Origin of the sequence: Microvirga sp. 3-52 (assembly GCF_018383585.1) — a bacterium.
Taxonomy (GTDB): domain Bacteria; phylum Pseudomonadota; class Alphaproteobacteria; order Rhizobiales; family Beijerinckiaceae; genus Microvirga.
Map to the genome: position 1 here is coordinate 1 of NZ_JAHAMK010000021.1, position 57671 is coordinate 57671.

Below are 57671 nucleotides of genomic sequence, written 5' to 3' on the forward strand. Positions count from 1 at the left end.
CATGGAAACCAGGGCCGCTGTGGCGTGGGAGGCTGGCAAGCCGCTCACTGTCGAAACCATCCGCCTCGAAGGGCCGAAGGCCGGCGAAGTGCTGGTGGAAGTGATGGCGACGGGCGTCTGTCACACGGATGCCTATACCCTGTCGGGCCTTGATTCCGAGGGCAAGTTCCCGGCGATCCTCGGCCATGAGGGCGCCGGCATCGTGCGCGAGGTCGGGCCCGGCGTGACCACGCTGAAAGTCGGCGATCACGTGATCCCGCTCTACACGCCCGAGTGCCGCAACTGCAAATCCTGCCTGTCGCGCCGCACCAATCTCTGCACCGCGATCCGTTCCACGCAAGGCCAGGGTGTCATGCCCGACGGCACGAGCCGCTTTCGCTGCGACGGCGAGACGGTGTTCCACTACATGGGCTGCTCGACCTTCGCGAACTTCACCGTGCTGCCGGAGATCGCGCTCGCCAAGGTGCGCGAGGACGCGCCCTTTGACAAGATCTGCTACATCGGCTGCGGCGTCACCACGGGCATCGGCGCGGTGATCTACACGGCCAAGGTGTGGCCCGGCGCGAACGTGGTGGTGTTCGGCCTCGGCGGCATCGGGCTCAACGTGATCCAGGGCGCGCGCATGGTGGGCGCCGACAAGATCATCGGCGTCGACATCAACCCGGCCAAGGTGGAGATGGCGAAGAAGTTCGGCATGACCGACTTCATCAACCCCACCGAGATCGGCACCGACAAGGTGGTGCAGGCGATCGTCGACCTCACCGGCGGCGGGGCAGATTTCTCGTTCGACGCGACGGGCAACGTGAACGTGATGCGCCAGGCGCTCGAATGCTGCCACCGCGGCTGGGGCGAGAGCATCATCATCGGCGTGGCGGAAGCCGGCCGAGAGATCGCCACCCGTCCGTTCCAGCTCGTCACNCATGGTGGGCGCCGACAAGATCATCGGCGTCGACATCAACCCGGCCAAGGTGGAGATGGCGAAGAAGTTCGGCATGACCGACTTCATCAACCCCACCGAGATCGGCACCGACAAGGTGGTGCAGGCGATCGTCGATCTCACCGGCGGCGGGGCGGATTTCTCGTTCGACGCGACGGGCAACGTGAACGTGATGCGCCAGGCGCTCGAATGCTGCCACCGCGGCTGGGGCGAGAGCATCATCATCGGCGTGGCGGAAGCCGGCCGAGAGATCGCCACCCGTCCGTTCCAGCTCGTCACCGGCCGCGTCTGGAAGGGCACGGCGTTTGGCGGGGCACGCGGCCGCACGGACGTGCCGAAGATCGTCGACTGGTACATGGAGGGCAAGATCAACATCGACGACCTGATCACCCACACCATGCCGCTGGACGAGATCAACACCGCCTTCGATCTCATGCACGAGGGCAAGTCGATCCGCTCCGTCATCGTCTACTGATCGGGAGCGGATCGTTGAGTTTCGAGGTCGTCTCCCAGTCCCGCAGCTTTGGCGGCACGCAATTCGTCTACCGTCATGCTTCACGTGAAACGGGCACGCCCATGCGCCTTGCCGCCTTCGTTCCGCCGCAGGCGAACGGGAGCAAGGTGCCGGTGGTGTGGTTCCTCTCCGGGCTGACCTGCACGGAGGAGAATTTTACCGTGAAGGCGGGTGCGCAGCGCGTGGCTGCGGAGCTCGGCCTGATCCTGATCGCCCCGGATACCAGCCCCCGCGGCGAGGGCGTGCCCGACGACGCGCAAGGCGCTTACGATTTCGGCCTGGGCGCCGGCTTCTATGTGGATGCCACGCAGGAGCCCTGGACGAGGCATTACCGCATGCGCTCCTATCTCGAGCGCGAGCTGCCGGCTCTGGTGGCCGAGAACCTGCCGGCCGACATGAGCCGCCAGGGCATCACGGGCCATTCCATGGGCGGCCATGGGGCGCTCACCATCGCGCTTCGCAATCCAGGACGCTTCAAGGCGGTCTCGGCCTTCGCGCCCATCGCCTCGCCCATGAGCTGCCCCTGGGGCGAGAAGGCCCTGTCGAACTATATCGGCCCCGACCAGTCGGCCTGGCGTGAATACGATGCCTGCGCGCTCATCGGGAGCGGCGCCCGGCTCCCCGATCTCCTGGTGGACCAGGGCACGGCCGACAGCTTCCTGGACAGCCAGTTGAAACCTCAGCTCCTGAAGGCAGCCTGCGCCAGGGCGGGGCAGCCCTTAACGCTGCGGATGCAGGAAGGCTACGACCATTCCTACTTCTTCATCGCGACCTTCATCGAGGATCACCTGCGCTGGCATGCAAAGCGGCTGGGCCCGTAGCTCTCAGGCCTTGCCGAACAGCTCCGGATGCCGGAGCTGGAGCGCTTGGATCAGGGCCAGGGTCTTCATGTCCGCGATGGCGCCCTGGTTCAGCATCCGCATAACCTCGTCGAGACCGAGTTCCAGCACCTCGATCTCCTCGTGCTCCTCGGCCAGTCCTCCGCCCTCGCCGACCCGGTCGTCGACCGTATAAGGCGCCAGGAAAAGGTGCAGACGCTCCGTCGTCATGCCGGGGGCCGACCAGGCCGTTCCCACCGGCTCCAGCCTAGCGATGCGAAGGCCCGCCTCCTCCATGGCCTCGCGCCTGGCGCAGGTCTCGGGCTCATCCTCGTCGAGCAGGCCTGCTATGGCCTCCAGGAAATCCGGGTGGCCCTCCACGTGCATGACGGGTGCGCGGAACTGCCGGATCAGGATGGCCGTGCGTCGTTCCGGATCATAGGGAAGCACGGCGGCGGCATCGGTGCTGTTCAAGACCTCCCGCGCCATGGTCCGGCCATCCGGCATCTCGACCGTGAGTTTCAGAAGCTTGCACCAGCCCTCATAGAGGGTCTCGACCTGTTGGATCCGGTAGCCTGCCACGTCCTGTTTTCTCCCTTCGATGATGCCAAAGCTTAGGACAACTCGCGAAACGCCCAAGTTATCCCTCGACCCCAATTGAAGCAGAGTACCGGGCTCGTGCGTTTAGGACAGGCAATGGTGAAGGAGAGTTGCGTGCTGGAAGGTTTGGTTGCAGCCATCAAGAGAAGGCAGGCGATCCTGTTTGCGGGTGCCGGGGTCTCCATGACGGTCGGCCTGCCCTCCTGGAGCACCTTGATCGAGCACATTGCCGACGAGCTGGAGATCGATCCGTCCGACTTCAAAGGGGGGGACCTCAACTACCTGACGCTCGCGGAATATTACCGCCTCAAGCAGGGCAGCATCGGCCCCCTGCGCAGCTGGATGGACCGGAACTGGACCATTCCCGAAGAGACCCTGAAGTCGTCCCGCGTGCACGAGCTCATCTGCAAGCTCGACTTCCCGATCATCTACACCACGAATTTCGATCGCAACCTGGAAACCTCGTTCGACCTACAGGGCAAGGATTACGTCAAGATCGTCAACGCCAAGGATATCGCGCGAGTCCGGCCGGGGGTGTCGCAGATCGTGAAATACCATGGCGATTTCGATGACGACGGCTCCATCGTGATCGCGGAGACGGACTATCTCGAGCGTCTGTCCTTCGAGTCGCCCCTCGACATCAAGTTCCGGTCCGACGCGCTCGGCAAGACCATCCTGTTCATCGGCTACAGCATGACGGACCTCAACATCCGCTTCCTCCTGTACCGGCTCTGGAAGACCTGGACCGGATCGGGCTACGAGCGGGACCGGCCGCAATCCTACGTTTTCATGCTGCGCCCGAACCCTGTCGAGCAGGCGGTTCTGGAGCAGTGGGGCCTGCAGGTCCTGATGGAAAAGGACTGCCCGCCGAAGCAGGCATTGGAGAAGTTTCTCGCCAAGCTCAGCGAAGCCGTTGAAAACGAAGAGGAAGGTGTCTGATTTTGCATCGACACGACCTTTCTGCCAATGTGGCCGCCGTTTCCATTTCAAGATGCTTTCATGGCCGCCGCACCCAAACGCCGTCTCTCACTCCGTGACGTCCTGACCGACGGGCGCATCGCGCTCATGCTGCCCTTGGGATTCTCCTCGGGCCTTCCCTTCCTGCTCGTCTTCAGCACGCTTTCGGCCTGGCTTCGCGAGGCCGGAATCTCGCGTACCGAGATCGGGATGCTGAGCTGGGTGGCCCTGGCCTATTCGTTCAAGTTCCTGTGGGCTCCCATTGTCGACCGTTACGACGTGCCGGTGCTTGCAAGTCTTCTCGGCCGGCGGCGTGGATGGATGGCCTCGTCGCAGATCGTCACCGCTCTCGGCCTCGTGGGCATCGCCATCAGCAGCCCGCAGACGAGCCTGCCTCTCACGATCGCCTCGGCACTTCTCGTCGCCTTTGCTTCGGCAACGCAGGATGTCGTGGTCGATGGCTGGCGCATCGACGTCGCCCCGACCGAGCGCCAGGGCATGATGGCGGCCTCCTACCAGCTCGGTTATCGGCTGGCGCTCATCTGTGCGGGTGCGGGCGCCCTCTACATCGCGGAGTTCGTGAACTGGCGCACCGCCTATCTCGCCATGGCCACGCTCATGGCTGTAGGCCTCATCGGAACGCTGCTGGCCCCACATGCCGATGAGGGCATTACGCGACAGCGTCTTCCCTTCAGAGCAGCCATCACCGAACCGCTCGCGGATCTCTTTCGTCGCAAGGGACTGATCCTCATCCCGATTCTTGCGCTCATCGCCTGCTTCCGCCTTCCGGATTTCGTCGCCGGCGTCATGGCGAATCCGCTCTATATCGATCTTGGTTTCTCCAAAACAGATATAGCCAATGTGTCGAAGCTCTACGGGGTCTGGATCGGCATCATCGGCGCCTTTGCGGGCGGACTGGCCCTGACACGACTCGGCCTCTGGTGGACGTTGCTGATCGGTGCCGTCATCGCCGCTTCGTCGAACCTGATGTTCGCCTGGCTTGCCGCGGAAGGGGCGCGGCTGGACCTCTTGACCCTGACCATCAGCTTCGACAACTTCGCCGCGGGTTTCGCGGGCTCCGCCCTCATCGCCTACATGTCGGGCCTGACCTCGCCCGGATTCGCTGCCTCGCAATACGCGCTTCTGAGCTCGCTCTACGCCCTGCCCGGCAAGCTCATCGGCGGGGCCTCGGGGGCTGTGGTGGACGCCTATGGCTATCCGCTTCTCTTCACCGCTACCGCCAGCATCGGCATCCCGCTGGTGATCCTGTGCTTCATCGTGCGGCGGGATACGATGAAAACGGTCGAGGAGAAGGAGGAAGCGGTCGGGATGACGGCCGCTCCGGCAGGCGCCGGTTCAAGGGCATAGAGCAAACGGCATCCCGGCGAGCGCGAATCGTGATGACACCCTCCACGTCATCACCGGCCTTGTGCCGGTGATCCCAATGCCGAAAAGCACAGCGCCTCACCGCATCGGGATGGCCGGGACAAGCCCGGCCATGACGGAAGACAGTACTTTATCAACGATCGCGGATCGGCTCTCGCCGCCTGGGATGACGTTTACTGAAATTGCGATCAAACCCAGCCGCCGTCCACGAGATAGGTCTGCGCCGACATGGCGCTGGAATCGTCCGAGCCGAGGAAGAGCGTGAAGTTGGCGATGTCCTGGGGCACGAGCTTGCGCTTCACGCATTGGCGCTTGAGCAGTTCCTTCTCGCCTTCGGGTGTCAGCCAGAGATCGATCTGGCGCTGAGTCATGATCCAGCCCGGCACGACGCAGTTGACGCGGATGTTCTTCGAACCGAGTTCACGGGCAAGCGCCCGGGTCAGGCCCACGACGGCGGATTTCGCGGTCTTGTAGGCCGCAAAGGAATCGTCGCTCACCATGTAGCTCGTGGACCCCATGTTGATGATCGAGCCCCCGCCGGCCTTCTCCATGTCGGGCAGCACGGCCTGGGCCGCGAAGAACTGGTGGTCGAGATTGGTGGCGAAGCGCTCGCGCCAGTACTCCGGCGTCACCTGATCGATGGTGTGGCGGTCGTCGCGGGCGGCGTTGTTGACGAGAATCGTGATGGGCCCGATTGCATCGCCCGCACGCCGGATGGCTGCCTGAAAGGCGGGAATGTCGCGCACGTCGCTGTGCTCGAAATGCACGCGCTCGCCGAGTTCCTTCGCCAGGGCCTGGCCGGCCTCGGCGTTGTAGTCGAGAATGGCGACCTTGCTGCCCTGGGCATGGAACGAACGCGCGATGCTCTCGCCGATGCCGCTGGCGCCGCCGGTGATGAGAACGGTCTTGCCCTTCAGGGAGCCGTAGAGGGTCTGGGTCATGAATTTCTCTCACTCTGCCTTGTTTTCTTTCCTCCCCCTTCGCGGGGAGGGAATTGAGGGTGGGGTCGCATCGTCGGAGTGCCGAGCCTGATGAGGACCGCCACTGCTCTTTCTACCTTGTCGTCACCGGCCTTGTGCCGGTGATCCCGATCCGGAAGGCACGGCGCCTTACATGGTCGAGATGGCCGGCACAAGGCCGGCCATGACGGAATGGTCTTACCTGGTCACACTAGCCCCTCCTCTGCTCGCGGAGGGGAGATATGCCGTTTCCTTTTAGGTCGCGCCTGGTCCCGGCGTCGCGCCCGGCGGGCACTTGCCGAGGATGATCATACCGAGCACCTCATCCTGCGTGACGTCCTGCACATCGGCCGAGCCCACGAGCTTGCCGTTCTTCATCACGCTGACCCGGTCGGCGAGGCCGAACACGTCGTGGATGTCGTGGCTGATGAGGAAGATGCCGATGCCCTCCTTCTTCAACTGCAGCACGAGATCGGCGACCTGCTGCGTCTCGGCCGGACCGAGCGCCGCCGTCGGCTCGTCCATGATGAGCACGCGGGCATTGAAGTAAATCGCCCGCGCGATCGCCACCGACTGCCGCTGGCCGCCGGAGAGCGCCTTTACCGGCTCCTTGAAGCGGCGGAAATGCGGATTGAGGCGCGCCATGACCTTACGGGTCTCGGCCTCCATCGTCGCGTCGTCGAGAGTGCCGTAGGGTGTGAGAGCCTCACGGCCTAAGAAGATGTTGCCGGCGGCGTCGATGTTATCGGCGAGCGCGAGCGTCTGATAGATGGTCTCGATGCCGTAGCGCTTGGCATCGCGGGGCGTCGAGATGTCGGCATGCTCGCCGTTCACGAAGATCTCTCCCGCATCCGGCTTATAGGCGCCGGAGAGGATCTTGATCAGCGTCGACTTGCCGGCGCCGTTATGGCCGAGCAGGCCCACCACCTCGCCGGGGCGAAGATCGACGGACACGCCGTCCACGGCCTTGATGCCGCCGAAGGCGATGGAGATGTTGCGCATCTCGACGAGAGGCGTCGTTCCATTGGTGTGCATGATGCGCTTATCCTACTTGATGCGGCGCCGGTAGAGGCTGTCGACCCAGACCGCCAGTACGAGAACCGCGCCGACGACGATGTTCTGCAGCGGCGTGTCGACGCCGAGCAGCACCATGCCTGATTGCAGCGACTGCATGACGAGCGCACCCAGCATGGCACCGGCAATGGTGCCGATGCCGCCGGCGAGCGACGTGCCGCCGATCACGGCGGAAGCGATCACGTAAAGCTCGTCGAGGGTGCCCGCCGCATTCGTCGCCGCATTCAGACGCGCGGTCGAGATGCAGGCGGAGATGCCGCACAGCAGGCCCATGAGGCCGAACACCTTCATCAGCGTCCAGCGGGTGTTGATGCCCGAGAGTTCCGCCGCCTCCGGATTGCCCCCGATGGCGAAAACGTAACGGCCGAAACGCCGGCGCGTGGCGATGAACGTCATGACGAGCCCGACCACCACGGCGATCAGCACCGGCAATGCGACACCGTGCGGGATGAACAGTCCGCCCTCGGGCCAGGTGATGCCGTTCGCCTCCGCCCAGCGCCGCGCCGTGCCGGCAGGCAGCGGATAGGCATTGGCGATGGCGGCGGCCCCGAGAACCGCAGCACAGGCGACCGCGGCGATCACCGCGTCGGCCCAGCCGGGACGCACCGGGAAGCCGAAGCGCAGGCGACGGCGACGGGCGAAGCCCAGGGCCATCACGATGAAGCCGCAGGCGACGGCTGCGATCACCCATGTGGCGGTCGCGCCGAGCGCGCCTTCCACGCCGCCGCCGAAGGCCTTGAAGCGGGTATCCATGGGCGCGATGGTCTGGCCCGTCGTGACCCACCAGGCCGCGCCGCGCCACACGAGCAGGCCGCCGAGCGTCACGATGAAGGAAGGAATGCCGAGATAGGCGATGAGCCAGCCCTGGAACAGGCCGATCGATCCGCCGACGACAAGCGCGATCAGCACGGCGAGCGGTGCGGTCAGCCAGTGCTCGAGGCCGAGATAAGCCGGCAGCCACTGCACCTGCGCGACGCCGATGATCATGCCGACGACGCCGAGGATCGCGCCAACCGACAGGTCGATGTTGCGCGTGACGATGACAAGCACCATGCCGGTCGCCATGACGGCCACGGAGGCGGTCTGGACCGACAGGTTCCAGAGGTTGCGCGGGGTCAGGAAGACGCCGCCGGAGAGAATGTCGAAGCCGATCCAGATGACGGCGAGCGCCGCGAGCATGCCGAGCATGCGGACATCGATCTCGAGCTTCGAGAGGAGCGAGCCGGAGGTGGTGCTCGGCGGCGGGGCGGTCGTTGCAACGGGTGCAGTCATGGCGTCACGCAAAAAAATCAATGAAGTGTCATCCCCGGCGAGCGAAGCGAGAAGGAGATCCATAGGCCACCGCGCATGGATCCCCTTCCCTCCAGCGGCTTCGCCGCCTCCGGCCGGGGATGACACGGAGGCGATCCATTCATGTTGCCGTTCTTACTTAGTTGCAGACCTTCACGGTGCCAGCCTTCACGCCCTGGCAGACCACTTCCTTGGACGCCCAGCCGGCATTGATGACCACGTCGAGATTGTCCTTCGTGATCGCCACGGGAGTGAGGAAGAGAGCGGTCATGTTCTGCTTCTTCGGGCCGAGATTCCAGGATTTCGCGCCCTGGATTTCGTTAAGCTTCTTGCCGCCTGCCAGCTGAATGGCGATCTCCGCCGCGTTGCGGCCGAGTTCGCGGGCATCCTTGAAGACCGTCACGGTCTGAGTGCCGAGCGCCACGCGGTTCAGCGCCGCCTTGTCGGCGTCCTGACCGGAGACGGGGACCGAGCCGGCGAGGCCCTGAGCGCCCAGGGCCGCGATGGCACCGCCTGCGGTACCGTCATTGGCGGCGATCACCGCATCGATCTTGTTGTTGTTCTTGGTGAGGAACTGCTCCATGTTCCGCTGCGCATTGGCGGGGAGCCAGCCGTCCGTATAGGCCTCGCCCACATTCTTGATCTTGCCGGCATCGATGGCGGGCTTCAGCACCTCCATCGAGCCCTGGAACAGGAAGTTGGCGTTCGGATCGGAGCCCGAGCCCTTGATGAAGGCATAATTGCCCTCGGGCTTGAGCTTGAACACCTCGCGGGCCTGAAGACGGCCGACCTCGACATTGTCGAAGGTGAGATAGAAGGTCTGCGGAATTTCGATGAGGCGGTCATAACCGACGACCGCGATGCCTTCCGCAATGGCCTTCTCGACCGCCGGACGCACCGCATCCGCGTCCTGCGCGAGCACGATCAGCGCCTTGGCGCCGCGGGAGATGAGGCTCTCGATGTCGGTGAGCTGCTTGGCGGGCGAGGATTGCGCATCGGCCGAGACATAGGTGCCGCCGGCCTTCTCGACCGCGGCCTTGATGGCGGCCTCGTCGGTCTTCCAGCGCTCCTCCTGGAAGTTCGACCAGCTGACGCCGACGACCGGGCCCTTTTGGGCGAAAGCGGCCGTGGCGGACAGCGCCAGAGCGGCAAGACTGATCAATGCGTGTTTCTTCGATAGCATCGGCTTCCTCCTGGACCTTGCGTTCCCTTGCAAGTCCCGTGCTCATGACAGGCTGTCGGTCCGAGGCGAATCGACGGTATGGCTCGCGCTGTCATGCTTTATATTTCGAGCGCGGAAATAATTATCTCAGCCATTCCAGCCTTCAAGCGTCTGACGACTTATATTTTCGTCTCATACCCATCCATACTGGAATTGTTTTATTCATAGATCGAACAAATGACCGCGATGACGATGCTCCCTCTGTCCCCTCGTGAAACGGCCCGGCGCCGTCTGCTCGACGCTCTGCGCCGGGAGGGCCCTCTGGCGCGGGTGGAGATCGGCCAGCATCTCGGCATGAGCCCGGCGAGCGTCTCCGACCTCACGGCCGGCCTCCTCGACGAGGGAGTTCTGGTCGCCGAGGAGGCAGCTGACCCGGCCTCCGGCCTGATCCGCGGGCGGCCCAAGACGCGCCTCTATTTTGCAGAAACGCTCGGCTCGGTGATCGGCGTCTGGACCGGCTTCAACCGCATCGAGCTACGCCTCGTGGACAGCGCTGGGCGCAATCGTGCCAGCCGCCATATCGAGCGCCCCTTGCGCAATCTCGGCGCCGAGGAGCTGATGGATGTACTGGCAGGCACGATCACCGCCTTCGCCCAGGAGACCGGAGCGCACAACGTGAAGGCGGTAGGTTTGGCCTGCCAGGGCTATGTGGACACGAGGGACGGCATCGTCGCCTGGAGTCCGGTGCTCGGCACCCGTGATCTGCCGCTGGCCTCGGGCCTCGGGCAACGGCTCGGCAGGCCTGTCCTCATCGAGAACGACGCCAGTGCCATGGCCTTTGCCATCACGCAGCGAAACGCGGATCTGCGATCCGGGCGCACCGCCTGCCTGATGGTCGGTGACGGCGTCGGTCTTGGCTTTCTCATCCAGGGCGAGCTCTATCGCGGCGCCCGTTTCGGCGGCAGCGAGTTCGGCCATGTGCGGCTGCGCCGGAGCGGCCCGCAATGCCGCTGCGGCGGCCGCGGCTGCATCGAGGCCTACCTCGCCGATTACGCCCTGCACCGGGATGCGCAGCTCATCGACCACCGCCCGGCCCCGACCCTGCTGCTGCCGAGCGAGGACGCCATGGGATCCATCGTCGAGCAGGCTCGGGCAGGCGATCCTGCCCTCCTCAATCTCTTCCAGGCGGCCGGCGAGGTTCTGGGCGATGCTGTCGGCATCCTGATCCAGACGCTGGAGCCCGACCACATCGTCATCTGCGGCCCCGGCACCCGGGCCATGGACCTGCTTCGCCCCTCCTTCGAAGCGGCGCTCGCATCGCAGACCATCCCCGAGCTGCGGGCACTCGCCGCCATCCACGTGGTGGAATCCTCCATGGACTTGCTGACGGAAGGTGTGGTCATACAGGCCCTGCGCGAACTCGACCTGGACCTCGCGCGGCTGAAGGCGGCTTGAGCTGGAGCGGCTATTCCGGCTCGTTGACCTGGCGCACGAGCATGGCTCGCAGGTCCCGAAGAACGGCGTCGCGAATGGGCAGATCCGTTTCTCCACTGACGGCGGCCGCAACCCTCATGAGGTGCAGGACGATGACGGCCATGACATCAGCCCGCGTGCGAGACAGAGGCGGATTCGTCTGCGATAGGAGCGTTGCGATCTGATTGCGCATGCGGTTACGCCGTTCCGTCTTCTGCGCCTTGTCTGCAGCCGGTCGATCCGCCAGGAGCACGAAGGACGGATGCGCGACCAGGAAGGCCGACAGATCCTGAAACAGACTTTCCAGGAGTTCGGTTGGCGTCAGCTGGTTCGACTTGCGGCCTAGAGCCTCGAGCATCTCGGCAAGCGCCTCGCCATTCGCCGTGTGAAGCGCGTCCGCGAGCAGCTCCTTCGTTGGGAAGAACTGGTAGAGAGACCCGATCGAGGCTTTCGCGCGCGCGGCGATCTCCGTCATGGTCGCTGCATCGAATCCCTTCTCGGCAAAGATCTCCTCCCCCGCCTTCAGAAGAGCGGCCACACGCTCACGCCCGCGCTGCCGTTGAGGCATCCGGATCACGGCATCGGCTTTCGAGCTTGCTTTTTGTGAGGGCATCCTCATATAACTCCAAACATGAGGATGTCCTCATGAATCAGCTGACCCATTCGCCCCTCCCGTTACGCCGGAACTCCATTATGCTGAAGCTCGCTCCCCGCACCACAGCGCTTGTCCTGATCGATGTGCAGAAGGGCACCCTGAACCTGCCCCTGGCTCCGCATCAACCCGCGACCGTCGTTGAGAACAGCGCCCGACTGGCCAGCCGGTTCTCGCAGGAGGGGGCTCTCGTCGTGCTCGTCCGCGTCGACTTCTCAAAGGACCTCGATGACAAGCCCGGCGGCGTGACCGACATTCCCATGGTCCTTCCGGCCAACGGCCTGCCGGTCGATTGGGCGGAGCCCCCGGCCGAGCTTACCTCCATCAGGCCCAACGTACTGATCACCAAGAGGCAGTGGAGCGCCTTTCATGGGACGGAACTCGACCTTCAATTGCGACGGCGCGGCATCACCCATGTGGTGATTGGAGGCCTGATGACGAATTTCGGCGTGGAATCAACTGCGCGCGACGCTTGGCAGCACAACTACCAGGCCGTCATCGCCGAGGATGCATCGAGCAGCCTGGGCGCGGAGCTTCACCACTTCGCCATCAGGAACACGCTGCCTCGGGTCGCGCGGGTGCGATCCACAGCCGAGATCATTGCGGGGTTGGAGGCATAGCCAGAAGCCTCGGAAAACACTATCTCTTGCGGGTCGATTTCTCACCCGAAGAGACCCATGGCCTCCTCCCGTCCCGTCCAAGCCGGCGACCACGTCTTCCTCGTCGACGGCTCCTCCTTCATCTTCCGGGCCTATTTCCAGTCGATGAACCAGGACCAGAAGTACAACGCCCGCAGCTCGGACGGAATGCCGACGGGAGCCGTGCGGCTCTTCGTGTCCAAGCTCCTGCAGTTCATGCGCGACGGTGCGGCGGGCCTGAAGCCGACGCATCTCGCCATCGTGCTCGACAAGTCCGAGGGCTCCTTCCGCAAGGAGCTCTATGAGGACTACAAGGGTCATCGGCCCGATGCGCCGGATGACCTCAAGGTTCAGATGCCGATCATGCGCGAGGCCATTCGCGCGTTCGGGCTCGAGCCCGTGGAGCTGCAGCGCTACGAGGCGGACGACCTGATTGCCACCTATACCCAGCAGGCGAAGGCCCGCGGGGCGGATGTGCTCATCATCTCGTCCGACAAGGACCTGATGCAGCTCGTGGGGCCGACGGTGTGCTTCTACGATTTCGAATCGGGCTCCAAGGGCAAGCCGGGCTACCGGCCCGAGCGCAACCTGGACGAGGCCGCCGTCACGGAGAAGTGGGAGGGCATCCCGCCGGAAAAGATCGGCGACGTGCTGGCGCTGATGGGCGACACCTCGGACAACGTGCCGGGGGTGCCGGGCATCGGGCTCAAGACCGCCGCGCAGCTGATCAAGGAATACGGCGACCTGGAAACCCTGCTGGAGCGCGCCTCCGAGATCAAGCAGCCCAAGCGCCGCGAGACCTTGATCAACAATGCGGAATCGGCGCGCCTCTCCAAGAAGCTCGTGACGCTCGACTGCGACGCGCCGGTTCCGGTGCCGCTGGACGACCTGCGCCTGCCCCAGCCCGATCCGAAGACACTGATCGGCTTCCTGAAAGCCATGGAGTTCAGCACGCTGACCCGTCGGGTGGCGGAACTCTACGAGGCCGATCCCGCGGCGATCGAGCCGGATCAGCGCCTGATGCCAGGCGGCGAGGCGATTCGCTGGGAGCGCAACGGAACCGGCACCGGCGTGACGGCTCCCACCGACGATGCCGTGCCGTTCTTCGGGAAGGTCGATACCGTGGCGGGCGAGGTCGACCCCTTCGCTGGCCTCGACCTGCCGGAAACCGCGACGCTGCGCAAGCCTGTCGAGGGCCTGGGCACGCCCTCGCAGATGGCCGGAAAGCGCGCGACGGAAGCCTCGTCCGTGCCCTTCGACGTCACGGCCTACGAGACCGTCACGAGCCTGGAGCGGCTGAAGGAATGGGTCGCTCAGGCCCGCGAACAGGGCTTTGTCGCGGTCGACACGGAGACGAGCGATCTCGATGCCAACCGCGCCGACCTTGTCGGCTTCTCGCTCGCCCTGGAGGCGGGAAAGGCGGCTTACGTGCCGCTGCAGCACCGTGACGAATCGGATCTCTTCGGCGGCGGTCTCGTGAAGGGGCAGATCCCGGTCACCGATGCGCTCGACGCGATCCGCCCGCTCCTGGAGGACGCGTCCGTCCTCAAGATCGGTCAGAATATGAAATACGACTGGGTCGTCCTGAAGCGCCATGGAATCGACGTGCGCCCCTTTGACGACACCATGCTGATCTCCTACGTGCTCGATGCCGGCAAAGGCTCGCACGGCATGGACGAGCTCTCGCGCCGCCATCTCGGCCACTCGCCCATCAGCTTCTCCGAGGTGGCCGGTACGGGCCGGAACAAGGTGACCTTCGACAAGGTGGAGATTTCCAAGGCCACGGCCTATGCGGCGGAGGATGCGGACGTCACCTTGCGCCTGTGGCAGATCCTGAAGCCGCGGCTCGTCGCCGAGCGGCGCGCCACCGTGTACGAGACGCTGGAACGCCCCATGGTGGACACCCTCGCCCGCATGGAGATGCGCGGCATCATGGTCGACCGGCAGATCCTGAGCCGCCTCTCGGGCGACTTCGCCCAGACGCTGGCGCGGCTCGAGGACGAGATCCACGAAATGGCGGGCGAGAAATTCGCCCTCGGAAGCCCTAAGCAGATCGGCGACATTCTCTTCGGCAAGATGGGCCTGCCGGGCGCGAAGAAGACGCCGTCCGGGCAATGGGCCACGCCCGCGACGCTCCTCGACGAGCTGGCGCAGGCCGGCCACGAGCTGCCCGCGAAGATCCTCGAATGGCGCCAGCTCTCCAAGCTGAAATCCACCTACACGGACACGCTCCAGGAGCACATGCATCCCGAGACCAAGCGGGTGCACACCTCGTTCTCGCTCGCGGCCACGACGACGGGACGCCTCTCGTCCTCCGATCCGAACCTGCAGAACATCCCGATCCGCACGGAAGCTGGCCGCAAGATCCGCAAGGCCTTCGTGGCGCCGGAAGGCCACAAGATCATCTCGGCCGATTACAGCCAGATCGAGCTGCGGCTGCTCGCGCATATCGCCGACATTCCGCAACTGCAGGACGCGTTCGCGGAGGGGATCGACATTCACGCGGCGACCGCGTCCGCCATGTTCGGCGTGCCACTCGACCAGATGACCGGCGATCTGCGCCGCCAGGCCAAGACCATCAATTTCGGCATCATCTACGGCATCTCCGCCTTCGGCCTCGCCACGCGGCTCGGCATTCCGAACCAGGAGGCCTCCACCTTCATCAAGCAGTATTTCGAGCGCTTCCCCGGCATCCGCACCTACATCGACGAGACGAAGCGGTTCTGTAAGGACAAGGGCTACGTGACGACCCTGTTCGGACGCGTCTGCCATTACCCGCAGATCAAATCGAACAACCCGTCCGAGCGCGCCGGCGTGGAGCGCCAGGCGATCAACGCGCCGATTCAGGGCACCGCCGCCGACATCATCCGCCGCGCCATGGTCCGCATGGAGGATGCGTTGAAGGCCGAGCGTCTCTCCGCCCGCATGCTGCTGCAGGTGCACGACGAACTGGTGTTCGAAGCACCCGACGACGAGGTGGAGGCCACCCTGCCGGTGATCTCCCGCGTGATGACGGAGGCCCCCTTCCCGGCCGTGACCTTGAAGGTTCCGCTCGCCGTGGATGCCCGCGCGGCGCAGAACTGGGACGAGGCGCATTAGAGCATCGGGCATGAAGAATGGCTTCCACCTCCGGCATCGATCCGACGCTCTCTTCCCATGATGGGCGCACCATCGGGCGCGAAACCGAGGGCCCGCATGATGCGCAAGCCATGCACGTGATCGTCTGGGAGTTCAGCGTCCCGAGCGAACACAGGCAGGCTTTCGAGCAAGCCTATGGTCCGGAAGGAGCCTGGGCCGCTCTGTTCCGAACGGCCCGCGGCTATCTCGGCACGGAGCTTCTCAGTGACGAGCAGATGATCGGCCGTTATCTCACCATCGACCGGTGGAGCACACCGGAGGACTTCGCCGCTTTCAAGCGCGCATCCGGTGCAGCCTATGGGAGCTTGGATCGTCAGTTCGAAAGCCTCACGGCCGCGAGGTGACGGTCGGCACATTCCAGGCTGTGGCCTCGAAGGGTGCAACGCGCTGAACCGGGACGAGGCGCATGACAACAGCCCTTCGGGCCGCACTCAAGGGTGCGGGTGTCAGCGACACCCCATTTGCGTATGGCACTGCCTCACCCTCTTGAAGGAAAGGTCGCGCTGCAGGCGGGTGAGGGGTTACTCCCTCTCGGGACGAAGCGGTTCCCGCGTCCACTGGATCCTCCTTCGAGACGCCACTTCGCGGCTCCTCAGGATGAGGGCCGTTCCTCCGAGCATGTGGATCATCTCCGAGGAGGACCTGACACCTTCCCGGTCATCCCCCGCAGGCGGGGATCCAGAACCGCGACGGCTCAGGAATGGGCGAGCAGCGTTGCGCTTCTGTCTAGACTGTCAGCGGTGATGGTTCCGGCCTTCGCCGGGATGACGGTGCATTAATCGTCATGCGATCCCCCATCGGCTCGCGTGGTCCGGCCCTCGGACCCGCCGACGTCATCACCGGCCTTGTGCCGGTGATCCCGATGGCCTGAAGCGCGGCGCCTCTCAGCATCGGGATGGCCGGGTCAGGCCCGGCCATGACGTGGTGGGTGTGACCAAGGCAGTTGACCAAGGAGCATGGGGCCAAGGACAGTGCCATTGCCCGCTGGAGCAGCAGCGAAGAGGAGCGGAGAATCCCCTCGCACGAGCTGCCATAGATCCCTTCCCGGCCTGGAGGGCGCCTGGAATGACGGGCGGCAGCATCGCTACACCTTGTCCCGCCATGCACGTTCGGGCGTGGAGAAACATTGAAGTCACCTGGCGTTGGCCTAGATGGCTGAGATCCTTTTGCCTTCCGAACCCCGGCATGTCGGCCAGAACAACCTTGAACGCCCTCGCATGCCCAGATTTGCAGCCTCCGCTGCGGCCCAGGTTGAACCTCGCCACCCCGCGTCGGATCCGCCACTCACTGCCTTCTCGGGGAGCCCCGTCGGATTCATGAACGGAAGACCCAAAAATCTCCGGCAGGCGCATCATGCACGGTAAACTCGGTCCTAGTCTGGATTTCCTGAGCGGGGGCGGTGAAATGGGGGCGCTCATGCGCGCCCACGACTGGTCCATGTCGCCCCTCGGCCCGCCGGAAAACTGGCCCCAGAGTCTCCGGACCGTGGTGAGCCTGATGCTCACCTCCAAGTTTCCCATGTTCGTCGCCTGGGGGCCTCACCTCGCGTTCCTGTACAACGATGGCTATCGGCCCATCTTCGGCGCCAAGCACCCGCATGCCCTCGGATTGTCGTTCCGGGATGTATGGTCGGAAATCTGGTCCGACATCGAACGCCTGGTGACGAAGGCGCTTGCAGGAGAGGCGACGTTTCACGAGGACCTGCACCTCGTGATGGAGCGCAACGGCTATCCGGAAGATACCTGGTACACCTTCTCCTACTCGCCGGTACGCGACGAGACGGGCGGCATCGCGGGCATGTTCTGCGCCTGTACGGAGACCACGAAAGAGGTCAAGTCCCGCGCTGCTCTGAAAGCGGAGCAGGACCGTCTCCGCGAACTCTTCCAGCAGGCTCCGGGCTTCATGGCGATGCTGAGCGGGCGCGATCATGTCTTCGAGCTGGCGAACGATGCCTACCTCCAGCTTGTGGGCCATCGACGTGACATCCTGGGAAAACCCGTGCGAGATGTTCTGCCCGAGGTCGAAGGCCAGGGTTTCTTCGAGCTGCTCGACAAGGTCTACACCACCGGTGAACCGTTCGTCGGGCGCAACTTGCGGGTCGGACTTCAGCGCAGACCGGGAAGTCCTGTCGAGGACCGCTTCGTCGACCTCGTCTATCAGCCGATCACCGACAGCGACGGAAGGGTCACCGGCATCTTCGCCGAAGGATACGACGTCACCGAACGGATGCAGGCAGAGGAGAGTTTGCGCGAGAGCGAGGCACGGTTCCGCAATCTCGCCGACAACGCCCCCGTCATGGTCTGGGTGACGGAGCCCGACGGGACCTGCTCCTATCTGTCCCGCTCCTGGTACGAGTTCACCGGCCAATCCCGGGAGACCGGGCTGGGCTTCGGCTGGCTCGACGCCGTCCATCCGGATGACAGCGGCTGGTCGGGCGAGATGTTTCGAGCCGCCAACGCCAGACGGGAACCCTTCCAGCTCGAATACCGACTCCGTCGGGCCGACGGCAATTATCGCTGGGCCATCGATACCGCCGCGCCGCGGATCGGCGAAGACGGCACCTTCCTCGGTTATGTGGGCTCCGTGCTCGATATCACCGAGCGCAAGCAGATCGAGGAACGCCTGCGCGCAAGCGCGGCCGAGTTCCAGACCGTCACCAATGCAGCGCCCGCCCTTGTCTGGGTAGGCGCCGAAGACGGCCGCATCCTCTACATGAATGAGCGTTGGCACGAGTTCACCGGGCAAACCGTCGAAGAATCTCTCGGCTACGGCTGGGCCAGCACGATGCATCCCGAAGATGCGGAACGCGTCCTGCCCCACTGGCAACGGTGCCGCGAGACCGGCGAAACCTATGAGGGTGAGGTGCGCTACCGCCGCCGGGACGGGGAGTATCGCTGGCATGCGTTCCGCGCCCTGCCGTATCTCGACCCGGACGGGGCGATCGAGAAGTGGTTCGGCGTCAGCGTGGACATTCACGAGCGCAAGCAATGGGAGGAGCACCGGGAGCTTCTCATCAACGAGTTGAACCACCGCGTGAAGAACACGCTGACCATCGTCCAGGCGATGGCCGCTCAAAGCCTGCGGCACATGAGTGAAGAGGACCGCCCCAAGGTTCGGGCATTCGAGGATCGTCTGTTCGCCCTGGCACGCGCCCATGACGTGCTCACGCGCGAGAACTGGGAAGGGGCGGAGCTTCGGGAGATCATCGACGAGGTGGTCGAGCCCTATCTCCGGCAGAAGACGAAGCACTTCGAGATCGAGGGACCCCGCCTTCGCCTCATCCCGAGGACAGCCTTGGCCATCGCGATGGCGATCCATGAACTCGCGACGAACGCTGCAAAGTATGGTGCGCTGTCCGTCCCGTCGGGATGCGTCGTGATTACCTGGACGGTCACAGCAGGCGACGTGCCGCACCTGGAGTTGAAGTGGCAGGAGAAGGGTGGTCCGCCCGTCACCGCTCCGACCCGCAGGGGATTCGGCACGCGGATGATCGAGCGGAGCCTGGCACAGGACGTCGGGGGCAATGTTCGGCTGACCTATGCGCCCACCGGCGTGGTGTGCGTGATGGACATCCCGTTGAGCGAAGCGGGCGGAACGGCGGAACACCCCTCACGGCATTAGGCGGCAAGCCCAAATTCAAGCCCGTGGCGTCGGCCGAAGAGAATCTCCTTGTAGGAACCCTTGCACAGCCTTGCGCGTAACCCTGCGATTGCCGTGCCGCGTCTTCCGCAGGAGACAGATCCATGATCCATGCCGTTCTGACCGTTCTTGCCATCGCCGCCGCGATGACGCCTGCCTCTGCAGCCGGATGGGCCGACGACGAGGCCCAGGCCGACACCTGCGGGAAGACGCTGGAGCTGTTGACGACCGGCAGGATCGACGAAGCCGTCGACATGATCTTTCTGGAGGCGCAGCCTTGGGACGCTCAAGCGGTCAAGACGCGCGCGGAGTACGGGAAGATGGCGGATTCCATGCGCGGTTTCGTGCGCGCCGGCCTTGAATCGGTGCACAAGCAGAACGAGTCGACGACCGTGCGCTCCCACCAGATGGTGTCGCGCTCCACGCTCGGAGAGCGGATCGTTCATCTCGAGCAATGGGAATTCGACAACGGACGCAAGGCCTATGCGGGCTGCGTCCGCTGGCCCAATGCGGGTCCCGGGAGAGGCTGGGTCACCGAGATGGAGTTCGGGCCCGATCACGCCAAGGTGATCGAGAGGCTGGGGGACAAGGTCAAACGGGCGGGCGCGAAATAGGGCGCGTCGAAGCTCATCCCCTACCTCGGGCGCGCCAGGCGACAGGTCTGCCAAGCCGGGCTATAGTCTTGGCATAGGACAGCGTTCGGTTGCGTCGGCAAAACTCTCTTTGTTGCGGGGGACCTCCATGATGCAAGCGTTACCTTTCTCGCTCTCACGTCTTCTGTGCGCCCTGTCATTGGCCATCCTGATCATGGGCGGTCTGATCGCCCCCGGCCTGGCGCAGCAGACGATCATCCTGGTTCGTCACGCCGAGCAGACTCTCACCGGCGGCATGATGGATGGCGATCCGCCCCTCAACGAGGACGGCGCCCGACGCGCGCAGGCCTTGGCGTCCGTTCTCAAGGATGCGGGCGTGCGGGCGATCTACGTGAGCCAGTACGCCCGCGCGCAGCAGACGGTGGAGCCCTTGGCCCGCGGTCTCGGCGTTAAGCCCGAGGTGGTGGCCAAGGACGATCTGAGCGCCCTGACGGAGCGCCTCAAGGCCCATGACGGCCAGGGAGCCGTCCTCGTCGTCGGCCACTCCGATACGATCCCGGCGCTTCTGAAGGTATGGGGTCATCTTCAGCCCGTCACCATCGACAAGACGGAGTTCAACAGCCTGTGGTTCGTCGTCTCGCGGCCCGACGGATCGCCGTTCGTCTCGAGGCTTCGGCTATAGAGCATCGGACCCAAAGTGAGTCCGATGCTCCCTTCCCTGAAGAAAGAGCGTGTCGGCTCACTGGAATCTCACTTCGGCAGTGTATCCTTGTAGACCTTGCCGTCCTTCACGATGACGAGAAAGCTCTTGGCCGCATCGGCCACGAGGTCGAGGTTCTCCAGGGGATTGCCGTCGACGAGCAGAAGGTCCGCCAGCGCCCCCTCTTCGACGATGCCGAGCTTACCCGGATAGGGATTGCGCAGGCCTGACAATTGCAGCAATTCGGCATTCGTCGACGTCGCCATGATCAGCGCTTCCGCCGGCGTGTACCAGCGGGCGAGAGCGGCAAGCATGGCGCCCTGCCGCTTCGCCTGGGCCTCGGAGAACAGGATGTCGGTGCCGAAGGCCGTCTTGATCCCGTATTTCTTTGCCAGGGCATAGATCCGGTCGGTGCCGGTGACCACCTGTGCCAACTTGGCCTGTTCCGCCGGGCCCAGTCCGCTGGCGGCCGACAGGTCCAGGAACGGCTGCGTGCTCAGCCAGATGCCCTTCTCGGCCATCAGCCGGGCCGTGGCCTCGTCCATCAGATGTGCGTGCTCAATGCACCTGACGCCCGCTGCGATGGAGCGCTGGATCGCGGCAGGCGTGTAAGCATGGGTGCAGACATAGGTCCCCCAGTTCTCGGCCGCTTCGACCGCGGCGCGCAGCTCGGCCTCGGTGAAGGTGGAAACGTCGAGCGGGCTGAACGGGGACGCCACGCCGCCGCCGGCCGTGAGCTTGATCTGCGATGCGCCCTGCATGAGCTGCTCGCGCGTCCGCAATCGCACCTCGTCAGGGCTGTCGGCGATCATGCTGCCGCCGAGCTGCTCGACGCGGGCGAGCATGCCCCCGATGGTTCTCGGCAGGTCGGAGAGCTGGCGAAAGTCGCCATGGCCGCTGGTGATCGTGATGACGGCGCCGGATGGATAGATGCGCGGCCCCGGCAGCAGTCCTTCGTCGATCGCGCGCTTGAGGTCGAAGGACGGCCCACCCAGGTCACGGATGGTGGTGAAGCCGCGCATCAGCGTGGCGGTGGCCTCGGCTCCCGCCAGCAGGGTGGAATAGCCGATGCCGCTGGACAGGAGTGCCACGGGAGTCGGCCGCACCATCATCGCATGCCAATGCATGTCGATCAGGCCCGGCATCAGCACGCGTCCGCTCCCGGGGACAACCCGAACATCGGTCTCCGCCGCGACGTCGATCGGGGCCATCGAGATGCGCTCGATGACGTTTCCCCTCACCAGAACATGAGAGGGACCCGACAGCGCTGCGCTTTTTCCATCGAAGATCCGGACGTTCTCGAAGAGAACAGGCGGATTGTCGGCCGGGGCGGGCGATCGGGGCTGCGCCACGGCCGCCGAGGAATGCCCGATGGACAGGGCTCCCGCCAAGACGAGCAACCGGGACATGCCACGTTTCAGATGATCAATCGTTCCCGTGCCGGACATTGTGACCAACCCATGCCTGTGAGCCCCTCGTCGTGAGCCTCGCCTCTGCTCGCTCATCTGGCCATCAGGGAAAACCCTGAGATCGGCAGGGGCGACACAGGAGGTGACAGGGACCTGTTCCTGTCCGAGGCAAAGTGTCTGGATAGAGTGGCATCGATCCCGCCGCCGCCGCAAACGAAAATGGCCGGGACGAGCCCGGCCATGACGTGGTCTTTCTCTCTTCCAGTCTTACAGCCCCAGCTTCTTCTTGCGCTGAGCCAATGTCCGCAACCGCAGGGCGTTGAGCTTGATGAAGCCGGCGGCGTCGCGGTGATCGTAGGCGACAGCGCCTTCCTCGAAGGTGACGAGATCCTGGTCGTAGAGGGAGTAGGGGCTCGTCCGGCCGATGAGGTGGACGCCGCCCTTGTAGAGCTTGAGCGTCACTTCGCCGGTGACGAATTCCTGTGACTTGTCGATCAGAACCTGGAGCATCTCGCGCTCCGGCGAGAACCAGAAGCCGTTGTAGATGAGCTCGGCATATTTCGGCATCAGCTCGTCCTTCAGGTGCGCCGCGCCGCGATCGAGGGTGATCGACTCGATGCCGCGATGGGCGAGGTGAAGAATCGTGCCGCCGGGGGTCTCGTACATGCCGCGGCTCTTCATGCCGACGAAGCGGTTCTCGACGAGGTCGAGGCGGCCGATGCCATTGATCTTGCCGAGCTCGTTGAGCTTGGCCAGCAGGTCGGCCGGACCCATCTTCTGGCCGTCGATGGCGACCGGGTCGCCCTTCTCGAACGTGATGGTGATCACCGTCGGCTTGTCGGGGGCGGCTTCGGGACCGTCGGTGCGCGAATAGACGTAATCCGGCACTTCCATGGCCGGATCCTCCAGCACCTTGCCCTCGGAGGAGGCGTGCAGGAGGTTGGCGTCGACGGAGAACGGGGCCTCGCCGCGCTTGTCCTTGGCGATGGGGATCTGGTTCTGCTCGGCGAAGGCGATGAGCTGCTCGCGGGAGCGCAGGTCCCATTCGCGCCAGGGGGCGATCACGGTCACGTCGGGCTTCAGCGCGTAATAGCCGAGCTCGAAGCGCACCTGATCGTTGCCCTTGCCGGTCGCCCCGTGGGCGACCGCGTCGGCCCCGACCTTCTCGGCGATCTCGATCTGCTTCTTGGCGATCAGCGGCCGGGCGATCGAGGTGCCCAGCAGGTAAAGGCCCTCGTATTGCGCGTTGGCGCGGAACATCGGGAACACGTAGTCGCGCACGAACTCGTCGCGCAGGTCCTCGATGAAGATGTTCTCCGGCTTGATGCCCAGAAGCTCGGCCTTCTTGCGCGCCGGCTCCAGTTCCTCGCCCTGGCCGAGGTCGGCGGTGAAGGTCACCACCTCGCAGCCATAGGTGGTCTGCAGCCACTTGAGGATGATGGAGGTGTCGAGGCCGCCGGAATAGGCGAGCACGACCTTGTTCACGCGCGTCGAAGCCATAGCAGGGGATTCCAGAGTGATAAGGGTGCTCGCGACTTAAAACATCGGACCTAAAAGGGGAAGCCACTTTCGGTCGGATCGAAAGGTATGCTTCCTTCGCATTCCTGACCGGAAAGCTGAGGCCTGCCATAACTTGGTGGAATGCGATAGGCCATGAGCGGGAGTATGAAGCCGGCTTGCACGAGGCAGTAGCCTTGCTGCCAGAAGGGCCGGCACGAGAGACGCTCATGATCCGTCAGCCGCATCTCGAATTCTGGTACGAATTCGCCTCCACCTATTCCTATCTCGCCGCCATGCGCATCGAGAAGGCCGCGGTGGAGGCCGGGGTGATGGTTCTCTGGCGGCCTTTCCTGCTGGGGCCGGTCTTCAAGGCGCAAGGCCTGGAGACTTCGCCTTTTGCCCTCTATCCGGACAAGGGGCGCTACATGTGGCGGGACATGGAGCGTGAGGCCGCCCGGTTCGGGCTGCCCTTCTACCGCCCCAAGACCTTTCCCCAGAACGGACTCATGGCCGCGCGGGTCGCGCTGCTCGGCATCGAGCCCGGCTGGACCCCCGCCTTCACCCGCGCCGTCTACACGGCCGAGTTCGGCGAATGCCGCGACATCGCCGATCCGGCGGTGCTGACCGACATTCTGACGAAGCTCGGGCTCGAGGCCGAGGCCATCCTGGCCGAGGCGCAGACGGACGCCAACAAGATGCGCCTGCGCCGGATGGGCGAGGAGGTCCAGCCGCGGGGCATCTTCGGCGCGCCGACCTTCTTCACCGAGGACGAGGAGATGTTCTGGGGCAACGACCGGCTCGAACAGGCCCTCGACTGGGCCGTCGCCCAGGCTAGGCGCTCGGACTGGCCGGTTTGACCCGAAGTCGCGCCGGCACTATGTCGGGGGCCAATTCGATAAGGCCGCCGTGAGACGCCAATCACTGCCGCCCCCGACAATCCTTCCATCCTCTCCCTAAAGCCATGCGCTCTCTCGTTCGGAGCGCATGCCCACGTTGGAAAACGAGTCGCATGATGTTGATGAAAAACAGTGTCGCTGACCAGAAAGGCCGTCTCAAGTCGATCCTCGGCGGATCGGCCGGCAACATGGTCGAGTGGTACGATTGGTATGTCTATTCCGCCTTCACGCTCTATTTCGCACCCATCTTCTTTCCCAAGGGCGATCAGACCGCCCAGCTCCTGAACGCGGCGGCCGTCTTCGCGGTCGGCTTCCTCATGCGCCCCATTGGGGCCTGGATCATGGGCATCTATGCCGACCGCAAGGGCCGCAAGGCAGGCCTCACCCTCTCGGTGACCCTGATGTGCACGGGCTCGCTGATGATTGCCGTCACGCCGGGCTACGACAGCATCGGCGTGTTCGCTCCGATCATCCTGGTTCTGGCGCGCCTGATCCAGGGCATCAGCGTCGGCGGCGAATACGGTGCCAGCGCGACCTACCTGAGCGAGATGGCGGGAAAAAACCGCCGCGGTTTCTTCTCCAGCTTCCAGTACGTGACGCTGATCTCGGGTCAGCTGATCGCGCTCGCCGTGCTGCTGATCCTGCAACAGGCCATGTCCGAGCAGAATCTCGAGGCCTGGGGCTGGCGCATCCCGTTCGCCATCGGCGGCGTGCTCGCGGTGATCGTGTTCTATCTCCGCCGCGGCCTCGCCGAGACGGAATCCTACAAGAACGCCCAGGGCGCGGCGGCACCGCGGTCCAGCGGCCTTGCGCTCTTCACCAAGTATCCGCGCGAGGCCTTCACGGTCATCGCGCTCACCGCCGGCGGCACGCTCGCCTTCTATGCCTACACCACCTACCTGCAGAAGTTCCTGGTCAACACCTCGGGCTTTTCCCGCGAGTCGGCGAGCCAGATCACGGCCGCGGCCCTGTTCATCTTCATGCTGCTGCAGCCGGTCGCGGGTGCTCTGTCGGACAAGATCGGCCGCAAGCCGCTGATGGTGGGCTTCGGTATCTTGGGCGTCCTGTTCACCTATCTGATCTTCTCGACCCTCGCTGGCACGAAGGATCCCTATGTGGCCTTCGCACTCTGCCTCGCGGCGCTCGTGATCGTCACCGGCTACACCTCGATCAACGCGGTGGTGAAGGCGGAGATGTTCCCGGCCCATATCCGGGCGCTCGGCGTCGCCTTGCCCTACGCCATCGCCAACACGGTCTTCGGCGGCACCGCCGAATACGCGGCGCTCTGGTTCAAGCAGGCCGGCATCGAATACGGCTTCTTCTGGTACGTGACCGGCATGATCGGACTATCTCTCATCGTCTATCTCCGGATGAAGGATACCCGCGAGCACAGCCTCATTCACGAGGATTGAGGGCCGGCCACCTGACGTCGATCCATCCTTTTCACCCCCGCTTTTCCGGAAAAGGGGGGTGAATAGTTGATGGCTGCGAGTCCCTGCAACCGGCATGCGCGGCGACGGGAAACCTAACTCTTACGAGTCGGCCCTTGACTGAATTCCTCGAAAGAACAGTTCAAGCTACGCTGGGGAGTGGGATTCTGATCCAATCTGAGAGACTCGCGGTCCACCGACCAGCGGGTCTCAAAGGCGCCGAAACAGGGAGGTGGCCATGAGCCCGCAGAGACGTTCGCCGGCCGAACAACGTGACAGCCTATCAAGACGTAGTCTCATCAAGGCCATGGGGGCCGGAGCCGTCGTGGCCGGATCCGGCGCCGCATGGGCCCAGACTCCCGCCCAGCCTCCCAGCACGGTAACGAATCCTCCGCGCGATTTCGGCCCAGGCGGCGCTCCCACGACCTATTTCACGGATCCGGACGTCATTACGGTCGACCCGCTCTTCAACCAGTATGCCCAGCCGAACAGCGCCATCACCCGTCTCTGGACGGGAGCGCTCTGGTCCGAGGGGCCGGCCTGGAACGCCCAGGGGCGCTATCTCGTCTGGAGCGACATTCCGAACAACCGGCAGATGCGCTGGCTCGAGGACGACGGCCGCGTGACCGAGTTCCGCATGCCGTCCAACAACAGCAACGGCAACACCTTCGACTTCCAGGGCCGGCAGCTCTCCTGCGAACATCTGACCCGACGGGTCGTCCGGTACGAACTCGACGGATCGGTCACGGTTCTCGCCGAATCCTTCGAGGGGAAACGCCTCAACTCGCCCAATGACGTGGTGGCCCATCCCGATGGCAGCTACTGGTTCACGGACCCGCCCTATGGCGGCCAGCTCTACGAAGGCGCGCCGGATGTTCAGGGCGGGCCGAGCAATGCGGGCGGGCGGCTCAATCCCAGGCTCGGCCAGCCTGCCGGCATCGGCAGCGCGCGACGGGAGCTGCCGACGAACTGCTACCGTGTCGATCCGAGCGGCCGCATCGACCTCGTGGTGACGGAGGACCAGGTTCCCGACCCCAACGGGCTGTGCTTCTCGCCGGACTACAAGAGGCTCTATGTGGCGAGCACGGGCAAGGGCCCGGGCGACACAGGTCCCGGCGGCAAGGGAGACATTCACGTCTTCGATGTCGGCACCGACAACAGGCTTTCGAATCGGCGGCTGTTTTCCGACTGCATGATCGACGGGGTGAAATGCGGCCCCGACGGTCTGCGCTGCGACGTGGACGGCAACCTCTGGGCCTCGAGCAATGCCGGCCGGGCCGTTGGCTACAGCGGCGTGACCGTATGGACCCCAGAAGGCAAGCTCATGGGCCGCATCCGCCTGCCGGAGGTCTGCGGTAACATCTGCTTCGGAGGACCCAAGCGGAACCGTCTGTTCATGGCGGCCAGCCAGTCGCTCTACGCGGTCTATGTCAACACCCAGGGTGCAGCCCCGGGTTGAGGCGGTGCGGGCCCCGGCCGAATGGCTTGAAAGCCTTGTGATCCGGGGCCACATGGGATAAAAGAACCCCCATCCGACAAGACATTGACGGTTTATTAAGCGTAGGGTGCGTGTTCCGCGCCCTTGTGGCGTCCCGAAAAGTCTTGTCGGTACAAGCGTTTCCATCCGTCGATGATACGCCGGCCTGCTCGGAAGAGCAGCATGCCCTGGACATGGCCCTAAAAGGGGCGTCCTCAGGCAGCGGCGGCTGGAAACGGCCCGTTAACACGAGCCGCCGGCGTTGCCCCTTTAAACGAGGGCCATTCAGGAGAACCTATGTCTGCAGCTTTGCAACAGCCGAGCCGTGAAGATTTCGCGGCCCTGCTCGAAGAATCCTTCCGCACGAACGAGATCAGCGAAGGCTCGGTCGTGAAGGGCAAGGTGGTCGCGATCGAAAAGGACGTCGCGGTCATCGATATCGGCGCCAAGACCGAAGGTCGCGTCGCCCTGAAAGAATTTGCCGGCCCGAACCGCGACCAGACGGTCGTCGTCGGTGACGAGGTCGAGGTCTATGTCGAGCGCATCGAGAATGCGCTGGGCGAGGCCGTCATCTCCCGTGACAAGGCCCGCCGCGAAGAGTCGTGGGTGAAGCTCGAGAAGGCCTTCGAGGCCGGCGAGCGCGTCAACGGCACGATCTTCAACCAGGTGAAGGGCGGCTACACGGTCGACCTCGACGGCGCCGTGGCGTTCCTGCCCCGCTCGCAGGTCGACATCCGCCCGGTCCGCGACGTCACCCCGCTCATGGGCGTGGCTCAGCCGTTCCAGATCCTCAAGATGGACCGCCGCCGCGGCAACATCGTCGTGTCGCGCCGCACGGTTCTCGAAGAGAGCCGCGCCGAGCAGCGCTCCGAACTCGTGGCCAACCTCGAAGAGGGTCAGGTCATCGACGGCGTGGTCAAGAACATCACCGAGTACGGTGCGTTCGTTGATCTCGGCGGCATCGACGGCCTGCTGCACGTCACCGACATGGCATGGCGTCGCGTGAACCATCCGTCCGAGGTCGTAACCATCGGCCAGACGGTGAAGGTGAAGATCATCAAGATCAACCACGAGACGCACCGCATCTCGCTGGGCATCAAGCAGCTCCTGGCCGATCCGTGGGAGGGCATCGCCGCCCGCTACCCAGTTCAGGCGAAGCTCAAGGGCCGCGTCACGAACATCACCGATTACGGTGCGTTCGTCGAGCTCGAGCCCGGCATCGAGGGCCTGATCCACGTCTCCGAGATGTCCTGGACGAAGAAGAACGTCCATCCGGGCAAGATCATCTCCACCTCGCAGGAGGTTGAGGTCGTGATCCTCGAGGTCGATCAGGTGAAGCGCCGCATCTCGCTGGGCCTGAAGCAGACGCTTCAGAACCCGTGGGAGGCTTTCGCCGAGAAGCACCCTGTCGGCTCCGAAGTCGAAGGCGAGGTCAAGAACAAGACCGAGTTCGGTCTGTTCATCGGTCTCGAGAACGACGTCGACGGCATGGTCCACCTCTCGGACCTCGACTGGAACCGTCCGGGCGAGCAGGTCATCGACGACTTCAAGAAGGGCGACATCGTCCGTGCTCAGGTTCTCGACGTGGACGTCGAGAAGGAGCGCATCTCGCTCGGCATCAAGCAGCTTGCGGGCGATCCCTTCGCCGAAGCCGGCGAGATCAAGAAGGGCCAGATCGTCACCTGCGAGGTTCTCGAGGTGAAGGACGGCGGCCTGGAAGTGAAGATCGTCGACACCGACCTCTCCACCTTCATCAAGCGCAACGAGCTCGCTCGTGACCGCGCCGACCAGCGCCCCGAGCGCTTCGCCGCCGGCGAGAAGCTCGATGCCCGCGTCACGCAGTTCGACCGCAAGGCCCGTCGCGTCACCGTCTCCATCAAGGCCCTCGAGGTCGCTGAGGAGAAGGAAGCCATGGCTCAGTACGGCTCGGCCGATTCGGGTGCGTCGCTCGGCGACATCCTCGGCGCCGCCCTGAAGGCCAAGGACAAGAAGTAATCGGGTTCGACGAGAACCTGATGATCCCCGGGCTTTAAGCCCGGGGATTTTTATTTCGGGAACCCGTGCGAGCCATCGCGCGGGTTTTTTGTTGGCCGGCGGGCTTGCCGCCCTATCTGCCCTCGCATCGTCTTGAGCGGAAGAGCGCGCCCGGTTTTCCGCTCAAGACGATGCGCTACTTCAGGAATCGAGCGCCGGACGGATCCCAAAAGTGGTTTCCACTTTCCGGTCCGATGCTCTAGGGTGCAGCCCTTCTCATCCGATTTGGAACCAGCAAGAGACCAATCGATGTCCATCGATGCCGAAGCCATCGCCGACCGCCGCCGCCTGCGCCGCAAGCTCTCCTTCTGGCGCGTTGCGGGATTTTCAGGCCTCATCGCGGCCGTTGCCGCCCTCGGCTACGCCGCCGCGGACCGGGCGGGGTATGGTGCGATCCAGAGCCAGATCGCGCGCATATCCGTCGACGGCGTGATCACCGGCAACCAGCGCCTCGCCGACCTGATGCAGCGCGTGGGCGATTCGAGCGCGGTCTCCGGCGTGGTGATTTCCATCAACAGCCCCGGCGGCACCACAACGGGCTCAGAGGAGCTCTACCGCAACATCCGGCGGCTCGCGGAGAAGAAGCCCGTCGTCACCTTCGTCGACGGAACGGCCGCTTCGGGCGGCTACATCACGGCGATTGCCACCGATTACATCGTGGCCCGCGAGACCTCGCTCGTGGGCTCCATCGGCGTGCTGTTCCAGTATCCCGACCTGTCCGGACTCATGGGTCAGGTCGGCGTGAAGCTGGAGGAGGTGAAGTCCTCGCCGCTCAAGGCGGAGCCGAGTCCCTTCAAGCCGACGTCGCCGGAAGCCCGTGCCGCCATGCAGGCGGTGGTCAACGACACCTACGACTGGTTCAAGGCCCTGGTGCGCGACCGCCGGCGCCTCAACGAGGGCGAGCTGGCCGCCGCCTCCACCGGTCAGGTTTTCAGCGGCCGTCAGGGCGTGCCCATGAAGCTCGTCGACAGGATCGGCGGCGAGCGCGATGCGGTCGCCTGGCTCGAGCAGAACAAGGGCGTGGCCAAGGACCTGCCGATTCGCGATTGGAAGCCGAGCAGCGACCGGGATCTTTCCATCTTCGCCATGAGCGCCACCGTGGCCGACCTCTTCGGCTTCGAGCGTGTCGCCGAGGCGCTGCGCAGGACATCGGCTCATGGGCAGATGGCGCAGCTTGACGGCCTCCTGGCTGTCTGGCAACCTTTGGAAAAATAAAGCAACGTCAAAGATATAGCCACTCCATGATCAAATCCGAACTGGTGCTCAAGATCGCCGAGCAGAACCCGCATCTCTACCAGCGCGACGTGGAGAAGATCGTGAACGCGATCCTCGACACCATCGCCGACGCTCTCGCCAGGGGCGATCGGGTCGAGTTGCGCGGCTTCGGCGCGTTCTCGGTGAAGAAGCGGGATGCCCGCACGGGCCGCAACCCGCGCACGGGTGCATCCGTTTCCATCTCCGAAAAGGTCGTTCCCGTCTTCAAGACGGGCAAGGAAATGCGTCAGCGGCTCAACGCTCCGGCCCCGAAGGTGCTCAAGGCCGCGGCTGCTCAGTGATCCTTGAAGTCATTCTTGAGAGGTGTTCGTGATTCGCTTTCTGAAGGCGCTCATTCTCCTGCCGGTTGCCATCCTGGTCGTTCTGCTCGCTGTCGCGAACCGCGCCCCGGTGACCCTGTCGCTGGATCCGTTCTCGCAGGATGCGCCGGAATTCGCCGCTCAGCTGCCCCTCTTCGCCGTGATCTTCGCCGCCGTCATGCTCGGTGTGGTGATCGGCGGCGTGGCGAGCTGGCTTGCGCAAGGAAAGAACCGGAAGTCCCGCCGCCGTCTGAGGCGCGAGACGCGGCAGCTGCGCTACGAGACCGAGCGCCTCAAGTCGCAGGGCGCCCCGGCCACCACCCTGCCGGCCACCGTTCCGTCCTCTTCAAGCTCCAGGTTCTAGCGCATCGTGCGGAAACGTGGCTCCGGTTTTCCGCAATAGGCGATGCGCCCCTCAAAAGAGACCCTCCCATGCGCGTCGTGACCTCTGCCGAGATCGATCGGGTTCTCACGTTTCCGGCCCTGATCGGCGCCCTGGCCGAGGCCTTTCGCGGCGACATGGTCACGCCGGTCCGCCATCACCATGAGATCGAGCGTTCCGGCGCCCATGGCACGCTCCTGCTCATGCCGTCCTGGACCGGCCCTGCCATGCAGGACGGTTTCATCGGCGTGAAGATCGTCTCCGTGTTTCCGGAGAACGGCGCCAAAAGCCTGCCCAGCGTGATGGGCTCCTATCTGCTGATGGACGGCGTCACGGGCTCGCCCGTGGCGGTTCTGGATGGAACCCGCCTCACGGTCTGGCGCACCGCCGCCGCCTCGGCGCTCGCCGCGCGCCATCTCGCCCGCGAGGATGCGAGCCGCATGGTCATGGTCGGGGCAGGCTCCCTGGCGCCTTTCCTGATTCGCGCCCATATGAGCCAGCGTCCGATCCGCGAGGTGGCGCTCTGGAACCACAACCTAGAGAAGGCCGAGAATCTCGCCGCCGGGTTGCGGGCCGAGGGCCTGCCCGTCACGGCGGTGGCAGACCTGGAGGCGGCCGTGCACGAGGCCGATCTCGTCTCCTGCGCCACCCTGTCGAACACCCCTATCGTCAGGGGAGCCTGGCTGAAGGCGGGCGTGCATCTCGATCTCGTCGGCGCGTTCAATCTCAGGATGCGCGAAGCCGATGACGATGCCCTGCGCCGGGCACAGGTCTATATCGACACGCCTGCCGCCAAGTCGGAAGGCGGCGACGTGGCCGTGTCTCTCCAGAGCGGCGCGATCGCCGAGAGCCATGTCCTCGGCACCCTGACGGATCTGTGCCAAGCCCCGCCCCGCCGTGATCCCGCGGCCATCACCACCTTCAAATCGGTCGGTGCGGCGCTGGAGGATCTGGCTGCGGCGATGCTGGTATGGCGCTCGCTGGCAAAAGCGTAGTAAAATAGCCCTTATGGATAGTTTGATAAAAATCTGCGGGCTCTCCACGCCCGAAACCCTCGATGTGGCCCTGGGTGCAGGCGCGGACATGGTCGGCTTCGTGCGCTTTCCCAAAAGCCCCCGGCATGTCAGCCTCGATCTCGGTCACCGCCTCTCCCTGCAGGCCAAGGCCCGCGCCCAGCGCGTGGTACTGCTGGTCGATCCGGAGGACGAGGCGATCGCGCAGGCCATCGAGGCGATCAACCCTGACCTGATTCAGCTGCATGGAAGCGAAAGCCCCGAGCGCGTGGCTCAGATCCGCTCCATGGTCAAACGGCCGGTCATGAAGGCCCTCGGCGTCGCGCAAGCCTCGGATCTGCAGGCGCTCCGCCCCTATGTCGACGGCGTCGACCACATCCTTCTCGATGCCAAGCCGCCCCGCACGCCGGATGCCCTGCCGGGCGGCAACGGCATCGCCTTCGACTGGCGGCTCCTGAACGGGCTTGACCCCAGGCTTTTCTTCATGCTGTCAGGAGGCCTCACCCCCGACAACGTGGCGGAGGCGATCCGGCTCACGAAGCCGCAGGCCGTCGACGTGTCGTCCGGGGTGGAAAGCGGCCCGGGTCTCAAGGATCCGGCCAGGATCGAGGCTTTCATCAGGGCCGCCCGGACAGCATTCGCTGCTGCCCATCACTAGAGCATTTTTCGGCGAAGTGGCTCCGGTTCGTCGCCAAAAAATGCGGAAAACCAAAGAAGAGAGATGATTCCACGCCAGTGGAAACAGCTCTGGACCAAGACGGCGCGTCCTCTCCCGGGCGTGCCTTAAGATCTTCAAGGCAGGACAGGCCGTGTCAGCTCAAGCCCAACCCAATTCCTTCCGCACCGGCCCCGACGAACGCGGGCATTTCGGCCAGTTCGGCGGCCGCTTCGTCGCCGAGACCCTGATGCCGAACATCCTCGAGCTGGAGAAGGCCTACGAGGAGGCGAGGAACGATCCGGCCTTCCATGCCGACATGGCGTATTTCTCCACGCATTATATCGGCCGTCCGAGCCCGCTTTATTTCGCCGAGCGCATGACCGAACATCTCGGTGGAGCAAAGATCTACTTCAAGCGCGAAGAGCTGAACCACACCGGCGCCCACAAGGTGAACAACGTGCTGGGCCAGATCCTTCTCGCCCGCCGCATGGGCAAGAAGCGCATCATCGCCGAGACCGGCGCGGGCCAGCACGGCGTCGCCACGGCGACGCTCTGCGCGCGCTTCGGCCTCGACTGCGTGGTCTATATGGGCGCCGTCGACGTGGAGCGTCAGAAGCCCAACGTGTTCCGCATGAACATGCTCGGCGCCAAGGTGGTGCCGGTGCAGTCCGGCACCCGGACGCTCAAGGACGCCATGAACGAGGCCCTGCGGGACTGGGTCACCAACGTGTCCGACACCTTCTACTGCATCGGCACGGTGGCGGGCCCGCATCCCTATCCCGCCATGGTGCGCGACTTCCAGTGCGTGATCGGCACCGAGACCCGCGAGCAGATGATGGAGGCGGAAGGCCGCCTGCCGGATTCGCTCGTCGCCTGCATCGGCGGCGGCTCCAACGCCATCGGGTTGTTCCACCCGTTCCTCGACGACAAGGACATCGAGATCTACGGCGTGGAAGCGGCCGGCCACGGCCTCGACAAGCTGCACGCGGCGTCGCTTTCGGGCGGCCGCCCGGGCGTGCTGCACGGCAACCGCACCTATCTGCTCATGGACCCTGACGGGCAGATCCAGGACGCCCATTCCATCTCCGCCGGCCTCGATTATCCCGGCATCGGCCCGGAGCATGCCTGGCTGCACGAGATAGGCCGCGTGACCTACCTCTCCGCCACCGATCAGGAGGCGCTGGACGCCTTCCAGCTCTGCTCGCGCCTCGAGGGCATCCTGCCGGCGCTCGAGCCGAGCCATGCCCTCGCCAAGGTCATGGAACTGGCGCCGCAAAAGCCCAAGGATCACCTGATGGTGGTCAATATCAGCGGCCGCGGCGACAAGGATCTGTTCCAGATCGCCGAGCATCTGGGCAACCAGATCGTCTGAGGCTGGGGGCCATGGGAGGGCCGTGAACGCAGGGTCTCTCACCCGTCCAGCATCATCTGGATGAAAAGCTCGGGGTCGAGGCAGAACTCTCGCAGCAGACGGAAGTGCTGCGTCTGCTCCAGCTTGATCGGCTCCAATCCATATTTCGAAAGCCCGAGCAGTCTTGCGCCCGGACAGGCCATCAGGATGGGCGAGTGCGTCGCCATGATCACCTGACAGAATCCCGAATCGTCCATGCGCCGTAACAGCTTAAGGAACTCTACCTGGCGCGACGGCGACAAGGCGGATTCGGGCTCATCGAAGATGTAGAGCCCCTGGTTTCTGCAGCGTTCCTCGAAGAAGCGCAGAAAGCCCTCCCCATGGGAATGAGAGAGGAAATCCGGCGCAGCCGCTCCTGCATCCATTGCCGCCTGATCGAGATAGCGGGAGACGGAGAAGAAGCTCTCGGCCCTGAAGAACCAGCCTTGCGTGACTTTCGGTAGCCAGCTTGCCCGTAGAGCCTTGCCCAGGTCCCCGCCCATGGCCTCCAGGGCTCGGGAATGATCGACGGGCCTATAGCCTTTTCCGCCGCCGGCCTCATCGTAGCCGGCCAAGGCGGCGATTCCCTCCAGAATGGTCGATTTCCCTATGCCGTTCTCGCCGACGACGATGGTGATGGGGCTGTCGAACTCAAGCGAGAACTCGCTCCGGCTGAATATCGGGAGGCAGAAGGGATAGATCGATCGATCCGGAATGCGACCATCATCAAGCCATATCTGCTTGAGATAGGGTGCGCGCATCCTGGTCATCTGAGCGGTTCTAGCCACAAGGCGGTCCCTTGAGATCTTGCGTCAGGAAGGAGCGCCAACATGGCCTCCAGGCAGGCTCAAACACCATTACAGACGACCCCGGGGAAATGCGAGATCCTTGTCCACATCCGCAAAAGAGCATGCTAAAGACCCGCCCATGACAAAGCGCATCGAAGCCCGTTTCGAACAATGCCGCGCGGAAGGCCGCGCCGCTCTCGTCACCTATGTGATGGCCGGTGATCCGGATCCCGAGACCTCGCTCCAGATCCTCAAGAGCCTGCCCAAGGCCGGGGCCGACATCGTCGAGTTCGGACTGCCCTTCACCGATCCCATGGCCGACGGGCCGGCGATCCAGGCGGCGGGCCTGCGGGCCCTGAAGGTGGGCCAGGATACGGTCAGGACCCTCGACCTCATCCGCCGCTTCCGGGCCGAGGATGCGGACACGCCCGTGATCCTCATGGGCTATTTCAATCCCATCTTCGTCTACGGCGTCGATCGCTTCCTCGCGGATGCCAAGGAGGCCGGCGTCGACGGCCTGATCGTGGTCGATCTGCCGCCGGAAGAGGATGACGAGCTGTGCCTGCCGGCCCTCAAGGCGGGTCTTGCCTTCATCCGGCTGGCCACGCCGACCACGGACGACAGGCGCCTGCCGGCCGTCCTGGCGAACACGGCGGGCTTCGTCTATTACGTCTCGATCACCGGCATCACCGGCGCCGCGACGCCGGATTTCGGCAAGGTCGCCACGGCCGTGGAGCGGATTAAGCGCCACACGCCCCTGCCCGTGGTGGTGGGCTTCGGCGTCAAGAGCGGCGCTCATGCGGCGGCGGTGGCCGAGGGGGCCGACGGCGTGGTGGTGGGTTCGGCCCTCATCGATGCGCTGAAAAACACTCTCGATGCTGAGGATCGCGCTACGGCAGGCACCATTGAGGCGGTCACGAAGCTGGTGAAGGAATTGAGCGACGGCGTGCGCTCGGTGGCAAAACGCGCTGCGGCCTAATACATAGAGCCAGGCCCCTCATCCCGAGGAGCAGCCTTAAGGCTGCGTCTCGAAGGAGGGTCCAGAGAGCCCTGGAGATGCCCTGATCCTTCGAGACGGTGCCACGCACCTCCTCAGGATGAGGCTTTCCGGGTGCTGACAGAGAGGGATAAGCAATGAACTGGATTTCCGAAGTCGTCCGTCCGAAGATCAAGACGCTCTTCAAGCGCGAGACGCCGGACAATCTCTGGATCAAGTGCCCGGAGACGGGGCAAGTGGTGTTCCACAAGGACGTGGAGGCGAACCAGTGGGTGATCCCCGGTTCCAACCACCACATGCGCATCTCCGCCACCCAGCGCCTGCAGCTCATGTTCGACGGCGCCACCTGGCTCGACGTGGCCGTGCCGGAAGTGCCGGTCGATCCGCTCAAGTTCCGCGATGAAAAGCGTTATATCGACCGCTTGAAGGACGCCCGCACCAAGACCGGCCAGCAGGACGCGTTCAAGGTCGGTTTCGGGCGGGTCGAGGATCTGCCGATGACCATTGCAGTGCAGGATTTCGGCTTCATGGGCGGATCCCTCGGCATGGCCGCAGGCGAGGCCTTCATCAAGGGCGCCGAGACGGCGCTCGACAAGAAGACGCCCTTCGTGCTTTTCGCCGGCTCCGGCGGCGCACGCATGCAGGAGGGAATCCTCTCCCTCATGCAGATGCCCCGGACCACCGTGGCGATCCGCCGCCTGCGCGATGCCAAGCTTCCCTACATCGTCGTGCTCACCAACCCGACCACAGGCGGCGTGACGGCGTCCTATGCCATGCTCGGCGACGTGCACCTAGCCGAGCCGGGGGCGCTCATCGGCTTTGCCGGCCCGCGGGTGATCGAGCAGACCATCCGCGAGAAGCTGCCCGATGGCTTCCAGCGCGCCGAATACCTGAAGGAGCACGGCATGGTGGACGCGGTCGTGCATCGGCACGACCTCAAGCCGACCGTCGCGCGCCTGTCCCGCCTCTTCACCAAGGCGCCGATTTCCGCGCCGGAGACGACGGCCGTTGCGGTTGCCGCCGAGTAACTTTTGTTGTCGCATGATCTTGCTGAAAAACCGGTTCCCACTTTTTCAGATCATGCTTGGAGCAGGGCGATGGAATCCTCCGATGCGCTGATCGCGCGCTTTCTCGCCCTGCACCCGAAGACCATCGATCTCTCGCTCGGGCGCATCCAGCGCCTGCTGGGCCAGCTCGGCCATCCGGAGCGCCGCCTGCCGCCGGTGATCCATGTGGCCGGCACCAATGGCAAGGGCTCGACCATCGCCTTCATGCGGGCGATCCTGGAAAGCGCAGGGCTCGCCGTCCACGTCTATACCTCGCCCCATCTGGTGCGCTTCCACGAGCGCATCCGGTTGGGCAAGTTCGGGGGCGGGCGCTATGTGAGCGAGGAGAGGCTCGTCGAGGCCTTCCGGCGCTGCGAAGCGGTGAATGCCGGCGAGCCCATCACCGTGTTCGAGATCACGACCGCGGCGGCTCTGCTGATCTTCTCCGAGGAACCTGCCGACGTGCTCCTGCTCGAGGTGGGCCTCGGCGGCCGCTTCGACGCCACCAACGTCATCGACAGGCCGGCCGCCGCCGTCGTCACGCCCATCGGCCACGACCACGCGGAATATCTCGGCACGACCCTGCAGGCCATCGCCAAGGAGAAGGCGGGCATCTTCAAGCGCGGCTGCCCCGCCGTCATCGCCCCGCAGGATTACAGGGAGGCCGATCAGACCCTGTTCGGCGAGGCGGAGCGTATCGGCGCTACCCCGCTCCTCGTCGGCCAGCAGGATTTCTCCGTGCATGAGGAGGGAGGCCGCCTCGTCTATCAGGACGAGAAGGGTCTCCTCGACCTGCCGCGTCCCAAGCTCATCGGGCGGCATCAGTTCACCAATGCCGGCACGGCTATCGCGGCCTTGCGCGCGGCCGGCTTCGAGCAGTTCGAGACCTCGGCTTTCGAGGCGGGCCTCACCCGCGCCGAATGGCCGGGTCGCCTCCAGCGCCTCAACCGGGGCCGCCTGCCCGAGATCGCCCCGCAGGGCTGCGAGCTTTGGCTCGACGGCGGCCACAACCAGGATGGCGGCCGGGTTCTCGCCGCCGCCATGGCCGACCAGAGCGAACGCTCGGATGCGCCCCTCGTGCTCATCGCGGGCATGCTGGGCACGAAGGATTCTCAGGCCTTCTTCAAGAATTTCTCGGGCCTCGCGCGAGAGGTGATCGCAGTGCCGATCTCGGGCCAGATCGGGGCTCGCCCCGCCGAAGAGGTGGCTTCCATCGCAGCAAGCGTCGGCCTGACCACCTCGACCGCCGCAAGCGTCGAATCGGCGCTCGCTTCGCTCCACAACTATGTCTGGGACCGCCCACCCCGCGTACTGATCTGCGGCTCGCTGTATCTGGCCGGCGAGGTGCTGGCGGCGAACGGGACATTGCCGGAATAGCTATCCCATCATCATCATCGGCCTTGTGCCGGTGATGATGGATTGAAGCGCTGTGCCTTCCATGATCTGGATGGCCATGGGGTTCCCGCATTTTCGTCTGGCGATCCCGGGTTCCGCTGTGCAGGCCGGGGAGGATCCCCGCAAAAGAAAAGGGGCCTCTCGGCCCCTTCTCATCTCTTCGAAAACTTGAACGGACTTAGGCCGAAGCCTGGATCCAGCGGGACAGCTCGCCCTTGGGAGCGGCACCGACCTTCTGGGCGACGACCTTGCCGTCCTTGAACATCATGAGCGCCGGGATCGACCGGATGCCGAGCTGGGAGGAGATCTGCGGGTTCTCGTCCACGTTGAGCTTGGCGATCTTCACCTTGCCGGCCATCTCGTCGGAAATCTCTTCCAGAGCCGGGCCGATCATGCGGCAGGGACCGCACCACTCGGCCCAGAAATCGACCACGACGGGCTCGGAGGATTGCAGGACGTCCTGCGCGAAGCTTGTGTCGGTCACCTTTACGGTCGCCATACCATCACCTTTGACTTTGAACGCGACTCATCCCGAGCCGCTCGGCTATGAGGCCAAGGTAAGAACCCGGACCGAGGGAATCAAGCAAGCGCGCTTTCCCTCACGCTGCTTTGATGAGGGCAAGCGCCGATTCCAGGTCGGGTTCCAGGAGTTCGTGGATCACGGGTCCGGAGGTCCAGATCAGGAAGGTGCGGATGCGCCTGTCCGGATAGATCTCGGCCAGCAGCGTCCGGTAGAGGGCAAGCTGCGCCACATAGGATTGCGGCGGCGGCTGCCCGGGCCTGGGCGGACGTGCGGTCGTCTTGAAATCGGCCACCAGCACGTCGCCGTCGAGAACGGCCAGCCGATCGATCTGGCCCGAGACCATGATCTCGCCCTCAGCGGTCAGAACACGCCCGGCGATGGGCGCCTCCGCCCGCGAGCCCTCGCCGAACAGGAGCTTCAGGTCGGGATGGTCGAGGACGTCGAGGGCGCTGGCTAGGATCGATTCCCGCAAGTCGGAGGCAAGGCGAGGCGCGCGGGCCTTGATGTAGGAGCGTGCCATACTCTCCCGGTGTTCCGGCGACAGGCTCGGCAGACGTTCCAGCAGGGCATGGACCAGGGTGCCGCGCAACCGTGCCTCTGGCGCATAGGGGCCGTCTCCGGGACGCGTCATGCGGTCGGCGGCGCCCAGGGCGCTGGAGGGGCGGATCGGGGGCAGGGGCTCGGGCTCCGCCAAGGCCGCCCTCGTCAGCCACTCCGGCACGGCGATGGGATCGAGCGGGTGGACATCGGACTCGGCCGCGAGCGTGCGCGCGAGCGGTGAGCCGTCGCGCCAGACGGAGATCGGGCCATAGGGCGCCTCGTCGAGTTCCAGGCCTCCCGCTTTGGCGACGAGCCCATGGCGGATCATCTCGCACCAAGCTTCCTGCCGGGTCTCGTTGCCGGTCATCCGGTAGGGCGCGATCACCAGCCGGTCCTTGGCGCGGGTCATGGCAACGTAGAGCAGCCGGTTGTGCTCCTCGTAGCCCTTGGCGTGCAGGAGGTCGCGCGCCTGCGCCATCACGCTCGAATCGAAATTCTTGCCCGGCGACCAGACGGGGATCCTGTCGCCGCCCGCCGTCTGCAATTGCAGGAGCGGCGGATCGCGCCCCAATACCTCGCAGCCATCGATGAGCACCACGATGGGGGCTTCGAGGCCCTTCGCCCCGTGCACGGTCATGACGCGCACTTCGTTGTTCACGGAATCGAGGTCGCGCTTGATGGTGTGCGAGGCGGATTCGAACCGGTTGAGGAAGACAGTGAGCGAGGGCGTCTCCGTCATCTCGGACTGGTGCGCGAAGCACAGGAAAGCATCGATGGCATCGCCCGCTTCGCTGCCCAACCGCGCCACGAGCAGCGAGCGTCCGCCGCACGGACCGAGCAGGGTGGCGAAGAATCCGAAGGGGCCGTGGATGCGCGCGAGCGCGCGCCATGCGGCGAGCGCCTCGCATCCGCGCTTCGCCTTCGCGTCACCTGCTTCCGCATGGCGCGCCATGGCGGCGTGGAGCGATTCTTCGTCGAAGCGGTCGGCGGCGATGCGGATGAGATCGTCGTCGGTGAGGCCGACGAGCGGTGACTTCAGGGCGATTGCGAGGGTGAGATCATCGTCCGGGAGAAGCGCCGCACGTCCCGCGGCGACGAGATCGAGCACGGCGATGTGCTCGCCGATGTTGAGCCGGTCCGCACCGGCCACCGGCACGCCCGCCTCCTTCAGGGCGCGGATCACCGCCTCGAAAGCCGCCCCGCGCTTTCGCACCAGCACGAGCACATCGCCCGCCGTCCAGACGCGGCCCATCTCGTCGCCCTTGGTGGTCCAGCACTTCACGGCTTGTGCGATGCGCCGCGCGACGACGACGGGGGGAGATTGCTGCTCGGGTTCGTCGATGGGCAGCACCCAGGCCTCTGGCTCTTCTTCTTGAGCGGGCGTCTCGAGCGGCCACATCTCTACGAGACCCGGTGCATGGGGACGCGCGCTTTCATGCACGGTGCCGACCGCCTTGTCCTCGAAGGAGAGGCCCTTGAAGTGCCGGTCGACCGCGAAGGTGGCGTCCACCGCCGAGAGCACCGCCTTGGCCGAGCGGAACGACATGGTGAGCGACACGTCCTCGAAATGGAGTTCCGCTTGCTTGACCTTCTGCGACCAGCTTCGACGCGTCGTCTCGAATTCCTGCGGCGCGGCTCCTTGAAAGCCGTAGATCGACTGCTTCGGATCGCCCACGGCAAAGAGCGTGCGCACCCGCCCGCCCGCCGCCCCCGCTCCGGCGGTGAAATCCTCGGTGATCTTGCGCAGGATCTCCCATTGCTCGGGATTGGTGTCCTGCGCCTCGTCGATGAGCACATGATCGATGCCGCGATCGAGCTTGTAGAGCACCCAGGCCGTGTCGCCGCGCGAGAGCAGCGCGAGCGTCTTGTCGATGAGGTCCTGGAAGTCGAGCGCGCCGAGGCGCATCTTCGCCTGCTCGACGCGGGTGTGAATTTCAGCCGCAAGCGTGAACAATGCCTGCGTGCGCTCGGCGGCGCGCGCGGCCTTGCGCCTGTCGATGAGGCGCCAGATGCGGTCCTGCTCGGTGAGCAGCCGTTCCTTCAAGGCAGGATCAACGGACTTCGTCACGAGGCGCGATTCCGCCCGTGGCGTCCAATCGGATTCCTTCAGGAAGACCGACAGGTAATGCTTGAGCTTCTCGTCCGGATCCTGGGCTTCGGCAGCTGCGATGAAGGATGCAGCGCGCTCCTGGTCGGTGGCCTTTCCGCCGAGCAGTTCCTGTGCGATGGCAGGCCATTGATCGGGCCCGATGCCGCCTTCCAGCATCTTGGTCTCGATGGACTCGAGAGTATCGTCCGGCGCTAGGCCGAGTTCCTGGCGAAGCCGCGCAGGACCTGTCGAATCGTGCAGGAAGGCCTTGCATTTCAGAGCCGCGTTGATCGCGGAGGCGAGCGCATCGCCTACTGCATCGACGCTGATGATGTCGAGGGCCTCGGCCAGTTCCGGAAAGTTGCCGCTCGCCGCATCAGCCATCACATTGGATGTCGCCTGCGCCAGCATCTCGTCGGTCTGGCTTTCGTCGAGCACGGCGAAGCGCGCCGGCACGTTGGCCTCGAACGGCACGAGGTGCAGAAGCCGCTCGCAGAAGGCGTGGATGGTGTCGATCTTGAGACCGCCCGGCGTTTCCACCGCGCGGGCGAAGAGCGTGCGCGCGAGCTTCAATTGGCGGCGTGTCGGCTTCTCGCCCTCCAACTCCGTCAGTTCCGCAACGAGGCTCTCCTCGTCGAGGGTCACCCAGCGGCCGAGACGCTCGAAAACACGAATCGCCATATTAGCGGCCGCCGCCTTGGTGAAGGTCAGGCACAGGATGCGGCCCGGCAGCGAACCCGCGAGCAGAAGACGCACCACGCGATCCGTCAGGACCTTGGTCTTGCCGGCGCCGGCGTTGGCGGACACCCACGCGGAAGCGCGCGGGTTGGCCGCCCGGCGCTGCGCGTCCTTGGTATATTCCGGAATGACCAGATCTGTGCTCATTCGGAACCCTCGCCGCCCGCACTCGCCAGGGACCATTCCTTCACCCGCGCCAGATGATCGTATTCGGAGAAGCGGCGCGCATATTTCGGGAAGGGCCGCGAGACGTAAGCCGCTTCGCCCTTGGCGTAGCGCACGATCATGCCCTCGAACCGGCGGCGATGCTCTTCGACCATGTCCGAAACAGAACGCGCTTCCTTGCCCGTCGGCCCGATCTCTCGCGGCTTGATCGGCTCGCGTCCACCGGTGGTGTGGATGTAGATCAGGTCCGGCGTCCCCTTCGCCATGGGAAGGCCCTTGAAGGCGCCCTTCATCAGCATCATGGCTTCCAACGTCAGCTGCGGCGAGAAGCCGGCATAGACCTCGCGCACGCCGGGCGGTTGGCCCGTCTTGAAGTCGATGATGGCAAAGCCGCCGCTACGGCGGTGCTCGATGCGGTCGGCACGGGCGCGCAAGTTGAAGATCGTGCCGTCGGGGAGCGGGATCGACAACCGTCCGGAGCGTTCCGCGTAGACCTCGACGAGATCGGGGCGGCGGTTCTGCTCCCACACCACGAATTCTGTGGCAAGCCGCGTGAAACGCGGCCACCATTCGGCATAGAGCTCGGGATAGGCCTCGGCGATGTCGGCAAAGGCATCGGTCCCGAGCGCGAGCAGGATCTCCTGCGCATGGGCCGGCAGCGCCTTCGGATATTGCTCGGCGAATTGCCCGAGCACATCGTGGATGATCGTGCCACGATCCGCCGCACTCGGCGTGACCGCAATCGCATCGAGCGCGTCGAGCTTGAGGATATGGCGCGCGAAGATCGAATACGGATCGCGCACCAGCGTCTCGATCTCGGTGACGCTCAGACTGCGCGGGAAGAGAGCCGGATTGGGTTTCGGCCGCGGGCGGGGCAGCGACGGCGCCGGCTCCGGCGTGTCGAGGGTGCGCGCGAGGCGGCGGTAATAATCGCCGGCCTTCGTCATCCGCTCCCACACATCCTTGCCGGTGAAGGCCTTGAGGCGCTGCAAGAAGCGCGAGGGCACCATGGGTGAGCCGTCGCGCTTGTGCGCGCGGGTGATCACCACGTCGTGGGTACCCAGTGCCTGCACGAAATCGTGCGCCGTCTGGCCGATGCGCCGCTCCGGCGGCATCAGGCCGACGCGCGTGCGCATGGGCCGGTTGAGGAATGCATCTGTCACCGCGCGCGGCGGCCATGTGCCCTCGTCCAATCCGCCGAGCACCACGCGGTCGACGGAGAGAAGGCGCGCTTCGAGAAGGCCCAGGATCTTCAGACGGCGATGCGTGGTGCGGGGCGAGGGGCTCAAGGACCGCTGCCGGGCGAGCGCCGTGAAGAAGGTCGGATAATCGACGAAGCGGCCTCGGAGCGGATGGCCTTCCTCCGCGCGGATATCGGAATGCTCCAGATCATCGAAGAGCGCGGCGAGCGCCTCGCGGGATGAATCCGTATCCTCGATCTCCTCATCGTCCGCTGCCGACCACAGGGCTTCCACGGCCCGGCGGTGATCCTCCACCAGAGACATGAGATCCAGCTTGCCCTCCCCATGGGCGGCAGGCGTGAAGGTGTCGAAGGCAACGCCGAGGCGCCGCAGCAATTCATCGGCGAGGTCCCACTCGGCCTCCGTCAGGCGCTTGCGCGGACGCGGCGTGCGATGATCGTTCCCGGCGCGGCGACTGGCGAGCGCGGCGCGCATGCCCTCGATGCCGAGCGCGGGAGCAGGCCCGCGCAGCACGCCGATCTCGAGCACGCTCGCCGCATGTTCGACCTTCTCGCGCGGCAGGCCAAGTCGCACCATCGGATGTGCGAGCAGGGCCAGAAGGCGCACGGGTCTCAAATCGTCGGCTGCCGCTTCAGCAGCGAGGCGGGCGAGACGTCCGGCCGGTGTATCGGACAAGGGTATGCCGGCAGAATCCTCGACGCTCAAACCCCACCGTGCGAGCTCCGCCGTCACGCGCGCGGCCAGCGCGCGATCCGGCGTGACAAGGGCCGCGGTCTTGTTCGGATGGGCGATGGTTTCGCGTAAGGAGATCGCGATGGCGAGAGCCTCTTCGCGCTCGTCCATCGCCTCGATGATGGCGAGCCCCTCGCAGCCGCTGCGGCTCAACGCGGTGCGATCCTCGGGCGCGATCAGAGACCAGCGATCCGTGGTCTCCGCCGGGCGCAGGGCTTCGGAGAGTAGATGGTTGCGGGCTTTCGCAGCTTTCGGCACTTCGCCGAGAGCGATGACGTCGGAGCGCGGCATGCGCAGATGCTTGTCCAGGAGGCGACGGAGCGAGGCCTGAGGGTGTCCATGCGCCGGATCGGTCTCTTCATCGCCGATGCCCCCGATGGTGGACCAGCTCTCCTCGTCGAGTTCCATGTCGAGGCCGGGCAGCACGATGGCGCCCTTGGGAAGGTGCGCGATGACGCCCATGAGGTTCGCGGTGGCGGGCACGGAGCCGGTGGAGCCCGCGACGATGATGGGATGCTCCGGCCGCTCGCGGGTGAGGCGCCGGGCTTCGGCTTCGAGCAAGGCATTGCGTCGCTGCGCGGGATCGCTCGCCTGGCGCTCGGCGAGGATTTCGGGCCAGTTCTCGCTCGCGATCTGCACGAAGTGGCGGGTGATCTCGAAATATTTCGAGTAATCGGAATCCACCGCCAGCTCAAGGGCATGCCAGTCGATGCCTTCCGTGGTGAAGGCATCCATCAGGGTCTCCAGGTCGCCCGCGAGGTTCACCGCATCGGCGGGCGAGGCCGGCACCATGAAGGGCACCTCGGGGCCGAGCTGCAGCAGCGCGCGATCCACTTCCGCCGACCAGCGCTGCACGAGGCGCGTCAGGATGAGGCGCCGCTCCAGGGGCGGGATCGGCGGCTTGAGGCTCGCGGCGTCCTGCAGCGGCGTTCCCTCCAAGCCTGTCAGCTCGAACTCGGCCTCGTCGGTTTCGCCCAAGGGCACGATGCGCGGCAGGAGCTGCGCCTTGCCTGCACCACGCTCGGCGAGCAGCGTGATCAGTGCGCGGGTGGCGCGGCGGTTGGGAACATAGATGGTGATGTCGGCAAGGGCGGCGGGATCGCCAGGCAGGGGGCCGACCAGTCGGCCGTCGAGCAGCGCATCCACCAGGGTCGGCAGGAACGCGCAGCCCGGAGGGATTGAGAAGACGTGCGGCAAGGTCTTTGAATCATGCATGACCTGGTCGGAAAGCCGGTTCCCACTTTTCCAGGTCATACTCGACACCACGAAACCTCATCGCTTGCTGGCGGCAAGGCACCTTTCGGCCTCGGCGATCGCCTGAGGCTCCCCAACATGCAGCCATTGCCCCTCCATGCACAAGCCGTAGAGGCGCTCCTTGGCGATGGCACGGTCGTAGAAGGCATTGGCCGAGAACGCTCCGTCCGGCGTCCCGTGAACGAGTTCCGGCTTCACGATGGCGACCCCCGCATAGGCAAAAGGAGCGCTGTCATCGGTTCCGCGGCGGCGAAGACGGCCGCTTTCCTCCATGTGAAAATCGCCGCGGCCTTCGAATCCAATGCTTGTGGATAACGGAGCCACGAGCATCAGGATATCCATCCGCTCCGGGTCCCAGGCCCCTACGAGGCGCTTCAGATTCGGCTCTTTTCCCTCGATCCAGAGCGAATCGGAATTGAAGGTGATGAACGGCTCGCTCCCTAAAAGCGGCAATGCCTTCTTCACGCCGCCGCCTGTCTCCAGCAGCGCGTCGCGCTCGTCCGAGATGACGATGCGGGGCAGGGTGCGGGTGCGCAGATGCTCTTCGAGCATGTCGGCGAAGTGGTGCACGTTCACCACCACGGTCCCGATGCCCGCCTCGTGCAGCCTGTCGAGGGCGAAGTCGACGAGGCTCTGGCCTGCCACCTTCACGAGGGGCTTCGGCATAGAGGCCGTGATCGGCAGCATGCGCTTGCCCAAGCCTGCAGCGAGGACGATGGCTTTATGCGGCGTGCGCGAGGAGGTCTGGGACAAGGAGATGGCTCAGGATTCGGGAGGGAGCTCATCCACATGCGGGATGAGCCTCGGAAGATAGTTTTCGTACCAGCCCTTGAGTTTTCCCAAGGCCGGATGCGCGAGATTGCGGATGAGGTAGGCTTCGATCCGCGGCAGATGCTTGAGGTATTGGGGCTTGCCGTCGCGCCGGTCGAGGCGGGCGAAGATGCCGAGAATCTTGGTGGCGCGCTGGCCTGCCATAATGGCGTAGGCCCGGGCGAAGCCCGAGACGTCGAAGGCAGGATCGGCGGCCTTCCGCTCGCGGGCATAAAGGCCAATGAGCTTCAGTTCGAGCTCCGGCGGCACGGTCACGCGCGCATCCTGCAGCAGGGATGCGACGTCATAGGCCGGCGAGCCCAGCACCGCATCCTGGAAATCGATCATGCCCACCCGCTGCAGGCCTTCGCGCTCGGGGAGCCAGATCAGGTTGGGCGAGTGATAGTCGCGCAGGGTCCAGGAGGCCGGGGTAGAGAGAATCTCGCCCAGAGTCTCAGTCCATAGATTGACGAACTCGGCCCGCGCGGAGCCCGAGAGCTGCGTGCCGATGATGTGCGGCACGTACCAGTCGAGCAGAAGCTCCACCTCGATCAGGAGCGCCTCGAGATCGTAAGGCGGGATCGGATGATCGATGCCCTCGGCCACCGGCAAGATCTGCGGCAGGGTCTGGCCATGGAGCTGCGCCAGCAGCCGCGTCGCCTCCGCATAGCGCTCAGGGACAGGGCCTTTGGCGTCGGTGAAGGGCTCGGAGCCGAGATCCTCGATGAGGAGCAGGCCTGCCTCCAGGTCCTCGCCGTAGATGTACGGCGCGCTGAAGCCGAGCGCCCGCAGGCCCTTGTCCATGGCGACAAAAGCATGGACCGTCTCGGCGAGCTTCGCGATGGTCGTGTAGGGCTTGCCGCGCCGCACGGCAGGTCCGACGGGACGTGGCGGGGAGATCATCAGGAGCGCGGTTTCGCCGGAGGGCTTCACGAGGCGCTCGTAGGAACGGATCACCGAGGCGTCACCCGTCATGGGGTAGCGTGAGGCATCGCCCCAGCCGCGACGCTCGACCAGGCTCCGGTAGGCCTTCATGCGCTGGAGCCTCGACGCGAAGGCGCCGGTTCCGGTGAGCATGGCAAGCCGCCCCTTTCCTTGGCTGCCAGGGGCGAAATCGAGGCGGATGTCGAGATGCTCGGGCTTGAGCGCTTCCTCCGCGCGTTCAGGCCACTCGACGAGCGCGATGGCGTTCTCCGTCATTTCGTCCCAGCCCAGCTCCACCAGCTCGTAGCCGCCGGAGAGACGGTAGAAATCCGCATGGACGATGGGGCAGCGCGGGCCGTCATAGACCTGCATCAGGGTGAAGGTGGGGCTCGGGACCTCGAGTTCCGGATCGCCGACGAGCGTCCGCACCAGGGCGCGGGCAAGTGTCGTCTTGCCGGCGCCGAGACCGCCCGAGAGCGTGACGAGATCGCCGGGCTTGAGCTCTTCCGCCAGAATCCTCGCGAAGCGCTCGGTCGACTCGTGGTCGGGGAACGTCACGATCCATGCGGCTTGCAAAACGTCCTGCTCGGGCATGAGGGCCAGTCCATTCACCATCGCTGTTCCTACTCGGCTGCGATTGGAGTTAGCGCTGATTGCGAGGATCGGCCATCGGACGGCGTCTCGTGCCGGTCATTGGGGAAGACGCACGTGACCGTAGTGCCGACGCCCGGAGCGGACGATATCTCGATGCGCCCACCATGCAGTTCCACGAAGGAGCGCACGATGGATAACCCTAAGCCCACGCCGCGGTGGCGTGTTCCCAGCGTATGGCTTTCGAACCGCTCGAAGATGCGCGCCTTGATCTCCGGCGGGATGCCGCGGCCCTGATCCTTCACGTCGAAGATCACCTCTCCGCCGCGCTTGCGCGCCGACACTCGGATGGTCTGGCCGGGCGACGAGAATCCCACCGCGTTGGAGAGCAGGTTGAACAGGATCTGGCGCACGCGCTTCCCATCGGCCACGAAGGTGCCGATGTCGTCGGGCGTGTCGATGACCAGGTTGAGCGAAGCCTCGGCAAGCCGATCCTCCAGTCCGCGCATGGCGGCCTCGATGGTGGATCGGATGTCGACGATCTCCGGTGTCAGTTCCAGCGAACCGGTATCGATGGACGCGAGATCGAGAATGTCGTTGAGGATCGCGAGCAGCGCCGCCGAGGAGCGCATGATGTGCTCGGCGTAATCGCGCTGGCGCGGATTGAGCGCGCCCACCGTCTCGTCACCGAGCAACTGCGTGAAGCCGATGATGTTGGTGAGCGGCGAGCGCAGCTCGTACGAAACGTGATGCACGAATTCGTCACGCAGCCGCGAAGCGCGCTCCAACGCTTCGTTGCGCTCGGTGAGCGCACGCTCCACGTTCACGCTCGCGGTGACGTCGGTGAAGCTCAGAAGCGTCGCGCCGTCGGGGAGAGGCTGTGCGGTGCAGTCGAGCGCCGTGCCGTCATGACGCTCGATGCGGCAGGAGAGGCCCATGCGCATGTCGGCAAGTCCCGCCACCGCGCCGCGGATGTCGATCCACGGTTCGTCCTGCGAGGCCAGCAGTCGGCAGGCCTTGATGATCGTGTCGACATGCGGGTTCTCGGCCGTCATCTCCGGCGGCAGGTTCCACATGTCGGCGAAGGCGCGGTTGTGCAGCTTGAGGCGCCCGTCGGAACCGAACACGGCGACGCCTTCCTTCAGCGTGTCGAGGGTCTCGCTCTGCACGCGGGTGAGCGAATGGACCTGTGAGGCCAACTCGAAGCGCTCGCTCACGTCGTCGAAGAGATAGGTCACGCCGCCCTGGGGATTGGGGTTGATGACGACGCGCAGTGTTCGTCGATCAGGCAGGTGCCACCAGGTCTCCTGCTGCTCGACCGAGTGGTAGCCCTGCAGGAAATCGGTTTTCCAGGCGCGGAAATCTGCCTGCTCGGGAAGCTTGCGGCCGGCGCGCAGCTTGTCGAGGATCTCGCTGTCGGAGGGGCGTGAGGCGAGAAAGATCGGATCGAGGCCCCAGAGGCGCTGATAGGCGGCGTTGCTGAAGATGAGGTTCTGCGACCCGTCGAAGATCGCCACCGCCGTGGGCAACTGATCGAGGGTGCGCACATGGGCATCCATCTGACGCTGCAGGTCGGTGCGGACCGCCTCCAATTCCGACACGTCCACCGCGATGCCCGCGCTGCCGCCGGCGGTCGGGCGTTCGATCACGTCGAGCACCGCGCGATGGCCTGCGACCACGGCCGTGACGCGGCCCGAGAAGGTCACGCCGGACTGGCGCTGGCGCCGGGCCTCGTCCCGGGTCGGCGCGCTCAGGAGTTCGAGGGAGCGGGCGATCGCGCCATCGAGATCCTCGGCCTCGACCGAGCGGAGATAGGCCTGGTTGGCCCAGAGCAGCTTGTCCTCCGTATCGCGGATCCAGAGCGGATAGGCGACGTCGTCGAGCAGCATCGTCATGGCGCGCAGGTCGCTGCGTGCGGTCGCCAGATGATTCTGCGCCTTCATGAGTTCGGCCCGGTCGCCCGTTACGTCCCGCAGGCGCAGGATGGCTCGTCCGCCGATGGTGCGGCCTTCCACGTCGACAAAGCGGCTGCCCGCCGTGCAGCGGCCCGTGAGGCGGAAGGCCTGGCCGCGCTGCTTGAGCTGTTCAAGGGCACTTTCCACGGCAGCCGCATCGGCCGGTGCGAGCCAGGTTCCGAAGGCCAGAGCGCGCTGAGCCGGTGCATTCTCGCCAACGATGGACGGATCGCCCTGGAAGCGCGGCTCTCCGTCCCGGCCGTGCCAGCTCACGAGGAGCTGGCGCTCCGATCCCATGAGAAGGGCCGCGAGGTCGTCCGCGCCCCGCAGGGCATCGAGCTCGTTCCGCAGACGCTGTTCCGTCCGTGCGGCGCGCTTCTGCTCGCGCATCAGCAGCAGGGCGGTGGTGGTCGAGAAGGCCACGAGACCCATGAAGAGGCCGAAATAGGCGGCGTTGTGCAGATCGAAGCTATGAAGGAAGCCGAGGAGATCCGAGGCGCCTTCCGCAATGGGAAGCAGCAGGTCGTTGGCAATGGCCGCCTGGGAGGTGCCGGTCAGGAGCATCAGGGATAGGGGTACACGGGCGGAGCCGACGAGGGAAATCTTCCCATCGCTGCTGCCATCGTGACGTTCCCAATGCCCGGCCATGCCGCGCGGCCCTTCCTTTGTTGGCGGCCTGACAAGCAGGCCAAGTTGGATCGATCCCCGGCGGCGCTTTTCAACGCCACAGAGGCCAACCGTCTACGCATGAACGGAACTGCCGGCGCAGGTTCGAAGCCACAGCGCAGCCGGTCGATTCGCGTTCACTCTAGACTACCCCCGACTCCGCCAGGAAGAGGGTTAACACCGGCTTAAACTTCCTTTGGAGAACCTGTGTGCAATTCGTCGAACCATATTGCATTTGTGACACACACATGCCGGTGCGACATTCTGTTCGATTCGGTGCTTCGGGAAACGAGCATCGTATGGAGCGCAAAAGCGGTGGCCGCTTCGGCGCTGATGGTCGAGCCGAGGGGCAAATGAAAAAGCCCGGCCGAAGCCGGGCTTTCGATGCTCATAATCGGATGGCCGATCAGTAGCGGTAGTGATCCGGCTTGAACGGCCCCTTCTCGGAAACGCCGATATAAGACGCTTGGTCGGGACGCAGCTTGGTGAGCTTCACGCCGATCTTTTCGAGGTGCAGCGAGGCCACCTTCTCGTCCAGGTGCTTCGGCAGGGTGTAGACCTTCTTCTCGTACTTGCCGGCGTTGTTCCAGAGCTCGATCTGGGCGAGCGTCTGATTGGTAAACGAGGCCGACATCACGAAGGACGGGTGACCCATGGCATTGCCGAGGTTTACGAGGCGGCCTTCCGAGAGCAGGATGATGCGGTGTCCGTCGGGGAACTCGATCTCATCGACCTGCGGCTTGATGTTGGTCCACTTGAGGTTCTTCAGGCCGGCGACCTGAATTTCGTTGTCGAAGTGGCCGATGTTGCAGACGATCGCCCGGTCCTTCATCGTCCGCATGTGGTCGAGGGTGATGACGTCCTTGTTGCCGGTGGCCGTGACGAAGATGTCAGCGCGGGGAGCCGCATCCTCCATGGTCGTGACCTCGTAGCCTTCCATGGCGGCCTGGAGCGCGCAGATCGGGTCGACTTCCGATACGAGCACGCGGCAGCCGGCCTGGCGGAGCGACGCGGCCGAGCCTTTGCCCACATCGCCGAAGCCCGCAACCATGGCGACCTTTCCGGCCATCATCACGTCCGTGCCGCGGCGAATGCCGTCGACGAGCGATTCGCGGCAGCCGTACAGGTTGTCGAATTTCGACTTAGTGACCGAGTCGTTGACATTGATCGCCGGGAAGAGGAGCTTGCCTTCCTTGGCCATGATGTAGAGGCGATGCACGCCCGTCGTGGTCTCTTCCGACACGCCCTTGATGGACTGGGCGAGTTCCGCGAACCAGCCCTTCGGCTTTTCCTTGAGCAGACGCTTGATGAGCGCGAAGAGAACTTCCTCTTCTTCCGCGCCGGGCGTCTCGAGGAAGGCGACGTCGCCCTGCTCGGCGCGCAGACCGAGGTGGACGAGCATGGTGGCGTCGCCGCCGTCGTCGAGGATCATGTTCGGTACGCCGCCGCCATGCCAGTCGAACAGCTTGGCGGTGTAATCCCAGTACTCCGTCAGGGTCTCGCCCTTATAGGCGAAAACCGGGATGCCGGCAGCCGCGATGGCGGCGGCGGCATGGTCCTGGGTGGAGTAGATGTTGCAGGAGACCCAGCGGATGTCGGCGCCGAGAGCCTTCAGGGTCTCGATCAGCACCGCGGTCTGGATCGTCATGTGGAGCGAGCCGGCGATGCGGGCGCCCTTCAGGGGCTGCTTTGGGCCGTATTCCGCACGGACGGCCATCAGGCCCGGCATCTCGGTCTCGGCGATCGAGATCTCCTTGCGGCCGAAATCGGCAAGGCTGATGTCTTTGACGATGTAATCCTGCGCCATGATGGCCTCTCTTTTCACCTGTTCGGTTGAGTTGGCGCTGTCTCTATCAGAGCTCGCCGGGAGAGGCAATCAAGATATAAAGATGTCTTTATATGTCTTCGGAGGTGGACGCTGATGAGGGTTCGCGGATGAAACTCCGCAACGTCAACGCTGGCCTCATCCCGGCCATCCCGAGTGGAAGCGTGGTGCGCCCTGCAGCATCGAATGTGAAACGTGGACTTGCGCTCTCGAGATGATTTCGAGGTTTCCGGTTTAGATGAGAGCATCGGGATAACCGGCCAGAGGCCGGAGGTGACGGGCGGGATTCAGAGAAGAGGCTGAGAAGGACCTACTCGTCCTCGCCGAACCTGTTGGCGAGGAGATCGTCAATGGCCTGGAGGCAGAGGGCGGCGTCTTCGCCCTTGGCCGCGACGGTGATCGAGGTGCCCTGGGCGGCCGCCAGGGTCAGGAGGCCCATGATCGAGCGTCCGCCCACAGTCTCGCCGCAGCGGGTCACCGTGACATCCGAGTTGAAGCGCTCGACCGTCTGGACGAACTTGGCGGAGGCGCGGGCGTGCAGGCCCCGGCGATTGATGATGGGGAGTTCCCGGACCTCGACTCCATCGGGCACGACGGCAGGCGGGCAATCCTGATCGAGGGGCCGGTCCATGATGGTTACTTTCCGGAGAGAACGCGCGAGGCGATGTTGATGTATTTGCGCCCCGCCTCCTGGGCGTGAGAGACGGCGTCTGACAGGGGCTCCTCGTCCCTCACGGAGGCCAGCTTGATGAGCATGGGCAGATTGATGCCGGCGACCACCTCGACGGAACCGCCATTCATGCAGGACAGGGCCAGGTTCGAAGGCGTACCGCCGAACATGTCCGTCAGAACCACAACACCCTGTCCCGAATTGACCCGGCACACGGCGGCCATGATGTCCTTGCGCCGTGTCTCCATGTCGTCGTCTGGGCCGATCGTGATCGTTTCAAGCTGCTCTTGAGGCCCCACGACATGCTCAAGCGCCGCTTTGAATTCCGTCGCGAGCTGCCCGTGGGTGACGAGCACCATTCCAATCATAATGTTACAAGTCCGAACGCTCCGAGAGCGGAGCCGCTATTTTGTGCACCGCGAAGCCAAGCGCAAGGGCATTGAGAGGAAAAGTTCATCACAGTGTCACTATCGTGTCGCAAACACCACTCATGCACCCCAGGGCGACGTCGGCTGAGATTGCCCCGGCTTGCATCCGGATGCGAGGGATCATGACGCCGCAGAGGAGGACGTGCCTGTCCTGCTCGTCCGGATAGCGGGCCGGGCCATCGGAGAGATCGACCACCAGGCGAACGACGGCAGCGGCCTCGAAGGGCCGCCGGACGATCCCGAGACCGAAGACCTCGATGCCGCCGCCGAGAGGTGCCACCGGTCGCGCCAGGAGGCGGTCATGATGCGCCTCGATGCGCGTCCGATCGTCGCTGACCAGTCTTCCGAAGCGTCCGGCCCTGAGTGCCAGCGACACCACCTCGCGGGCGAGGGCCGACTTGCCGGATCCCGATGCCCCCCGGATCAGGAGCCCCGCCTCGCCGACGAGCACGCAGCCGGCATGGATGGTCTCATGCGCGTTCAAGGTGCGTTCTTTCCGGTTTCGCGCCTAGCCTTGTCCTTCTTCTCCTGCTCCTTCTTGGCCTTCGCTCCCTCGATCGGGAGGCGGATGACGAAGCGGGCGCCGAGCCGGGTCGGCTCACCGTCCTCATCGGGAGGACCGAACCGGTTCTCGGCACGGATCGTGCCGCGATGAGCCTCGATGATCTGGCGGGAGATGGACAGGCCAAGGCCGGAATTCTGGCCGAAGCCCTGCTCGGGCCGGTCCGTGTAGAAGCGTTCGAAGATCCGGTCGAGGGCATCGGGTTCGATGCCGGGCCCCCTGTCCTCGACAAGGACCTCGACCTGATTCTTGCGGCGGCGCATGGAGACCTTCACGGTTTCGTCGGGCGGCGAAAAGGAACGCGCGTTGTCGATCAGGTTGTTGAAGACCTGGCCCAGGCGGCTGTCATGGCCGAGGACCAGGAAGGCGTCGCGGCCTTGGGCCTGCCTGTCGATGCTGAGCGTGATCAGCGGGTCGTGCTCCTGGCGACGCTCGTTGGCAACCGACACCACCGCATCGAGAAGCCGCACCATGTCCACCGTCTCCGCATCGGCGCGAGCGAGTTCCGCATCGAGGCGCGAGGCGTCCGAGATGTCGCTGATCAGGCGGTCCAGGCGCTTCACGTCATGCTGGATGATCGACAGGAGCCGCTGCTTGGACTCGTCGCTGCGGGCGAGCGGCAGGGTCTCCACCGCGCTGCGCAGCGAGGTCAGCGGGTTCTTCAGCTCGTGCGCCACGTCGGCCGCAAAGCTCTCGATGGCATCGATGCGGTTGTAGAGCGCCTTGGTCATATCGCGGAGGGTGCCCGAGAGGTGGCCGATCTCGTCGGCGCGGGCGGTGAAATCGGGAATCTCTTGGCGGGATTTCGTGCCCCAGCGCACCCGTTCCGCCGCTTCTGCCAATCGCCGGACAGGGCCTGCTATGGCACCGGCCAGGAAGAGCGACAGGACGATCATGACCACGGCCGCCACCAGGAAGACCTGGAGCAGGGCGAAGCGCTCGGAGGCGATGATCGCGTCGATGTCGCCTTCCTGGGTCGAGAGCAGGAGCGCCCCCTGCACCGTGCGGAAGCGCTGGATCGGCACGGCCACCGACACGATGGTCTCGCCACGGTTGTTGACACGCACCACGCTCGATTGCTGTCCGGAAAATGCCTGCTGCACCTCGGGCAAGGACTTGCCGTTGGCGGGACCGACCTCTTCCTGCACGGGACGTCGAGTGCGCCGGAACATCTTGCGGATGCTGTTCCAGGTGCGCTCGATGAGACTTGTCGTATCCTCGACATTGGCGACCGGCGGCAGATCCATGCGCAGGATGTCGCCGCGGGAATAGAACGATCTGGAATCGAGAAGCAGCATGCCTTCCCGGTCGAAGATGCGGGCCCGGGTTTTGGTCGGTGTCACCAGCCGGCGCAGCAGGGGAGCGACGCGTTCGGGATTGATGGAGAATTCGAGTGCCGAGAAGGCCTCGTCGGTGAACCGCTCCGTCTCGCCCGCCTGCATCTGCAGGAGCTGATCCGGATCGATGGTGATGGTGTTGGTCTCGACCGTCGCCGAGCTCGCGATCGCGCCTGCGATGATCTCGCCCTGCGTGAGAAGGCTCTGCACCCGCGCCTCGATCAGTCCTTCGCGGAACTGGTTGAGATAGAGGAACCCGACGAGCAGGGCCACGAGTCCGGCCAGGTTGAGCACGACGATCCGGCGCGTCAGGCTCGACGACGCGCGCTGCACGATCATGCGGCCGAAATGCTTCAGCCGCGCCAGGGCGCCCTGGGGAGCGGGCGGATCGTCGAATGCCGCCTCGGCGTGGATGGGGTCAGCCTTCATGCCACTCGTTCAAGCACGATCCTGTGCATTCCATCGGACCGTGCCGTCTTTCCAGGTTGCTTGCGCCGTCAACGCGTCAGGCTTCCTTGAAACGGTAGCCGACGCCGTAGAGGGTCTCGATCATTTCGAAACTCTGGTCAACCGACTTGAACTTCTTGCGCAGGCGCTTGATGTGGCTGTCGATGGTGCGGTCGTCCACATAGACCTGGTCGTCATAGGCCGCATCCATCAGGGCGTTGCGGCTTTTCACCACTCCCGGGCGCGTGGCGAGCGCCTGCAGGATCAGGAATTCCGTCACTGTCAGGGTGACCGGCTCGCCCTTCCAGGTACAAGCATGGCGCTCCGGGTCCATCTTGAGCTGACCGCGCTCCAGGGCCTTCGGATCGGCCTCCTTGGGGACACTCTGGTCCTTCGGGGCGAAGCGGCGCAGCACCGCCTTCACGCGTTCGACCAGAAGGCGCTGGGAGAAGGGCTTCCGGATGAAGTCGTCGGCGCCCATCTTGAGGCCGAACAATTCGTCGATTTCCTCGTCCTTGGAGGTCAGGAAGATCACCGGCAGGTCCGACTTCTGCCTCAGGCGGCGCAGGAGCTCCATGCCGTCCATGCGCGGCATCTTGATGTCGAAGATCGCCAGATCCGGCGGGGCGTGCTTGAGACCGTCTAGGGCCGAGGCGCCGTCCGTATAGGTCTGAATGCGGTAGCCCTCCGCTTCGAGGGCGATGGAAACAGAGGTCAGGATGTTGCGATCGTCATCGACAAGGGCGATCGTTGGCATGAACTCTTCCTTAGCTTGGCACGGACTATGTCAGATTTTCTTTTCGTCTGACAACGCAGAGGGCCTTAAAACGTCCCCAACTGCGCCTTTCTCGTGGCATAAATATGGTTTCCCCCAGGCCGCGACCAGGGGCGGCCCTGATAGTGGTGTCTAAGAGCCGTCTGTTCAACCGCAGATGAACGATCCCTGACGGATCGGACAGGGTGCTCCCACTCCCCGAAAGATCTCGTGCCGTAACGGCAGGGGGCAAGGGTACCAGGTCGAAAGCCCGTCAATCATACGAAAGAATTCGGAAAATACCTTCAACTTCGAGGAATTGAGAGTGATGGAGGTCTGGCTCTGCGAAAAATAGAATGCGATGAAACGAGCTGAGTTGACGGCACCGTCAGCTGACCTAAAGAAGGTTCCATGTTCAAGCGAGACGGCAAAATTTTGCCAGGATTGTTTGACCCTACCCATGGGACGGTCAACGGACGGCGGCTGATCCGGCTGCGCGGTGGCCGCCAATCAGGAGAAGTCTTCCGTGGAAAATATCGGCGTCTTCAACAGCGCACAGGGCTCTGAGGCCTCCGGCCTCCGCGATCTCAAGCGGGTCTACTGGAATCTCGAGGCGCCGGCGCTCTACGAGCAGTCCCTGACCCGGGGCGAAACCAAGCTCGTGCAGGGCGGTGCGCTTCTGGCGGACACCGGCGTGCATACGGGCCGTTCGCCCAAGGACAAGTTCGTGGTGCGCGACGAGACCACGGAAAGCACCGTCTGGTGGGACAACAACGGCGCCATCACCCCTGGCCATTTCGACACCCTGCTGCAGGACTTCCTGGCTCATGCCGAGGGCAAGGAGCTGTTCGCGCAGGATCTCCATGGCGGCGCCGATCCGGCTTATCGGGTCAAGGCACGCGTCTTCACGGAATATGCCTGGCATTCGCTCTTCATCCGC

Annotated in this window: 45 protein-coding genes and 2 pseudogenes (1 of these 47 running past the window's edge); 26 read left to right on the forward strand and 21 right to left on the reverse strand. The window is 64.7% G+C overall.

Features of this window, described 5'->3' with window-relative positions:
* Position 1 precedes the first annotated feature (1 nt).
* From KHP60_RS16085 to fghA, 3 genes and pseudogenes are all read left to right on the forward strand, one after another.
* Positions 2-916: pseudogene (locus KHP60_RS16085) on the forward strand (zinc-binding dehydrogenase); the annotation flags it as partial.
* A gap of 4 nt (positions 917-920) precedes the next feature.
* Positions 921-1412, forward strand: a pseudogene (locus KHP60_RS16090) (zinc-binding dehydrogenase); the annotation flags it as partial.
* Between the two features lie 14 nt (positions 1413-1426).
* Positions 1427-2272, forward strand: a complete 846-nt coding sequence (gene fghA / locus KHP60_RS16095; RefSeq protein WP_213565407.1) for an S-formylglutathione hydrolase — start codon at positions 1427-1429, stop codon at positions 2270-2272.
* Between the two features lie 3 nt (positions 2273-2275).
* Here fghA and KHP60_RS16100 read toward each other — a convergent pair whose 3' ends face one another.
* Complete coding sequence (locus KHP60_RS16100; protein WP_311925049.1) at positions 2276-2851, reverse strand: NUDIX domain-containing protein; 576 nt, start codon at positions 2849-2851, stop codon at positions 2276-2278.
* 132 nt (positions 2852-2983) lie between these two features.
* Between KHP60_RS16100 and KHP60_RS16105 the strand changes: the two genes are divergently transcribed.
* On the forward strand, positions 2984-3808 hold the full coding sequence (locus tag KHP60_RS16105) for an SIR2 family protein (protein ID WP_311925050.1): 825 nt from the start codon (positions 2984-2986) through the stop codon (positions 3806-3808).
* 60 nt (positions 3809-3868) lie between these two features.
* Positions 3869-5194: an AmpG family muropeptide MFS transporter gene (locus tag KHP60_RS16110; RefSeq protein ID WP_249688842.1), complete on the forward strand. Its 1326-nt coding sequence runs from the start codon at positions 3869-3871 to the stop codon at positions 5192-5194.
* A 206-nt stretch (positions 5195-5400) separates the two neighbouring features.
* Here KHP60_RS16110 and KHP60_RS16115 read toward each other — a convergent pair whose 3' ends face one another.
* The 4 genes from KHP60_RS16115 to xylF form a co-directional block, all read right to left on the reverse strand.
* On the reverse strand, positions 5401-6153 hold the full coding sequence (locus KHP60_RS16115) for an SDR family NAD(P)-dependent oxidoreductase (protein ID WP_213565345.1): 753 nt from the start codon (positions 6151-6153) through the stop codon (positions 5401-5403).
* Between the two features lie 273 nt (positions 6154-6426).
* A complete protein-coding gene (locus tag KHP60_RS16120; RefSeq protein ID WP_213565346.1) occupies positions 6427-7206 on the reverse strand; it encodes an ATP-binding cassette domain-containing protein in 780 nt (259 codons plus the stop codon).
* 12 nt (positions 7207-7218) lie between these two features.
* Positions 7219-8517, reverse strand: a complete 1299-nt coding sequence (locus KHP60_RS16125) for a sugar ABC transporter permease (protein WP_213565347.1) — start codon at positions 8515-8517, stop codon at positions 7219-7221.
* A 157-nt stretch (positions 8518-8674) separates the two neighbouring features.
* Positions 8675-9718, reverse strand: a complete 1044-nt coding sequence (gene xylF, locus KHP60_RS16130) for a D-xylose ABC transporter substrate-binding protein (RefSeq protein WP_213565348.1) — start codon at positions 9716-9718, stop codon at positions 8675-8677.
* A gap of 216 nt (positions 9719-9934) precedes the next feature.
* On the opposite strand from xylF, the gene KHP60_RS16135 reads away from it, so the two are divergent.
* A complete protein-coding gene (locus KHP60_RS16135; protein WP_213565349.1) occupies positions 9935-11152 on the forward strand; it encodes an ROK family protein in 1218 nt (405 codons plus the stop codon).
* 10 nt (positions 11153-11162) lie between these two features.
* Here the strand turns inward: KHP60_RS16135 and KHP60_RS16140 are convergent, their stop codons facing one another.
* Positions 11163-11783, reverse strand: coding sequence for a TetR/AcrR family transcriptional regulator (locus tag KHP60_RS16140; protein ID WP_249688843.1), 621 nt, complete (start codon positions 11781-11783; stop codon positions 11163-11165).
* Between the two features lie 32 nt (positions 11784-11815).
* Between KHP60_RS16140 and KHP60_RS16145 the strand changes: the two genes are divergently transcribed.
* The 6 genes from KHP60_RS16145 to KHP60_RS16170 all read left to right on the forward strand — a co-directional run bounded on the left by KHP60_RS16145 (position 11816) and on the right by KHP60_RS16170 (position 20512).
* Entirely contained in the window at positions 11816-12442 is a 627-nt protein-coding gene (locus KHP60_RS16145) for a hydrolase (protein WP_249688844.1), read from the forward strand.
* A gap of 57 nt (positions 12443-12499) precedes the next feature.
* Positions 12500-15559 carry a DNA polymerase I gene (gene polA / locus KHP60_RS16150; protein WP_213565351.1) on the forward strand — a complete coding sequence of 1020 codons (3060 nt, stop codon included), beginning with the start codon at positions 12500-12502 and terminating at the stop codon, positions 15557-15559.
* Between the two features lie 17 nt (positions 15560-15576).
* On the forward strand, positions 15577-15942 hold the full coding sequence (locus KHP60_RS16155) for an antibiotic biosynthesis monooxygenase (protein ID WP_213565352.1): 366 nt from the start codon (positions 15577-15579) through the stop codon (positions 15940-15942).
* Between the two features lie 1009 nt (positions 15943-16951).
* Positions 16952-19219: a PAS domain S-box protein gene (locus KHP60_RS16160; RefSeq protein WP_213565353.1), complete on the forward strand. Its 2268-nt coding sequence runs from the start codon at positions 16952-16954 to the stop codon at positions 19217-19219.
* Between the two features lie 122 nt (positions 19220-19341).
* Positions 19342-19851, forward strand: a complete 510-nt coding sequence (locus tag KHP60_RS16165; RefSeq protein ID WP_213565354.1) for a hypothetical protein — start codon at positions 19342-19344, stop codon at positions 19849-19851.
* 127 nt (positions 19852-19978) lie between these two features.
* Entirely contained in the window at positions 19979-20512 is a 534-nt protein-coding gene (locus KHP60_RS16170) for a histidine phosphatase family protein (RefSeq protein ID WP_213565355.1), read from the forward strand.
* A 68-nt stretch (positions 20513-20580) separates the two neighbouring features.
* Here the strand turns inward: KHP60_RS16170 and KHP60_RS16175 are convergent, their stop codons facing one another.
* Both KHP60_RS16175 and KHP60_RS16180 read right to left on the reverse strand, forming a co-directional pair.
* On the reverse strand, positions 20581-21939 hold the full coding sequence (locus KHP60_RS16175) for an amidohydrolase family protein (RefSeq protein WP_213565356.1): 1359 nt from the start codon (positions 21937-21939) through the stop codon (positions 20581-20583).
* 267 nt (positions 21940-22206) lie between these two features.
* The gene (locus KHP60_RS16180; protein ID WP_213565357.1) at positions 22207-23439 is read right to left on the reverse strand and encodes an argininosuccinate synthase; all 1233 of its coding nucleotides are present in this window, start codon (positions 23437-23439) and stop codon (positions 22207-22209) included.
* Positions 23440-23666: 227 nt separating this feature from the next.
* Between KHP60_RS16180 and KHP60_RS16185 the strand changes: the two genes are divergently transcribed.
* The 10 genes from KHP60_RS16185 (at position 23667) to trpB (ending at position 34275) form a co-directional block, all read left to right on the forward strand.
* Entirely contained in the window at positions 23667-24296 is a 630-nt protein-coding gene (locus KHP60_RS16185) for a 2-hydroxychromene-2-carboxylate isomerase (RefSeq protein WP_213565358.1), read from the forward strand.
* 155 nt (positions 24297-24451) lie between these two features.
* Positions 24452-25747, forward strand: a complete 1296-nt coding sequence (locus tag KHP60_RS16190) for an MFS transporter (protein WP_213565411.1) — start codon at positions 24452-24454, stop codon at positions 25745-25747.
* A gap of 256 nt (positions 25748-26003) precedes the next feature.
* Complete coding sequence (locus KHP60_RS16195; protein WP_213565359.1) at positions 26004-27224, forward strand: SMP-30/gluconolactonase/LRE family protein; 1221 nt, start codon at positions 26004-26006, stop codon at positions 27222-27224.
* Positions 27225-27539: 315 nt separating this feature from the next.
* Complete coding sequence (rpsA, locus tag KHP60_RS16200) at positions 27540-29237, forward strand: 30S ribosomal protein S1 (RefSeq protein ID WP_213565360.1); 1698 nt, start codon at positions 27540-27542, stop codon at positions 29235-29237.
* Positions 29238-29525: 288 nt separating this feature from the next.
* Positions 29526-30491, forward strand: a complete 966-nt coding sequence (gene sppA / locus KHP60_RS16205) for a signal peptide peptidase SppA (RefSeq protein ID WP_213565361.1) — start codon at positions 29526-29528, stop codon at positions 30489-30491.
* Between the two features lie 26 nt (positions 30492-30517).
* Entirely contained in the window at positions 30518-30832 is a 315-nt protein-coding gene (gene ihfB / locus KHP60_RS16210; RefSeq protein ID WP_152709482.1) for an integration host factor subunit beta, read from the forward strand.
* A 28-nt stretch (positions 30833-30860) separates the two neighbouring features.
* A complete protein-coding gene (locus tag KHP60_RS16215; protein ID WP_213565362.1) occupies positions 30861-31214 on the forward strand; it encodes a lipopolysaccharide assembly protein LapA domain-containing protein in 354 nt (117 codons plus the stop codon).
* A gap of 68 nt (positions 31215-31282) precedes the next feature.
* Positions 31283-32227, forward strand: a complete 945-nt coding sequence (locus KHP60_RS16220) for an ornithine cyclodeaminase family protein (protein WP_213565363.1) — start codon at positions 31283-31285, stop codon at positions 32225-32227.
* Between the two features lie 13 nt (positions 32228-32240).
* The gene (locus tag KHP60_RS16225; protein ID WP_213565364.1) at positions 32241-32903 is read left to right on the forward strand and encodes a phosphoribosylanthranilate isomerase; all 663 of its coding nucleotides are present in this window, start codon (positions 32241-32243) and stop codon (positions 32901-32903) included.
* Positions 32904-33054: 151 nt separating this feature from the next.
* Complete coding sequence (gene trpB, locus KHP60_RS16230; protein ID WP_213565365.1) at positions 33055-34275, forward strand: tryptophan synthase subunit beta; 1221 nt, start codon at positions 33055-33057, stop codon at positions 34273-34275.
* Between the two features lie 38 nt (positions 34276-34313).
* Here trpB and KHP60_RS16235 read toward each other — a convergent pair whose 3' ends face one another.
* Positions 34314-35063, reverse strand: coding sequence for an AAA family ATPase (locus KHP60_RS16235; protein ID WP_249688845.1), 750 nt, complete (start codon positions 35061-35063; stop codon positions 34314-34316).
* Positions 35064-35220: 157 nt separating this feature from the next.
* Between KHP60_RS16235 and trpA the strand changes: the two genes are divergently transcribed.
* From trpA to KHP60_RS16250, 3 genes are all read left to right on the forward strand, one after another.
* Positions 35221-36060 carry a tryptophan synthase subunit alpha gene (gene trpA, locus KHP60_RS16240; RefSeq protein ID WP_213565367.1) on the forward strand — a complete coding sequence of 280 codons (840 nt, stop codon included), beginning with the start codon at positions 35221-35223 and terminating at the stop codon, positions 36058-36060.
* A 155-nt stretch (positions 36061-36215) separates the two neighbouring features.
* Positions 36216-37106, forward strand: a complete 891-nt coding sequence (gene accD / locus KHP60_RS16245) for an acetyl-CoA carboxylase, carboxyltransferase subunit beta (RefSeq protein WP_213565368.1) — start codon at positions 36216-36218, stop codon at positions 37104-37106.
* Positions 37107-37175: 69 nt separating this feature from the next.
* The gene (locus KHP60_RS16250; RefSeq protein ID WP_213565369.1) at positions 37176-38501 is read left to right on the forward strand and encodes a folylpolyglutamate synthase/dihydrofolate synthase family protein; all 1326 of its coding nucleotides are present in this window, start codon (positions 37176-37178) and stop codon (positions 38499-38501) included.
* A 196-nt stretch (positions 38502-38697) separates the two neighbouring features.
* Here KHP60_RS16250 and trxA read toward each other — a convergent pair whose 3' ends face one another.
* The 12 genes from trxA to KHP60_RS16310 all read right to left on the reverse strand — a co-directional run bounded on the left by trxA (position 38698) and on the right by KHP60_RS16310 (position 56734).
* Complete coding sequence (gene trxA, locus KHP60_RS16255) at positions 38698-39018, reverse strand: thioredoxin (protein WP_213565370.1); 321 nt, start codon at positions 39016-39018, stop codon at positions 38698-38700.
* A gap of 100 nt (positions 39019-39118) precedes the next feature.
* The gene (gene addA, locus KHP60_RS16260) at positions 39119-42556 is read right to left on the reverse strand and encodes a double-strand break repair helicase AddA (RefSeq protein ID WP_213565371.1); all 3438 of its coding nucleotides are present in this window, start codon (positions 42554-42556) and stop codon (positions 39119-39121) included.
* Positions 42553-45723 carry a double-strand break repair protein AddB gene (addB, locus tag KHP60_RS16265; protein ID WP_213565372.1) on the reverse strand — a complete coding sequence of 1057 codons (3171 nt, stop codon included), beginning with the start codon at positions 45721-45723 and terminating at the stop codon, positions 42553-42555. The genes addA and addB overlap by 4 nt, the downstream gene beginning before the upstream one ends.
* Positions 45724-45780: 57 nt before the next feature.
* Entirely contained in the window at positions 45781-46515 is a 735-nt protein-coding gene (locus tag KHP60_RS16270; RefSeq protein WP_213565373.1) for a nucleotidyltransferase family protein, read from the reverse strand.
* 9 nt (positions 46516-46524) lie between these two features.
* Positions 46525-48111, reverse strand: a complete 1587-nt coding sequence (gene tsaE, locus KHP60_RS16275; RefSeq protein WP_213565374.1) for a tRNA (adenosine(37)-N6)-threonylcarbamoyltransferase complex ATPase subunit type 1 TsaE — start codon at positions 48109-48111, stop codon at positions 46525-46527.
* An 8-nt stretch (positions 48112-48119) separates the two neighbouring features.
* Positions 48120-50690 (reverse strand): PAS domain-containing sensor histidine kinase, encoded by a 2571-nt coding sequence (locus tag KHP60_RS16280; protein WP_213565375.1) that lies wholly within the window; start codon positions 50688-50690, stop codon positions 48120-48122.
* Positions 50691-51114: 424 nt separating this feature from the next.
* Entirely contained in the window at positions 51115-52515 is a 1401-nt protein-coding gene (gene ahcY / locus KHP60_RS16285; protein ID WP_213565376.1) for an adenosylhomocysteinase, read from the reverse strand.
* Between the two features lie 328 nt (positions 52516-52843).
* Positions 52844-53164, reverse strand: coding sequence for an HPr family phosphocarrier protein (locus KHP60_RS16290; protein WP_213565377.1), 321 nt, complete (start codon positions 53162-53164; stop codon positions 52844-52846).
* 5 nt (positions 53165-53169) lie between these two features.
* Positions 53170-53571: a PTS sugar transporter subunit IIA gene (locus tag KHP60_RS16295; protein WP_036360951.1), complete on the reverse strand. Its 402-nt coding sequence runs from the start codon at positions 53569-53571 to the stop codon at positions 53170-53172.
* Positions 53572-53659: 88 nt separating this feature from the next.
* On the reverse strand, positions 53660-54115 hold the full coding sequence (locus tag KHP60_RS16300) for an HPr kinase/phosphorylase (RefSeq protein ID WP_213565378.1): 456 nt from the start codon (positions 54113-54115) through the stop codon (positions 53660-53662).
* A complete protein-coding gene (locus KHP60_RS16305) occupies positions 54112-55959 on the reverse strand; it encodes a sensor histidine kinase (RefSeq protein WP_213565379.1) in 1848 nt (615 codons plus the stop codon). The genes KHP60_RS16300 and KHP60_RS16305 overlap by 4 nt, the downstream gene beginning before the upstream one ends.
* Positions 55960-56035: 76 nt before the next feature.
* On the reverse strand, positions 56036-56734 hold the full coding sequence (locus KHP60_RS16310; protein ID WP_213565380.1) for a response regulator transcription factor: 699 nt from the start codon (positions 56732-56734) through the stop codon (positions 56036-56038).
* A gap of 523 nt (positions 56735-57257) precedes the next feature.
* Here KHP60_RS16310 and KHP60_RS16315 point away from each other — a divergent pair.
* Positions 57258-57671: the 5' portion of a phosphoenolpyruvate carboxykinase gene (locus KHP60_RS16315; protein ID WP_213565381.1), read on the forward strand. Its footprint extends 1197 nt past the window's final position; the window shows 414 of its 1611 coding nt (coding positions 1-414); it begins with the start codon at positions 57258-57260; the stop codon falls past the right edge of the window.

Bases quoted from the DNA above. Each gene is read 5' to 3' on its own strand.
- KHP60_RS16250 (WP_213565369.1), top strand. From the start codon at position 37,176: ATGGAATCCTCCGATGCGCTGATCGCGCGCTTTCTCGCCCTGCACCCG.
- KHP60_RS16175 (WP_213565356.1), bottom strand. From the start codon at position 21,939: ATGTCCCGGTTGCTCGTCTTGGCGGGAGCCCTGTCCATCGGGCATTCC.
- KHP60_RS16120 (WP_213565346.1), bottom strand. From the start codon at position 7,206: ATGCACACCAATGGAACGACGCCTCTCGTCGAGATGCGCAACATCTCC.
- addA (WP_213565371.1), bottom strand. From the start codon at position 42,556: ATGAGCACAGATCTGGTCATTCCGGAATATACCAAGGACGCGCAGCGC.
- addB (WP_213565372.1), bottom strand. From the start codon at position 45,723: ATGCATGATTCAAAGACCTTGCCGCACGTCTTCTCAATCCCTCCGGGC.
- KHP60_RS16225 (WP_213565364.1), top strand. From the start codon at position 32,241: ATGGATAGTTTGATAAAAATCTGCGGGCTCTCCACGCCCGAAACCCTC.
- xylF (WP_213565348.1), bottom strand. From the start codon at position 9,718: ATGCTATCGAAGAAACACGCATTGATCAGTCTTGCCGCTCTGGCGCTG.
- KHP60_RS16185 (WP_213565358.1), top strand. From the start codon at position 23,667: ATGATCCGTCAGCCGCATCTCGAATTCTGGTACGAATTCGCCTCCACC.
- KHP60_RS16280 (WP_213565375.1), bottom strand. From the start codon at position 50,690: ATGGCCGGGCATTGGGAACGTCACGATGGCAGCAGCGATGGGAAGATT.
- KHP60_RS16195 (WP_213565359.1), top strand. From the start codon at position 26,004: ATGAGCCCGCAGAGACGTTCGCCGGCCGAACAACGTGACAGCCTATCA.
- accD (WP_213565368.1), top strand. From the start codon at position 36,216: ATGAACTGGATTTCCGAAGTCGTCCGTCCGAAGATCAAGACGCTCTTC.
- KHP60_RS16135 (WP_213565349.1), top strand. From the start codon at position 9,935: ATGACCGCGATGACGATGCTCCCTCTGTCCCCTCGTGAAACGGCCCGG.
- polA (WP_213565351.1), top strand. From the start codon at position 12,500: ATGGCCTCCTCCCGTCCCGTCCAAGCCGGCGACCACGTCTTCCTCGTC.
- KHP60_RS16310 (WP_213565380.1), bottom strand. From the start codon at position 56,734: ATGCCAACGATCGCCCTTGTCGATGACGATCGCAACATCCTGACCTCT.
- trxA (WP_213565370.1), bottom strand. From the start codon at position 39,018: ATGGCGACCGTAAAGGTGACCGACACAAGCTTCGCGCAGGACGTCCTG.
- KHP60_RS16145 (WP_249688844.1), top strand. From the start codon at position 11,816: ATGAATCAGCTGACCCATTCGCCCCTCCCGTTACGCCGGAACTCCATT.
- KHP60_RS16155 (WP_213565352.1), top strand. From the start codon at position 15,577: ATGGCTTCCACCTCCGGCATCGATCCGACGCTCTCTTCCCATGATGGG.
- ahcY (WP_213565376.1), bottom strand. From the start codon at position 52,515: ATGGCGCAGGATTACATCGTCAAAGACATCAGCCTTGCCGATTTCGGC.
- KHP60_RS16160 (WP_213565353.1), top strand. From the start codon at position 16,952: ATGCACGGTAAACTCGGTCCTAGTCTGGATTTCCTGAGCGGGGGCGGT.
- KHP60_RS16305 (WP_213565379.1), bottom strand. From the start codon at position 55,959: ATGAAGGCTGACCCCATCCACGCCGAGGCGGCATTCGACGATCCGCCC.
- KHP60_RS16190 (WP_213565411.1), top strand. From the start codon at position 24,452: ATGTTGATGAAAAACAGTGTCGCTGACCAGAAAGGCCGTCTCAAGTCG.
- KHP60_RS16180 (WP_213565357.1), bottom strand. From the start codon at position 23,439: ATGGCTTCGACGCGCGTGAACAAGGTCGTGCTCGCCTATTCCGGCGGC.
- KHP60_RS16295 (WP_036360951.1), bottom strand. From the start codon at position 53,571: ATGATTGGAATGGTGCTCGTCACCCACGGGCAGCTCGCGACGGAATTC.
- KHP60_RS16170 (WP_213565355.1), top strand. From the start codon at position 19,979: ATGATGCAAGCGTTACCTTTCTCGCTCTCACGTCTTCTGTGCGCCCTG.
- KHP60_RS16165 (WP_213565354.1), top strand. From the start codon at position 19,342: ATGATCCATGCCGTTCTGACCGTTCTTGCCATCGCCGCCGCGATGACG.
- KHP60_RS16235 (WP_249688845.1), bottom strand. From the start codon at position 35,063: ATGACCAGGATGCGCGCACCCTATCTCAAGCAGATATGGCTTGATGAT.
- KHP60_RS16110 (WP_249688842.1), top strand. From the start codon at position 3,869: ATGGCCGCCGCACCCAAACGCCGTCTCTCACTCCGTGACGTCCTGACC.
- rpsA (WP_213565360.1), top strand. From the start codon at position 27,540: ATGTCTGCAGCTTTGCAACAGCCGAGCCGTGAAGATTTCGCGGCCCTG.
- tsaE (WP_213565374.1), bottom strand. From the start codon at position 48,111: ATGGTGAATGGACTGGCCCTCATGCCCGAGCAGGACGTTTTGCAAGCC.
- KHP60_RS16115 (WP_213565345.1), bottom strand. From the start codon at position 6,153: ATGACCCAGACCCTCTACGGCTCCCTGAAGGGCAAGACCGTTCTCATC.
- ihfB (WP_152709482.1), top strand. From the start codon at position 30,518: ATGATCAAATCCGAACTGGTGCTCAAGATCGCCGAGCAGAACCCGCAT.
- trpA (WP_213565367.1), top strand. From the start codon at position 35,221: ATGACAAAGCGCATCGAAGCCCGTTTCGAACAATGCCGCGCGGAAGGC.
- KHP60_RS16290 (WP_213565377.1), bottom strand. From the start codon at position 53,164: ATGGACCGGCCCCTCGATCAGGATTGCCCGCCTGCCGTCGTGCCCGAT.
- KHP60_RS16140 (WP_249688843.1), bottom strand. From the start codon at position 11,783: ATGCCCTCACAAAAAGCAAGCTCGAAAGCCGATGCCGTGATCCGGATG.
- KHP60_RS16125 (WP_213565347.1), bottom strand. From the start codon at position 8,517: ATGACTGCACCCGTTGCAACGACCGCCCCGCCGCCGAGCACCACCTCC.
- KHP60_RS16220 (WP_213565363.1), top strand. From the start codon at position 31,283: ATGCGCGTCGTGACCTCTGCCGAGATCGATCGGGTTCTCACGTTTCCG.
- sppA (WP_213565361.1), top strand. From the start codon at position 29,526: ATGTCCATCGATGCCGAAGCCATCGCCGACCGCCGCCGCCTGCGCCGC.